Origin of the sequence: Hymenobacter rigui (assembly GCF_003944715.1) — a bacterium.
Lineage (GTDB): Bacteria > Bacteroidota > Bacteroidia > Cytophagales > Hymenobacteraceae > Hymenobacter > Hymenobacter rigui.
Genome location: NZ_RWIT01000011.1, coordinates 57,486 through 115,156 on the forward strand (window position 1 = coordinate 57,486; position 57,671 = coordinate 115,156).

Genomic DNA, 57,671 nt, shown 5'->3' on the forward strand with positions numbered 1-57,671 from the left:
ACCCGCGCCTGGTAGTAGACGCCGTGCGGCTGGATTTGCTGCAGAGCATGCACAAGCACGTGCGCAAGTTCTTCAAGGATCCGCGTCTGCTGGAGCTGGTGGAGTTTCCGATTCTGTTTCTGGGGGCCACTTCCGAGAACACCCCGGCCCTGTACTCGCTCATGAACTACGCCGACCTAGCCCTGGGCACTTGGTACCCAATGGGCGGCATGCACAAGATTGTGGAGGGCATGGTGCGCTTAGCCGAGGAGCGGGGCGTGCGGCTGGAGTACAACCAGGAAGTGCGGCAGATTGTGGTGGAAAACGGCCGCGCCACCGGCGTGCAAACGGCCCAGGGCTTCCGCCCCGCCGACGTGGTTATTGCCGGAGCTGACTACCACCACGCCGAGCAGCACCTGCTGGCCCCCGAGTGGCGCACTTACGATGAGGCGTACTGGGATTCGCGCACGATGGCGCCGTCGTCCTTGCTGTTTTACCTGGGCGTAAACAAGCGCCTGCCCAACCTGCGCCACCACAATCTGTTCTTCGACGAAGATTTCAGCCTGCACGCCCAGGAAATCTACGAGGACCCGAAGTGGCCCAGCCGCCCGCTGTTCTACGTATCGGCCCCCAGCCAGACGGACCCCAGCGTGGCCCCGGAAGGCTGCGAGAACATCTTCCTGCTGATTCCGGTGGCCCCCAACCTGCCCGACCCCGAGGAAACCCGGGAGCATTACTACAACCTGCTGATGGACCGGCTGGAAAAGCACTGCGGCACCAGCATCCGCGACGCGGTGGTGTACAAGCGCAGCTACGCCCACCAAGATTTCATGCAGGATTACCACAGCTACAAGGGCAACGCCTACGGCCTGGCCAACACCCTGCGCCAGACGGCCATCCTGAAACCCGGCCTCAAAAGCAAAAAGGTGCGAAATCTGTACTTTACGGGCCAGCTTACCGTGCCGGGCCCCGGCGTACCCCCCTCGCTTATCTCGGGGCAGGTGGTGGCCAAGGAAGTGGAAAAGGAGTTTTCAATTAAAAATTGAGAATTAAAAATTAAAAATGACGGACGTTGAGAAGCAAGAGGTAGAAATTGTCTGGGACAGATAGAGTACCACGAGTAGCAGCCCGGTCAATTTTTAAATTTTAATTCTCAATTTTTAATTGACACAAAGTGGACCACGTTGCCCTATTTACCGAAACCAGCCGGGCCTGCGCCAAGCTGATCACCAAACGGTACAGTACTTCCTTTACGCTGGGAATCCGTACGCTGGACCGGCGGTTTCATCTGCCGGTGTATTCGGTGTATGGCTTTGTGCGCTGGGCCGATGAAATTGTGGACACCTTCCACGACCACGACAAAGCTGCCCTGTTTGCGGATTTCAAACGCCAGACCTACGAGGCCCTGGAAATCGGGCTGAGCCTGAACCCGGTGCTGCACGCGTTTCAGGACGTGGTGCGCCAGTACGGCATCGACCGGGAGTTCATCGACGCCTTTCTGTTCAGCATGGAAATGGACCTCGATGACCGGAGCTACAATCAATCCTTGTACGAGCAGTACATCTACGGTTCGGCGGAAGTGGTGGGGCTGATGTGCCTGCGCATCTTCTGCGAGGGGAATACCGCTTTGTTCGACCATTTGCGGGAGCCGGCCCGGCGGCTGGGCTCGGCGTTCCAGAAGGTGAATTTCCTGCGCGACGTGCGCTCCGATTTTGAGGAGCGGGGTCGCGTGTACTTCCCCGGCGTGCAGTATGAGCGGTTCACCGATGAAGTAAAGCGCACCATTGAGGCCGACATCCGGGCCGATTTTGAGGCGGGCTACGCCGGTATTGTGCAGCTGCCCCGGGCCGCCCGGCTGGGCGTGTACCTGGCGTACGTGTACTACCTCAAGCTCTTCCACAAAATCCGGCAGCTGCCGGCCGCTACCATTCTGGGTGAGCGGGTGCGCGTGCCCAACAACACCAAGCTGCTGCTGCTGTTGGGTTCGTATTTCCGGTACCGGCTGGCCCGGGTGTAAGGCCGACGCGCGTTGGCAGGCTAATTGCCACAGAACAGGAAATCAGGCGCGCTATCAATTAGCAGCGTTACTTTGTGTTCTTCTACCAACCCTGTTGCGCGTGAAGCTGAATCGATTCCTGTTTCTATTTCTGTTTCTGACGTTCTCCACCCTCGTGTCAACCGAAGCCAACCCCTACGCGGTACACCACCTGCGCCGCCAGTATCAGCAGGCCGCCACCAGCAAAGAAGCCGGCGAGAAATTCCACAAGCTCATGGCCGCCTACGATAAGCAGGACGCCGTGGTGCTGGCCTACAAAGCCGCCGCCGAAGCCATCCGGGCCCGCGACGCCTCCATGTTCAACAAGCTCACGTACGTGCAGCAGGCCAGCAAGCTGTTTGACCAGGCCGTGAAGCTGGACGATGACAACGCCGAAATCCGGTTCCTGCGCCTGAGCGTGGAAAGCAACCTGCCCAGCTTCCTGGGCCTGAGCCAGCACGTGGAGGATGACCGGCAGTTTCTGGTGAGCACCTTGCTGAAACACCCCCAATCTGGCCTCGACGCCGAGTCGTTCGGGCTGGTGCGCGACTTCATGGTACAGCGTGGCCACGTATCGGAAGCGGAGGCGCAGAAACTGGCGCAGCTCTAGGCAGCCTCTTGCCCTGTACACACGCGAAGGCCCTGCATTCCACCCGAGAATTGCAGGGCCTTCGTATATAATTAAGTGGCTTTTCTGCGTTCTAGCAGTGTTTCGGCCGGGTACATGGGTCCTGGCCGGCTTGTTGCCTACTCTGTTGTCTATGAAAAAACTGTTGCTCCTGCCCGTTGCCATTGCTGTTTCCAGTGCTGCGTATGCCCAGCAAACCGTGCTGAAAGGCCGGGTATTGGATGAGCAGAACCGGCCGGTGCCCTTCGCCAACGTGGGTCCGCCGGGTGCTGAGCCGGGCACCGCCACCAACGAGGCCGGGGAATTCAGTTTGCGCGTGAGCAAGCTGCCCCAGAAGCTGGCCGTGGTAAGTTTGGGCTACACTACCGCCGTGCTGGAAGTTACCTCGGCTGCCCCGGTAACTGTAACGCTGAAGGCCAGTGCCGTGGCGCTGCCCGAGGTGAAAGTGCGCAACCCTGATCAGCTGGCGGCCGCGCTGGTGAAGCGGGCTTACGCCAAGCTGGTCCGGCACCAGAAGGAAGAGGAGTTCGGCAAAGCCTTCTACCGGCAGAAACAGGCCCACAATGGCCGCTACACTGAATTTGTGGATGCGTTTTACGATGTGCGCTTCACCGGGCAGGGCATCAGCGGGTGGCAGCTGGAGCAGGCCCGATATGGCTCGGCCCAGGAAGATACGGGAGTGGAAATGACCAATTTTTCAGCCGCCTTGCGCCTGATTCCGGTGTTCGACCCCAGGCCCAGCCGCCGGACCCTGGCCGTGCCCCTGAGCCCGGGTAGTGACCGGATTTTTACGTTTCAGCTGCGCGAAATCCTGGAAAGCCAGGGGCAGGAAACGGCCGTCATCGACTTCAGCCGCCGGCCGGGCGTGGATATCTTCGTACCCGAAGGTACCCTGTACATCGACCGGCAAACGGCCGCGCTGCGTCGCATTGAGGCCACGGTACCCATCGACCATCTGATGACGCTGCAGCTGCGCCAGGGCACCACTCTCGACGCCCAGACCATGCGCATGACCACCGATTTTGCCCCCCACCGCGACTCCCTGAGCCGGGTGCAGGCCATTCGGGCTGAGCAGCAGATTGTGCTGCGCTACCAGAACCGGCCCGATACTACCACCCTCAATGGTAACCTGTTTTTTTACCGCTACACCGCCCGGCCTGCGGGCAAGGGCTACAAGACTACCGGTGCCAGCTACAACGACCTGAAACAGGCCCGGAAAAAGCCTTACGACGCTGGATTCTGGCATAATCGGGAAATTTTGCGGGCCTCGCCGGCTGAAGAGCGGGTAATACGGGACCTAGAACAGCGGAAGGCCTTTGGGGCATTTTAACAGCGGAAGGTGAAAACTACTGTGGGGTTTCGCGGTTTGTGTTCTATCTTCCTCCCGATGAGCGCAACCTTCTGTGGTCCTCCGCAGTTAGTCCGTTAGCTATGCCGCACCACCTGAGCGTCCGTATCGACACTAATTCCGGCTTTTGCTTCGGCGTAATCTATGCTATTCAGATGGCCGAAGACCTGCTGGACGAGCAGGGTTACCTGTATTGCCTTGGCGACATTGTGCATAATGATGAAGAAGTAGAACGGCTGGAACGCCGGGGCTTGCGCATCATCGACTATGAGCAGCTGCACCAGCTGCGCGGAGAAGCCGTGCTGATTCGGGCGCACGGGGAGCCGCCCAGCACCTACCAAACGGCCCTGCAGAACAACCTCACGCTCATTGATGCTTCCTGTCCGGTAGTGCTCAAGCTGCAGAACCGCATTAAAAGCAGCTTCGACCGGAAAGAGAAAATCTTTATCTACGGTAAGCATGGCCACGCCGAAGTGCGCGGGCTGCTGGGGCAGACAAGTGGCCAGGCAGTTGTGTTCGAAAACCTGGACGAGCTGCTGCGTCACGAGCTGCCGCAGAACATTACGCTCTATAGCCAGACCACCAAAAGCACCGACTCCTTCTATAGCATCAAGGAAAAGCTGGAAGCGCGCGGCTACCAGGTGAATACCAACGATACCATCTGTCGGCAGGTAAGTAACCGGGATAAGGACTTGCGTCGGTTTGCTGCCCAGTTCGACCAGGTAGTATTTGTGTCGGGCACCAAAAGCTCCAACGGTAAGGTACTATACCAGGTGTGCAAGGATACCAACCCGGCCACGCACTTCATCTCCAAGGCCGAAGAGCTATGCCCAACCTGGTTTCAGCCGGGCCAGTCGGTGGGTATCTGCGGGGCCACCAGTACACCCATGTGGCAGATGGAGCAGGTGCGGGATACGTTGCTGGCTTTTTAAGTTGATTTTCTGACGCGCATGCCTGCCCTGCCCACGTATGCTACCCCTGTGGCCGAGCCGGCCATACGGGTGCCACCGGCTCCGCTGGGCTACCGGGGGATTGGCGTTGCCGGGCTCATTATAGGTAGCTGGGCGGCGCTGCTGACGTACCTGTTGGCTTGGTATCAACCCGACTGGCGCACGCCCTGGCCGTATCTGCTAGTCCTGCTGCAGACCCACCTCTACACCGGCCTGTTTATTACGGCTCATGATGCTATGCACGGCGTGGTCAGTCGCCGTAAACCGTTGAACGATGCCATTGGCACGCTGGCGGCCGGGTTGTTTGCCTATAACTGGTTTCCCCGGATGCTGCCCAAGCACCATGCCCACCACCGCCACGTAGCCACTGAGCACGACCCCGACTTTCACGACGGACAGCATCCCAGCTTTCTGCGGTGGTTTGTCCGCTTCGCCTGGAACTACGTAACCGTGGCACAGGTACTGCTGATGGCCGTGACGTACAACGTGCTCAAGTATTTCTTCCCGATGGCTAACGTAGTAGCTTTCTGGATGCTGCCGGCCGTTCTGGCTACGCTGCAGCTGTTTTACTTCGGTACTTACCTGCCGCATCGTGGGGAGCACGCCCCTGAAAACCCGCACAAGTCGCGCAGCCAGCTTCGGCACCACATCTGGGCCTTTTTCAGCTGTTATTTCTTCGGCTACCACTATGAGCACCACGACCAGCCTTACCTGCCGTGGTGGCGTCTATGGCGCACCAAAGAGGTGAAATAATGCTAAGCGTCTGGGGGAAAGAAACAGCAGTTCAGTGCTATTCAGTTGGCATAGACTTTTGTTTATTTGGGATAAAGTGGTAACATACTCATCTGTTATCCTGTCACCTGCTCATTTCCAGTATGCAACACATAGTGCCACGGGTGCTGGGGGGATGGTGCATACTGCTGGGTAGCCTGCTACTCGGGGCTCGGGCCGGCGTGGCTGGCGTTGCTCCCTTTACGCATGAGCTTTCGGTGCCGGAAGCCCGGTCTATACTGGCGAAAGTGCGGGCGCGGTTGCCCGCCGCCAAACGGCAGCACGATACGCTACAGCTCCGGCAGTTGCATTGGGTAGCGGGGCAGGCCTACTATACGCTGGGCCAGGCGGAACGGGCGCTTCGGCAGTACCGGCAGGCCCGGCGGCTAAGCAGACCCAGCACCGAAGCCGCTGCCTGGTCGGGCTGGCTGATCGGGCGGACTTTACTCAGCCAGGGCGACACAGGAAAGGCCCGACAAACGTATGGACAAGCCCTGACCACCTTCCGGAAGCTGCGCCACCTCCCCGGCCAGGGGCAGGTGCTGGAGCAGTTAGGCGAGTTATACGGCCGCACCAGCCACTGGCCACTGGCCCAGAAAAGCTACGAGCAGGCTCTGGCCGCCTGGCAGTTGGCCCACGATGAAACCCGCACCGCGCATGTACTGAACCTATTGGGAACTGCCCATCGGGAGCAACAGCACTACAGCCGGGCATTATATTACCTGCAGCAGAGCCTCAATTGGGCCCGCCGCCAGCAGGATAGTGCCCAGACCAGCGAGGCACTCAACGGTATTGGGCGGGTGCATCAGGTGCTCAATCATTCCGAAACGGCTAATTCCTGTTTTACGCAGGCTTTGCAGCTGCTGCCGGCCACTGCACCGGCCCGCAAACGCACCATCGTTCTGCATAATCTAGGCGTTTCCTACGATTCCCTCGGGAATGAGGCTGCTGCCAGCCGCTACCTGCAGGAGGCACTGGGGTCCGCCCGCCAGACCGGCTCGCATGTGTTGCTGGGTGAGCTATACGCCGCCCTCACCAGTCTATATCGACGCCACCAGCAGCCGCAGGCCGCGTTGGATGCCCTGACGCGCTACACCGCGCTGCAGGACAGCGTAGCATCTGAGCAGCGGCTGGCGCAGGTGGCTGAGTTGCAAACCCGTTATGAAACCGAGAAGAAGGAACACGAAATTCAGCTGTTGATAAAGGAGCGGCAGCTGCAGCAGGCCAACTTGCGGCGGCAGAAGCTGCTGCGCAATTTGCTGGCGGTAAGCGTACTGCTGCTGCTGGCTACCGCTGCGGGGTTATACCGGGCTCAGCGTCGGCAGCGTCATACCAACCGGCTGCTGCACCGGAAGAACGCAGCCATCAACCGGCAGAAAGAGGAGCTGGACCGTCTCAATCAAACCAAGGATACCCTCTTCTCCATCATCTCGCATGATTTGCGCGGGCCGCTTAGCTCCCTGTATTCTCTGTTAGCCCTGCTGAAGCTGGGGCGCCTGCCTGCCGACCGGTTGGCCACACACTCCGAGCGGCTCACGCGCATGCTGGATAGTACGCTGCATCTGCTCGACAATCTGCTGAACTGGTCGGTGTCGCAGCTGAAGGGCGAGGGCAGCGCACGGCCGGAGCGCATCCGGCTGGATGAGCTGGTGGAGGAGGCCGTAGCTCTTTTCCAGGGCGACGCCGACCGCAAGGAAATTCAGCTGCTCAACGAGCTGCCCGAGGTGTGCCTAGCCCGCGCAGATATTAATATGATCCGGCTGGTACTGCGGAACCTGCTGAGCAATGCCCTCAAGTTTACGGAAGCAGGCGGCACGGTTACGGTAACCGCCCGGCGGCAGGCTCAGTGGTGGGAAATAACCGTGCAGGATACAGGTGTGGGTATTGCTGCTGATCAGCAGGTTCGCTTAACAGGATACCAGGGCCACTTTTCCACGCTGGGCACGGCCCGCGAAAAAGGCACCGGCCTGGGCCTGCAGCTGTGCCGCGAGTTTGTGCACCGCAATGGCGGAGAGTTTTCCTTTCAAAGTCAGCCGGGAGTTGGCTCCCAGTTCCGGTTCACGCTGCCCGCGCTGAATGAAAACAGCACCGTGCCCGTTTCAGGCCGGTTGCAGCCGGCCGCTAGTGCTGCCGCCGAATGAGGGAGCGGTTCACAATTCGCTCGGTAACCCGCTCCCGGTAGGTTTGCCCCAGGGGCAGGGCGTGGCCGCTTACTTTCACCTCCAGGTTGCTTACCGAGTCGATGCGGGCCGCGTTGACGAGGTAGGAGCGGTGCGTGCGCACGAACAGGCCGGGGGGCAGCTGCTCCTCCAGGTTCTTCAGGTTGACCAGCGTCAGGTGCGTGCGGCCGTCGGAGGTGTTGATTTTGGTGAAGTCCTTCAGGGCTTCAATGTACAGGACCTCCCGGTAGTGCAGGCGTACAAACTGCGCATCCGTGCGGATGAAGAAGGAGCCCCAGCCAGTAAGGGTATCATTCTGCGCATCTGCGGCGGAGGTATTAACGCGCAGAATACCGGCTACCTTATTGACTGCTTTCAGAAAGCGGTCCAGCGAAATAGGCTTCAGCAGGAAATCAATCACATCCAGGTTGAAGCCCTCCATGGCATACTGCGGATAGGCCGTCATGAGGACCACCAAAGGGGGCTGCTGCAGGGAGCGTACCAGGTCAATACCGCTAAGGTGCGGCATCGTAACATCCGAAAATAGTACCTGCACGTGGTTTTCCATCAGGTACCGGTGCGCATCGAGCGGGTCAGTAAACGCGGCTTTTACGTCCAGAATATCCGTCATGGCCACGTAGGCTTGCAACAGGTCCAGCACAAGCGGATCGTCGTCGAGGAGCAGGCACGAAATCTTCATATGCGAAGCACTGGTTCGGGGGGGAGTTGGGTCAATATAAGCAGATAAAATCGAATTGTCTTATAAATTATTGAAAGAAAACAATTTTTGACGATCTGTAGCGTTTACTGGTCGACTTTTAAGCTGACTTGCTATACTTTAACCAGGTGAAATTTAGATGATTAACTATATTCTATCGTAGTACAGTTAATTGTGTACTTCGCGCTGTTTACCTGCTTAACCACCGGTCTTCACTGCTTTCATTTCAATGACCGCTCACCTGCACGCACCTATTGGTTATGAACCCTGCCACTTTTACTGTCCCTCCGGCCAGCACCTCATCGGGTGCGCCACCGGTTGTTCTAGGCGTAGCCCTCACAATTGCCCACCATGAGGGGCTGCGTCGCTCCCTGCGCTCTGCCTTTGGCCTGAGCACCCGGGCTATTAACCTGCGCATTGACCCAGGCATGGATTTGATTTTCCTGTGCGAAACCACCTTGCCAGGCTCATTGCCCTGCCTGGCCTCGCTGACTCACCCGGGAGTTACGGCCGTGACCTTACGCGAAGCTACCTTAAGTTGGGCACCCGATCCGGAACACGGCATTGGCCGGGGTACTCCCACGCTGGGGGCCCTGGAAAGCGGTAGTTGCTTTCTTACCGCCAACAGCCGTAAAATGCCTATTGCCGCCTTCGGACCCCGTAACGTGCAGCCCACTCACATTGAGATGGAGATGCTGGGGCAACCGAATTTGCTGGAGTTTCTGCGGGCTGAGTGGTTTACCCTGGAGATTTCGGGTACCAACCGGCGTCGGCTTAATCGCCCGCTGGCCTTCACTGCCAACCTGCAGTTTGAAGTACAGATGCTGCCGACCGTATTGGCCTGATGCATATTTGCCTGATACAGCAAAGCGCCTTCCATTCGTAATGGAAGGCGTTTTGCTGTATTAATGGGTGCTGTTGGTTTTCTTGCAGCAGTCGGGTAGGCGGTCATAAGCTCGGGCATCAGCCGTTTGGTCGTCGGCGTCGTAGCCGGTTTTCTGCACGGCGGAGCGCAGGGCGGCCGGAGTGGTTTTATCGGGGCGGTAGGTGACCGTCAGCATTTTGCTGGGTACGTCCAGCGTAGCCGACTGCACTCCTTTCTCATAGGCCAACGATTTTTCGAGGCGGGCTTTGCACATGTCGCATACGGCCGAGGTTTTCAACTGCAGAGTTTCGGTGCCGCTTTTGGCTTTGGGAGCGGTTTGTTGGGCAAAAGTTGCAGCCGAGGAGAACAACAGCGTACAGGCCAGCAGGAAGGAAGCGAAGATTTTCATGAGTTGCTTGAACGTGATTCAGAAAGTAAAAAAAGCGGCAGCCAATGGCTTATTGCAGCGTAAGGCGCAGGCCAGCGTACGTGAGTCGTCCATACACCGGACCCCAGATCATGGCCGCGTCAAAATCCGGGCCGAAAGGAGCGTAGGCACCCTGGATAGGGTTGCGCTGGCGGTAATTGGTGAGGTTTTCCACGCCGGCATACACTTCAAACCGTTTGAAGGCCCGGGTTAGTTGCGTGTTCAGCAAGGCGTAGCGCGGCGCATACGGCAGCGTAGCTTCGCCGGTGCCGTGCTGGTGGCCGCTGCTGCCAGGGGCGTGCGCCAGGGGCCGCCGTCCAAAGCCCTGCACCGTAAAGTCAGCCCGCCACTTATCGAAGGCCGTGGCGTAGCCCAGGTTCAGAAACACCCGGTGCTTAGGCGTCAGGACTTTGGGCAGCAGCTGGCCGTCGTAGGTGGTGCGTACATCCAGGTACTTGTACGCGGCTTTGGCCTGCAGTCCTTTCACGGGCTCCACCTGCACCTCCGTCTGGAAGCTGCGCGAGAAGCTGCGGCCACCCGGCTCCAGATTGCCAATGAGCAACTGCGTAGTAGCCGTGTACGGATCCGACACTACCTGATTCTGGAACTCGGTGTGGTAGTAGTCAGTGATGAAGGTACCGGGGCGCCCGAAGGCGTTGAAATACTGCGTAAATGAACCGCCCACGTTCCAAGCCGTTTCGGGCCGCAGGTTCGGGCTGATGACAAACTCCCGGGAACTGACTAGCATACCGGAGTTTTCGGCCAGCGGGTTGGCCGTGCGCTGGCCCCGGCCGGCCGCCAGGCGCAGTACCGTGTTCTTGGCGGGGTCGTACTTTACGTTGAGGCGGGGCGTCAGAAACCAGCCGTACAGGTTGTGATAATCCAGCCGCAGGCCCGTTACCACGGTCAGGTTGCGGGCGTTCTGGTACGTGTACTCAGCAAACGCACCGGGTACCCGCTCCAGGCGGTTGCGGTGCTCCCGGGCGTAGCGCTGCTCGGGTGTTTCCGTCACGTACGTGAAACCGGTGCGGTACACTTCGCGGTAATCATCGTGCAGAAAGCTCAGGCCCGTGCGGTAGGTGTGGGCCGTAGTACCGATGATGCTCTGAAACAGCAGCGTTGCTAGGCCGGTGCGCTGGGTGCCATCATAAGTGCGCAGGCCGTAGCGGGAGTTAAAGTCGTGGCTGGTGCCGCTCAGCAGCAGGCCCAGGCTTTGGTAGGGGCGGCCGGGCCAGGTATAGCTGGTTTTGGCATAGCCGGTGAAGCGGTTGGTTTCCAGAGTGGTGCCGTAATAGCCACCGGGGTTTTCCTCGCGGTACTGCAACTGCCCGCCCTGCCGGGTTTCACGCAGCGCCCCCAGGCCAACTTCCGTCACCAGGCCCTTCCCGGATATGTACTTCCACTTATTGAAGAGGTTGAACTGCGTGGCCAGCGGCAAATCCAGAAAGTCGTCGTGGTTGCGGTCCACGCGGCGGCCCAGGTGGTCGGTGTGCAGCAGCAGAGCCGTGCTTACCTTTTTGCCCATCTTAGTGGCCAGATTCAGGTTTACATCAAACTTGCCCAGGTCGTTGCCATAAGCGTTGAACAGCAGCCGGTCGGCTTTATCCGGCTCCTTGAGGCGCACGTTCACCTGGCCCGAAACGCTTTCGTAGCCGTTCACCACCGAGCCCATACCCTTAATAATATCGATGCTCTCAATCCAGGGGCCGGCTAGGTAACCCAGGCGGTACGGCGTAGAAAGGCCCCGCAGCGCAGGCAGGTTGTCGATGGTGAGCAAGGAATAGGCGCCATCCAGCCCCAGCAGCTGAATCTGCTTGGCCCCCGACACGGCATCGGTCGTCGAAACCTCCACCGAGGCGTTGGTTTCGAAGCTCTCGGCCAGGTTGCAGCAGGCCGATTTGGTCAGGTCGCGGCTGGAAATTACCTGCGTATTGGTGGGCGTAAGGCCGGAGTAGGAGAGGGCGCGGCCTTCTACTTTCACTTCGCCCAATTCGCTGGAGCGGCGCAGGCCCACCCGCAGGTAGCTGGTGCCGCTGGCCTGCACCGTGTCGGAGCGGTAGCCCAGAAAGTCAATAATTAACCGGGTATCGGGCGAAGCGGGGCGCACCAGCGAGAAAGTGCCCTGGGTATCGGTGGTGGTGGAGCTGGTGGGCGTGCTGAGCCAGCGCACCACCGCGCCGGGCACTGGTGAGTTGGTGGTACCATCCAGCACCTGCCCGCGTACGGGCGCTACTGAGGCATCAGGTGTTTGCGCAGCCGCAAGGCTGCTGCCGGCAAGCAGGCCCATGGTAGCCAGTAGCCGGCCGGACCCAGAAAAAGAGTTCATATGGTCAGGAAGTTAGCGTTTCTGAGAATAGCCGGACAACATGCGTCAGCCGTTAGCTCCGGAGCCGGAGCCAAATCAGAAAACACTACACTACCAGCACACCCACAAACACAAGCAGCTGCCGCCCGGCCCGGGGTGGGGGCGACGAATCGGTGGCGTGCCATTGCGGCCGTACGGAAAGGCGCGGCGCGGCTGCCACCGGCCACACCGGAGCCGCAGGCCAGGTCGGCACTGCCAGCGGAGCCGGAATCTTGGTAACTACCAGCTTGGCCGACGGCGCATCCAGCTTATGAAAGTGGGCCCCGAATTCGCAGCAGGCTTTTGCCAACCGGGTTGTACCGGTCTGGTGCGAGCTGTGCTTTGCCACCGGGGGCGCGGGGCAGCCGTGCCGCACCGGACTGAACACCACCGAGGCCGTGTGCCGCCCGCTCTGCCGGCAGGTATGCTGCTGCACCGTGAGCCCTACCGAGGAGGTAAGGACCAGCAAAGCCAGCCAGAAGCTGAAGAGCCGATGCAGCAGTGGGCGTTTCATGGTTAACTGCAAATATACTGCCTCCGCCGCGTAGTAGCACCCATAAAATCCGGAGCTGAACTGTGCGAAATTACAGACCTTTGCGTGGCTGTGTCTTGGCAATGGTGTTCGGTGGGTAGTCAGATGTTCCTTCTGTCAGTTTGTCATTGGGAGAAGCGTTTCGCAGCGTGAGTGAGAATAAAACCGCTTTCTGAGCAATTGAGAGGGGTTTTGGTAGGTGGTAGAAAATGGTAAAAGGTGGTGGGGTTTTCCGATGGGTTGCGTACTTTTGCTATATCCCGTTTCTATGCCCGCTCATTTCCTCCCGCATGACCCAGCTGCTCTCCGGCGAATACGAGTGCAAGCTCGACCCAAAGGGTCGGCTGGTGCTGCCGGCCAAGGTGAAGGCCAATCTGCCGGAAGCGTCGGGCAGCCAGCTGGTGCTGGTGCGAGGGTTTGAACCCTGCCTGGTGCTGTACCCCCGCGCGGCATGGCGCGTCATTCATGAGAAGGTAATGGCGCTAGACGAGTTCAACGAGGAATACCGGCAGTTTCAGCGCAACTTCTTCCGGGGCATGACGGAAGTAGAGCTGGACAGCATCGGCCGTTTCATGCTGCCGGGCACCATGCGCCGCTACGCCGGCATCGAGAAGGAGGCCATTATCGTGGGCCTGGGCAACCGGTGCGAAATCTGGGACCCGGCCCGCTACGATGAATTCCTCATTAAAGACCAGCAGAGCTTCTCCAAGCTGGCTCAGAAATTCCTTACCACCGAACCTAACCCCGGCAGCCCACTGGCTGCTTAAACTACCGCTTGAGCCACTACCAGAACGATACCGACTACCACCGCCCCGTGATGCTGCAGCAGTGCCTGGAGGCGCTGGATATGCAGCCCGGCGGCCGCTACGTGGACGTCACGTTTGGCGGGGGCGGCCACTCTGCCCGCATCCTGGAGCGGCTGGGCCCGGAAGGACACCTCTATAGCTTTGATCAGGATGCCGATGCGGAGCACGAAGCTGGGAAGCTGGCCCGCCCGCAGTTCACCTTTATCCGGAGTAATTTCCGCCAGTTGTATCAGGAGCTGAAACGCCACGGCGCGCTGCCCGTGGATGGTCTGCTGGCCGACCTAGGCGTATCCTCGCACCAGTTCGATACGCCGGAGCGCGGCTTCAGCACCCGCTTCGACGGACCCCTGGACATGCGCATGAACCCCGACGGCGACGACGCCTCAGCAGCTGACATCATCAATGAGTATCCAGAGGCCGAGCTGCACCGCATTTTCGGCATGTACGGCGAAGTTACCAATGCCCGCACGCTGGCCGCCACGGTGGCCGCCGCCCGGCGCGGACAAAGCATTACTACCATTGCCGGCCTCAAGAAAGCCATTGCCCCGGTTACGCCCCGGGGCAAAGAAAACAAGTACCTGGCCCAGGTATTTCAGGCCCTGCGCATTGAAGCCAACGACGAAATGGCCGCCCTGCGCGAAATGTTGGAGCAAACTGCTCAGGTACTGCGCCCCGGCGGCCGGCTGGTGGTCATGAGCTACCACTCCCTGGAAGACCGGCTGGTGAAGAACTTTATTGCGAAGGGCAAATTCTTCGGGGAAGTGGAAAAAGACCTGTTCGGCCGTACCAACGTGCCGTTTGAGGCGTTGACCCGCAAGCCCGTGGAAGCGTCCGCCGAAGAAATTGCGCTGAATAGCCGGGCCCGCAGTGCCAAGCTGCGCATTGCCGTTCGCAAAGAATAACCTATTGCTCCCGCTCGAAATCAAGCTAGTACCGTGGCAGTTAACACCGTAAAATCCGCTCAGTCGCCCCGCGTGAATGCGCCGCGGCCGGTTGCGCCCCTGGTGCCGGAGCCGGTTCAGGCCCCCGAGCCGGAGCCTACGCCCGCCCCCCGGCCGGCCCGGGCTCCGCGGGAGCCGCGCCCGGCTGCCCAGAAGCGGAGCTCCTGGAGCGTGTTTTCCCTGCTGGAGCGCATCACGCGGGTAGATGGCCTGTTTCGGGAAGGACTGCCGGTGCGCTACCTGCCGCACCTGCTGTTCATCATGTTCCTGACGCTGGTGTACATCGGCAATACGCACTATGCCACCCGCATGAACCGCAGCATTCAAAAGCTGAAAGTGGAAACCGAGGACCTGCGGGCCGATTATACCACGCTGTCGTCTGACTACATGGAGGCCAGCAAGCAGAGTGAGGTAGCCCGTAAGGTGGCCGCTTATGGCCTTATTGAAAGCTCCTCGCCGCCGTTCCGCATTGCCGTGCCCGCCGGCCGGATTGATGAGGCCAAGCTGGAAGAAGTGCCCCTGCTTACTGCCGATTCGGTAGCTGCCATGGCCGCCCGAGCCAAAGCCGACTCCCTGCGCCGCGCCTCCGAGCGGGTACTCTCCGACGACGATTCCGTGGCCGAGGCTGCTCCGCCCATGCCAATTGGCGTGGATATAAACGGCAATCCGGTTCCTACTACTACTGAAACATCTTCCAATCGTTCAGCCCCTCGCCGCAATGAAAGGAAACGTTAAAAAAAGCATTGTTACCCGCGTCCGGCTGGCCTTTCTGGGCGTGTGCCTGTTCTCAGCGGCCGTGGTCTGGAAAATAGGCCAGGTGCAGTTCAAGGAAGGAGCCCGCTGGCGGGCTCTGGAGCAGGAGCGGCGCGTTACGTACCAGCCCGTACCTGCTACCCGGGGCAACATCTTTGCCTCCGATGGCCGCAGCATCATGGCTACTTCGCTGCCCTTCTACCGGGTGGCCTGGGACCCCAGCGTGGTGAGCCAGGCGCTCTTCAATGAGAAGAAAGACTCCCTGGCGCTGCTCCTGTCCCGTTTTTTTGGGGATAGAAGTCCGCAGGAATATTTGCGCCGGATCAAAGATGCCAAGAATGCCAAGGTGCCCGTGCGCTACCTGCGGCTGAACTCCCGGCAGATCAACTTCCAGGAGAAAAAGGAGCTGGCCCAGTGGCCGATTTTCCGGGCCGGCAAAAACAAAGGCGGCGTCATCTTCGAGAAAGTAGATAAGCGTTTCCGGCCCTTTGGCGGGCTGGCCCAGCGCACTATCGGCTTCGTGAACGAGGAGAAAAACGGGGCTGGCCTGGAGTTCACCTTCAACCGCCACTTGGCCGGCAAGGACGGCGAGGCGCTGTTTGAGCGGCTGCCGGGCGGCAATAAGCCCATTTACGACGGTACCGAGGTGAAGCCCCAGCCGGGCTACGATATCAAAACCACCATTGATATCAACCTGCAGGACGTGGCCGAAAACGCTCTGTATAAAGCCCTAGTGGATAACGACGCCCAGTATGGCTGCGTGATTCTGATGGAGGTGAAAACCGGCGAAATCAAGGCCGTAGCCAACCTGGGCCGCGTGGCCGATGGCGTGTACCGCGAGGATTACAACTACGCCATTGCCGACCAGGGCCGTACCGAGCCGGGCTCTACCTTCAAGCTGGCCTCCCTGATGGCCGTGCTGGAAGCTAACCCCGAGCTGCAGCTGACCGATACGGTGAATACCGGCCGGACTGGCTCTATGAAGATTGGCGGGGCCGTAAAAACGGATACCCACGCCAACGGCCGTATTTCCCTCAAACAGGTATTCGAGAAGTCATCCAACATTGGCGTGGCGGTGCTGGTGGATAAGCAGTTCGGCCGTAATCCGACGGAGTACACCGACTACCTCAAGAAGTTTGGACTGGATAAGCCGCTGGGCTTCCAGATGGCCGGCGAGGCCCGCCCCTACATCAAAGACCCCCGGGACCGGACCTGGAGCCGTACCTCGCTGACGACCATGTGCATCGGCTACGAGTTGAAGCTGGCTCCCTTGCAGACTCTGGCTTTCTACAACGCCGTAGCCAACGACGGGGTGAAAGTCCAGCCTATCATTGTCAAGGAAATCAAGCAGGCCGACAACGTGCTGGAGCACTTCGAGGCCCAGGTGCTGAACCAGAAAATCTGCTCCGACGAAACTCTGGAGAAAGTGCGCTCCATGATGGAGGGCGTGGTGAGTGAAGGCACTGCCCGCGGCATCCGCTCCAATGACTATGGTATTGCCGGCAAAACCGGTACCGCCTGGAAATTCAAGAACGGGGCGTACACCAAGATGTATTCCACCAGCTTCTGCGGCTATTTCCCGGCCGATAACCCCAAGTACAGCTGCATCGTGGTGGTCGATTCGCCCAAGCGGGGCGGCTGGTCAGGGGCTGAGGTATCTGCCCCGGTGTTCAAGGAAGTAGCGGATAAAGCCATGGCCCGCGACGCGGCCAGTCTGCGGCCTCTGCTGGCCCGGGCCCCGGTGTCCCGCTCGCGGGTGCCGTTCGTAAAGGCCGGCATGCAGGATGAGCTGACGATGGTATTCGCGCAGTTGGGAGTAAGCCACGACGGTGCCACCGGCACCGACGACTGGGTGCGTACTTCCGCCGGAGCCACGGCCGAAAAGCTGGCGCTGCAGCCCATGGCCGTACGCCCCGGTCGGGTGCCCAACGTGCAGGGCCTCACGCTGCGAGATGCCCTGTTCCTGCTGGAAAACCGGGGTCTGCGGGTGCGTAGCATTGGTACCGGCCGCGTGAAGGCGCAGTCGGTAGCCGCCGGCTCAGCGGCACGGCGCGGCACTACGGTAGTGTTGCAGCTGGAAGCTATTGGCCGGCAACAAGCCGCTCCGGCTCCGGTAGCGGCGCCGGCTGCTCCCGAAACTGCTGCCACGCCAGAGCCCGCGCATACGGCTTCGCCCGCTGCCGCCCGCACTACTCCCTCACCGAAAGCGGCTGACCGCAAACCAGCCACGCCTTCTAAAAAGGAAACGGCTTCAGTAAAGCCCCGGCCGAAGCCCAAAGCCTAAAACCTGCCCCTCGATTCCGCTAACTCCTGCGCCGGTGTGGCGCGCCATCGTCTGCCTCTGCTTTGAATACGCTGCATACATCCCTTTCCGCTCTAACAACTGTCGTAACTGTACTGGCTCAGCATGGCCCGGCCGAGGTAGTTATTTCCGGTCTTACTCTCGACTCGCGGCAGGCGGGGCCCGGCACGCTGTTCTTTGCCCTGCGCGGCACCGCCACCAATGGCCACCAGTTCATTCCGAAAGCCGTGGCCCAGGGAGTAGCTGCCATCGTGTGCGAGGAGTTGCCCGCTGAGTTGGATCCAAACACCACCTACGTGCAGGTGCCCGACTCGGCGGAGGCTATGGCCCTGATGGCGGCGGAGTTCTACGGACATCCTTCGCGCAAATTGCAGCTGGTGGGCATCACGGGCACCAACGGCAAAACCACCTGCGCCACCATGCTGCACAAGCTGTTCCGGGAGCTGGGCTACCACTGCGGGCTGCTGAGCACGGTGCAGAATCAGATTGACGAGGAAGTAATTCCGAGCACCCACACCACGCCCGACGCCATTCGGCTCAACGAGCTGCTGGCTCGCATGCTCAAGGTCGGGTGCACCCACGTGTTTATGGAGGTGAGCAGCCACTCGGTGGTGCAGCACCGCGTAACGGGCCTGCACTTTGCCGGCGGCATCTTCACTAACCTCACCCACGACCACCTTGACTACCACGGCACCTTCGACAACTATCTGAAGGCCAAGAAGGGCTTTTTCGATATGCTACCGAAGTCGGCCTTTGCCCTCACCAACGCCGACGACAAGCGCGGGGCGGTGATGCTGCAGAACGTGCGCGGCCGCCGCGAAACCTACTCGCTGCGCGGCAACGGCACGTTCCGGGGCAAGCTCATTGAAAATGCCGTGCACGGCCTGCACCTGGAGGTGGACGGCCGCGAGGTGCAGTTCCGCCTCATCGGGGTGTTCAACGCCTACAACCTGCTGGCCATTTACGGGGCGGCGGTGCTGCTGGGTGAGGAACCTACGGAGGTACTCACGGTGCTGTCGGGCCTCACCTCGGCTCCGGGCCGCTTCGAGCCGATTGTGTCGCCGAAAAGCCGCATTACCGGCATTGTGGATTACGCCCATACGCCCGACGCGCTGGAAAACGTGCTCCAGACCATTGCCGACATCCGCCAGCCCAGCCAGCAGGTGATTACCGTAGTAGGCTGCGGCGGCAACCGGGACGGCGCCAAACGGCCGGTTATGGCCCGGCTGGCCGCCGAGCTGTCGGACCGCGCCGTGCTGACTTCCGACAACCCTCGCTTCGAAGACCCAAACGAAATCCTGGCCCAGATGCAGGTGGGCGTGCCCGCCGAGGCCCTGGGCAAGGTGCTCACCATCACCGACCGGCGCGAGGCCATCAAAACCGCCGTGGCCCTGGCCGGCCCCGGTGATATTGTGCTGGTGGCCGGCAAAGGCCATGAAACCTACCAGGATGTGCAGGGCGTGAAGTCCGATTTCGACGACAAGCACGTGCTGGCCACCATGTTTGATCTATTAGGGAAATGAGTTGTTCGTTGTCAGTTGTTCGTTTTTAGGGCGGATTCTGGTAGTAAAGGCACATCGCCGAATACTGGAAAAGCAACGAACAACCAGAAACGGACAACGAAAAACGAGTATCGAACAACGAAAAACCGAATCTTTGCAGCTTGGACTCCCTCTGACTGCCAACTGCTGACCTTGCGCCCATGCTGTATTACCTCTTCAACTACCTCTACAAAACGTACCACCTGCCGGGCACGGGCGTGTTCCAGTATAGCTCGTTCCGGGCGGCGCTGGCGGTAGTTACTTCCCTCATTATTGCGCAATACTTTGGCGCTCCGCTGATTCGGTTGCTGCAGCGCCAGCAGATTGGCGAGTCGATTCGGGACCTGGGCTTACAGGGCCAGATGGAGAAGAAAGGCACCCCTACCATGGGCGGGCTCATTATTCTGCTGGCTATTCTGGTGCCGGTGCTGCTGTTTGCCAAGCTCGACAACATCTACATTGTGCTGATGCTGCTGAGCACCGTGTGGCTGGGCCTTATCGGCTTCGTGGACGACTATATTAAGGTAGTCAAGAAGGATAAGGAAGGCTTGGCCGGGCGCTTCAAGATTCTGGGCCAGGTGGGCCTGGGTATTACGGTGGGCTGGGTGCTGTTTTTCAGCAACGATGTAACCGTGCGCCAGTACGCGCTGCCCAACGGTACCTTCTCGGCCGTGGATGCCAGCTCGGTGTACCAGGACGTGAAGCTGATGATTACCACCGTGCCCTTCCTCAAGAACAACGAGCTGAACTACGGCGACCTGTTTGCCACGGCCGGCGACTTCTTCAACGAATATTACGCCTTCTTCTACATTCCCATCGTCATCATCATCATTACGGCGGTGAGCAACGGGGCCAACATTACGGATGGTCTTGACGGGCTGGCGGCCGGTACCTCGGCCATCATTGGCATCACGCTGGCCATTTTTGCCTTCGTGAGCGGCAACGTGCTGCTGGCTGACTACCTCGATATCATGTTCATTCCGAACTCCGGAGAACTGGTAATCTTCTGTGCAGCCTTCGTGGGGGCCTGCGTGGGTTTCCTATGGTACAACTCGTATCCGGCCCAGGTATTCATGGGCGACACCGGCTCGTTGGCTATCGGGGGCATCATTGCCGTGCTGGCCATCATTGTGCGCAAGGAGCTGCTGATTCCGGTGCTGTGCGGGGTGTTCCTGATTGAGAACCTCTCGGTGATGGTGCAGGTGAGCTGGTTTAAGTACACCAAGCGCAAATACGGCGAAGGCCGCCGCCTGCTGCGCATGTCGCCGCTGCACCACCACTACCAGAAACTGGGCTACCACGAATCCAAGATTGTGTCGCGCTTCTGGATTGTGGGAATTATGCTGGCCGTCCTCACACTCGTAACCCTGAAGCTGCGCTAATTCTCAAGTAGTAATGAGTAGTACGTATTGAGTAGTTAGAAAGGAAGAAGTCATCATGATTCCTTGCTGCTTACTACTACATCCTGTACTCACTACTGCATACTCAATTCTCAATACTGAAGAATGCACTACGTCATTTTAGGAGCCGCGGAGAGTGGGGTAGGGGCTGCGCTGCTGGCGCAGGCCAAGGGCCACACCGTATTTGTGTCCGATAAAAGCCCCATTCAGCCCGCCTACAAGCAAAAGCTGGAGGCGGCCGGTATTCCGTTTGAGGAAGGGCAGCATACGATGGAGCAGGTGCTGGCCGCCGATGAGGTAGTGAAAAGCCCCGGCATTCCGGAAAAGGCCCCCGTGATTCAGGCGCTACGCGAGAACGGCACGCCTATCATCTCCGAAATTGAGCTGGCCGGGCGCTACACCCAGGCTAAGTGCATCTGCATTACCGGTACCAACGGCAAAACCACCACCACGCTGCTCACCTGCCATCTGCTGAAGGAAGCAGGTTTGAACGTGGGACTGGCCGGCAACGTGGGCTACTCCTTGGCCGAGCAAATTATTGCCGACCAGCACGACTACTACGTGGTAGAGCTGAGCTCCTTCCAACTGGATGATACCTACGATTTCCAGCCCTGGATTTCGGTGCTGCTCAACATCACCCCCGACCACCTCGACCGGTACAACTACTCGCTGGAGGAATATGCCCAGGCCAAGCTGCGCATCATGCGCAACCAGGACAGTACCGGCCATTTCATTTATAACGCCGACGACGAAAACATTCAGCGCTACTTCAAAGCGGCGCTGCGGCCGGTGCGGCAGCTGCCCTTTAGTCTGCACAAGCGCCCCGATTATCATCTGGGAGCCTATTATATAGATGAGGAGCGGGTGTGCGTGGATCTGCAGCCGGGCTTCTACAGCGAAACGGAAGAAATCAACACAGCGGCTTCCCCGCTGATTGGGCAGCACAACCGCCAGAACATGCTGGCCGCCGTGCTCTGCGCCCGCCTGGCTGGCGTGGACTGCCGGCAGATTGAGCAGAACCTGGCCTCCTTCCACAACGCCGACCACCGCCTGCAGCCCGTGGGCGAGTTGAACGGCACCCGCTTCATCAACGACAGTAAGGCCACCAACGTGGAAGCCGCCTGGTTTGCCCTCGACGGCATCCGCCGGCCGATTGTGTGGATTGCCGGCGGCACCGATAAAGGCAACGACTACTCCACACTTATCCCGCTGGCCGAAAACCGCGTGAAGGCGCTGGTGTGCTTAGGGGTCGATAACGAGAAGCTGAAAGTCGCATTCGGGCCGGTTGTGCCGCACCTGGAAGAAACCCGCAGCATGACCGACGCCGTACAGCGCGCCGCTGCCCTGGCTGCCCCCGGCGACGTGGTACTCCTCTCACCCGCCTGCGCCTCTTTCGATTTATTCCGAAATTACGAGGACCGGGGCCGGCAGTTTGCCGCCGCTGTGCAGCAACTCACTGACGACCAGACCAACGAGGAAGCCAACGAGTAATCTGCAGTAAAAGAAAGAACGTCATTCCGAGCTTGTCGAGGAATCTCGCGTGCTGATGTTGTGATAGTAAACCAGACATCAGCAGGCGAGATTCCTCGACAAGCTCGGAATGACGTTCCAAAAGCCAACTAACTCATTCACACTTTCACCGCTTCACCGCCTATGGAACGCATTACCGATTGGCTGCGCCAAAATCTGAAGGGTGACCCCATTCTGTGGGGCATCGTGCTGCTGTTCTCGTTCATCTCCATTGCGGTGGTGTACTCGGCTACGGGCACGCTGGCCTACAAGAAGATGGGCGGCAACACCGAATACTTTCTCATCAAGCACACGGGCCTGATCTTCGTGGGCCTGTTCTTTATGTGGCTGGCGCACCGCATCGACTACCGCTACTACTCGCGCCTCTCGCTCTATGCCCTGCTGGCTTCGGTGCCGCTGCTGGTGTTTACTTATGCGTTTGGCCCTGATGTAAATGGTGCGGCCCGTTGGCTCACCATCCCGGTAATCAACCAAACCGTGCAGCCTTCAGACTTAGCCAAGCTGGCCCTGATTTCGCACCTGGCCAGCATGCTCAGCCGCCGCCAGCAGCACGTAGACGACTTCAAAACCACTCTGCTGCCCGTAATGCTGTGGGTAGGGGTGATTTGTGGGCTGATTATCCTCTCAAACGCCTCCACGGCGCTGCTGCTGTTTGCTACCTGCCTGCTGCTGATGTTCATCGGGCGGGTCCCGTTCAAGCAAATGGCTATAATGGTGGCCATTGGGGTAGTTGTTGGCGGTGTCGGGCTTACCTCCGGACAGCGCTATAAAACGGTATTATCCCGGATTGAAAACTTCACCGACAAGAGCAAACCCGTACCCTTTCAGCTGGAGCACGCCTACATTGCCGAAGCCACCGGCGGCATCTTTGGCAAGGGCCCCGGCAAAAGCACGGAGCGCAACATCATGCCCCACCCATACTCCGACTTCATCTATGCCATCATCATCGAGGAATATGGCCTCGTGGGCGGCGTGGTGGTGCTGTTCCTGTACCTGGCCTTCCTGTACCGGGGGTTGAAAACGGTGATGAACAGCTACGGCGCGTTCGGGGGGCTGCTCTCGGCGGGGCTGAGCTTTAGCCTGGTACTGCAGGCCATGGTGAATATGGGCGTGGCCGTGGGCCTGGGCCCGATTACCGGCCTTCCGCTGCCCCTGCTGAGCATGGGCGGTACCTCCCTCATTTTCACCGGCATCAGCATTGGCATCATCCTGGCCGTGAGTCGCGGCGAGCGGGAAATCCGCCCCATGGTGGGCGAGCCCGCCGACACCGCCCGCATCCCGCGCGTAACGCAGTACGCCTGAGGTAGTGTGTAGTGCTTGGTTGGTAGTGCTTAGTTCGTTCAGGCAAGCACAATGGCCCCAAACACTAGGCACTAACAACTAAGCACCAAGCACTAAACCATGAAACTAATCATCAGCGGCGGAGGCACCGGGGGGCACATTTTCCCGGCCGTGGCTATTGCCAACGAAGTGCGCCGCCGCCACCCCGAGGCCGAAATCCTGTTTGTAGGTGCCAACGGCCGCATGGAAATGACCCGAGTGCCCGAGGCTGGCTACGATATTGTAGGCCTGGATATTGCCGGGCTGCAGCGCAGCCTAACGCCCAAAAACCTGCTGTTCCCCATCAAAGTGATGCGCGCCGTGCGTAAAGCCGGTAAAATCATTGAGAAATTCCGCCCCGACGCGGTGGTAGGAGTGGGGGGCTATGCCTCGGCGCCGGTGCTCATGGCCGCTACTTCCCGCAGTATTCCGGCCCTGATTCAGGAACAGAACTCCTACGCCGGCCTCGTAAACAAGCTGATGGCCCGCCGCGTGCAGCGCATCTGCGTGGCCTACGACGGCATGGAGCAGTTCTTCCCCGCCGACCGGCTGGTGCTTACCGGTAACCCCGTGCGCACCGAAATTGTCGACGGTCAGCGCACCGAGGCACTGGAGTTCTTCGGGCTGGATGCCGGCCGGCCGGTGCTGCTGGTGATTGGCGGCAGTCTGGGGGCCCGCACCCTCAACCAAGCCACGGCTGCCGCGCTGCCCCGCCTGCGCGAAGCGGGCGTGCAGCTCATCTGGCAGACTGGCAAAACCTACTTCCCGGAAGCTGAAAAGCAGGCCGCCCCCTTCGCCGCCGACAACCTGAAGGCCCTGGAGTTCGTGCGCCGCATGGACCTGGCTTACGCCGCCGCCGATGTGGTGATTTCCCGGGCCGGGGCCCTGTCGGTATCGGAGCTGTGTCTCACGGGCAAGCCCAGCATCCTGGTACCCTCGCCTAACGTGGCCGAAGACCACCAGACCAAAAATGCCCTGGCCCTCACCCAGAAAGATGCCGCCATATTGGTGCGCGACGCCGAGGCCAGTGCTCAGCTCTACAACGAGGCGCTAGCCTTGCTGCAGAACCCCGCCCGGCAGCAGCAGCTCACGGCCAACATCCGCCAGCTGGCCTACCCCCAGGCCACGGCTACCATCGTGGACGAGCTGCTCCGGCTGATTCCCGGCCGCTCTTAATTACCAACAGCTAGCTCCTAGCTTCTAACTCCTGGCCCCTTGAAAAAATACGTCTTCTTCCTCGGTATTGGTGGCATCGGCATGTCGGCGCTGGCGCGGTGGTTCCGGGCCAACGGCTACGAGGTGAGCGGCTACGACAAAACGGCCACGCCCCTCACCGAAAAGCTGACGGCCGAAGGCATTGCCATTCACTACGAGGATGCCGTGGACAACATTCCCTCAGCTGTGCGTCAGCACCGGGAGCAGACACTGGTGGTGCTCACGCCCGCCATTCCAAAGGACCACCAGGAGTGGGCCTGGCTGCGGGAGCAGGGCTACGATATTCAGAAGCGCAGCCAGGTACTGGGTGTGCTCACCCAGGGCCGCCCAACCATTGCCGTAGCTGGTACCCACGGCAAAACTACCACCAGCAGCATGGTGGCCCACCTGCTGCACCATGCCGGCGTGCCCTGTGCCGCTTTCCTGGGCGGAATAAGCGTGAATCTGGGCTCCAACCTGCTACTGCCCGAACAACAACCAACAAACAACCAACAACTCGCCACCAACATTCCGGTGGTAGTGGAAGCCGACGAGTACGACCGTAGTTTCCTGACCCTGTTTCCCTCCGTGGCCATCGTCACGAGTACCGACGCCGACCACCTCGACATCTATGGCCACAAGGAGGCGCTGGTAGAGTCGTTCCGGCAGTTCGTGGGCCAGATTCAGCCGGGCGGTACGCTCATCATTAACCACACCGCCGACCCCAGCGTGGCCGCGGCGGCTCCAGAGGGTGTGCGCGTTATTCGCTACGGCCTTTCGCCCGAAGAAGGCCCGGAGCTATACGCCGCCAACATCACGGCCGAAGGGCACCTGTTTCGGTTTGATATACACGGTCCGCAGGGCACGATAGGCGGATTGGAGCTGTCTGTACCCGGCTACCACAACGTGGAGAATATGCTGGCGGCTGCCTGTGTAGCTCAGCTCTACAACCTCTCAGCCGAGCAACTGCGCGCCGCTGTGGCCGCCTACCGAGGCGTAAAACGCCGCTTCGAGTTTATCCTGACGGCCGGTACGCCCGCCGCCCCCAAGGTTTATGTGGATGATTATGCCCATCATCCACGCGAAATTGAGGCCTTCCTTCGTTCTGTGCGGGCCTTATATCCCGGCCGTCGGCTGCGGGTGCTTTTTCAACCCCACTTGTTTAGTCGTACCCGCGACTTTGCGCCGGGATTCGCTGAGAGTCTGAGTATTGCCGATGAAGTAGTGCTGCTGGACATCTACCCGGCCCGGGAGCTGCCTATGCCCGGCGTTACGTCGGAATTGATTTTATCCCAAATCACTGCTCCCGAAAAATCCCTGCAGACCAAGGAGGAAATTTTGCAAAATGTCGAAACCAATCCGAATTTTGACGTATTAGCCACCGTGGGTGCCGGAGACATTGATCAACTTGTTCCCCGTTTAAAGAATATTTTGGATATTCGCTGGAATGGAGCTGAAGCGTAAAGCCAATAACCTGCTGTTTGCCACTGGTTGCCTGTTAGTTTTGGCAGGGCTGGGGGCGTTTGCCGCTTTCCGGCAGGCCAACCGGCCTGTAGGCGGGGTTATTGTGTCTATCAGCAACGAGTTCAACAACTTTTTCATCAGTGAGCGGGAAGTAACGGCCCTGATGACCCGGCAGGGTGAAGACCGGCTGGAAGGTGCCGCCCCGGCCGACGTGAACCTGAAAAATCTGGAGCAGCGGCTCAAGGCGCACAGCTTTGTGAAGGATGCGCAGGTGTACCGGGACCTGGCGGGCAACCTGCATGCCGATGTCCGCCAGAACCGCCCCATTGCCCGTCTGGTACACGCCGACTCCCGGCAGGACAGCTATGTGGATGCCGATGGGCACCGCCTGCCACTCTCACCTTTATTTACTGCCCGGGTGGTGCCTATATCCCGGCTGGGTGGGCAGCCGCTAGCTGCCGGCTTCTTTCAGGATACTACCGGAGCCCGCTATCTGGAATTTCTGCGCTACATTGACGAAAAACCATTTTGGCGGGCACAGGTGGCGGAGGTATTCATTGGCCCCAATGGCAAGATATCTTTCACGCAGCAAGTTGGTGACCAACGAGTAGAATTTGGCTTTCCTGAGAATATTTCGGAAAAATTTGCGAAACTGATGGTATTTTACCGTCAAATTCCCCCTGTTCTCGGTTGGGACACGTACCACCGCGTCAATGTCGAGTTCAAGGATCAAATCATCTGCGAATAAAATTATCCGTCTAAAACGCTACCTTATAGCGGATTAGCCACCCTTTTCCTGCAACCAACCGCAACCCTCTCGCCCCTCCTCCCCATGCAACACGATAAGATTGTAGTCGGCCTCGACATTGGTACCACCAAAATCTGCGCCTTGGTTGGGCGTAAAAATGAGTTTGGTAAGCTCGAAATCCTGGGCATGGGTAAAGCCGTGTCTGAAGGAGTAGTGCGTGGTATCGTGTCGAACATCGACAAAACTGTGGACGCCATCAAAAAGGCTATCCGGCAGGCGGAGGAACAATCGGGCATCAATATTGGCGTGGTGAACGTGGGCATTGCGGGCCAGCACATCAAGAGCCTGCAGCACAACGGCAGCATCACCCGCGCCTCCGTGGATAATGAAATTACTCAGGCTGATGTGGAGCGCCTCACCAGCGACATGTATCGCCTCGTAACGCCTCCCGGCTCACAGATCATTCACGTAATGCCGCAGGATTACAAGGTGGATTATGAGGAAGGTATTCTCGACCCCGTAGGGATGTCGGGCGTGCGGCTGGAGGGCAATTTCCATATCATCACGGCGCAGAGCACGGCCATCAACAACATCTATAAGTGTGTGACCAAGGCCGGCCTGGAAATCGACAACCTGATTCTGGAGCCGCTGGCTTCCAGTATGTCAGTGCTGTCGGATGAGGAAAAGGAAGCTGGGGTGGCACTGATTGACATTGGCGGTGGTACTACCGACTTGGCTGTGTTCAAGGATGGCATCATCCGGCACGCAGCTGTGTTGCCCTTCGGCGGCAACATCATCACCTCTGATATCAAGCAGGGCTGCCTGGTAATGCAAAACCAGGCTGAGCAGTTGAAGGTGAAATTCGGCAAAGCCATTGCAGAAGAGGCTTCCGAGTACGAAATCGTAAGCATCCCCGGCCTGCGCGACCGGGCGCCCAAGGAAATCAGCCTGAAAAACCTGGCCTACATCATCGAGGCCCGGATGGAGGAAATTGTAGAGCTGGTGTATGCTGAAATTCAGCGCCTGGGCTTTCAGGACAAGCTGGCGGCGGGTATTGTACTCACGGGCGGCGGCTCCCAGCTTCAGAATCTGGTGCAGCTGGCCGAGTATGTAACCGGGATGGATACCCGCATCGGCTACCCCAATGAGCATCTGGGCAAAAGCAAGATTGAAGCTGTGAAGTCGCCGATGTACGCCACTACGGTGGGTCTGGTGCTGGCCGGCTACCGCTCTATTGATGACCGTACTACCCAGCGTAGCTACGAGGAGCCCGAGCAGAACTACTACCGCGCCGCTCCTGAGCCGCGCCCGGTGGCAACTGCTCCCGCGCCGCAACCCGTAGCGGCTCCTCAGCCGCAACCTGCAGCGGCACAGCCCGCTTCGGACGCTACCAAAAAATCGTCGGGTGCCGGCGACTTTTTCCAGAAGATTATCAGCCGCACCAAAGGGTTGCTGATTGATGACTTCGACGACAAACAGTACTAAATGTCAATTAAGAATTGTGAATTAAAAATTAAAAATGAGCACTGATTTTGGATGTGCGGCAAGCGAATTGCGCTCAATTTTTAATTCATAATTTTTAATTTTTAATTGACTCATCTCATGAATTTTACTTTCGATATTCCGGCTCAGTCCCGGTCCATCATTAAGGTAATTGGCGTAGGTGGTGGCGGCTCAAATGCCGTGAACCACATGTTCAGCCAAGGCATTAAGGATGTAGAGTTTGTCATTTGCAATACCGATAAGCAGGCACTGGCATCTTCCACGGTGCCCAACCGTCTGCAAATCGGAGCCGACCTCACGGAAGGTCTCGGGGCCGGGGCCAACCCGGAGCGTGGCAAGCAAGCCGCCATTGAAAGCCGGGAGCAAATCCGGGAACTGCTCAGCAACGGCACCAAAATGGTGTTTATTACGGCTGGTATGGGTGGCGGTACCGGTACCGGTGCGGCTCCCGTTATTGCCAAAGTGGCCAAGGAGCTGGGCATCCTCACGGTGGGCATCGTAACGGCTCCCTTTATGTTTGAGGGGAAGAAGAAGCGCCAGCAGGCGGAGCACGGTATCAAGGAGCTGAGCGACAACTGCGACACGGTGCTGGTGATTCTTAACGACCGGCTGCGCGAGATTTTCGGAAACCTGCCCATCCGTTCGGCCTTTGCCAAAGCGGATAACGTGCTGAGCACGGCGGCCAAATCCATTGCCGAAATCATCACCGTTACGGCCGATGTGAACGTGGACTTCGAAGACGTGAAAACCGTCATGAAGGACTCGGGCGCGGCGGTAATGGGCAGCAGCATCACGGAGGGTGAAAACCGCGCCCAGCGGGCTGCCGAAGAAGCTCTGGCTTCGCCGCTGCTCAACAACACGGACATTCACGGCGCGCAGAAAATCCTGCTCAGCATTATGTCGGGCGACCAGGCCGAGCTGGAAATGGATGAGCTGACCGAAATTACGGAATACATCCAGGACAAAGCCGGCCAGAACGCCGAGGTGATTTTCGGGCACGGTATTGACCCCACGCTGGGACAGAGCATCCGGGTGACGGTTATTGCCACTGGTTTCGCCCGCGACGCGCACAACATTACCAACGTGGTAGCCCGCGAGCCGGAAGCCGCCATTGCCCAACCCGACCCGCAGATCAACATCTTCGACAAGGACCGGCAGGAAGCCCCGGCTGTACCGGTAGTGCCGACGTTTGGTACGCCAGTACCGGCTGCTGCCGAAGCGCAACCCGTTACGCGTTACGACCTAGAAACTTCGGCTCCGGCCCCGACCAGCTACGATTCGCCGGTGGTATCGGCACCTTCCATGCCGGCTCCGGAGCCGGTGCTTTCGCAGCAACCGAGCCAGCCCGTAACCACGCACCACGCCCTACCGCGCCCCTCGCTGGATGCCCGGGCCGAGGAGCGCCGCCAGCGGCTGCAGGCCCTGAGCAACGGACTCAACTCGGAAGCTATTAAGGACCAACTGGAAACGCCGGCCTATCTGCGCCGACAGGTGAAGCTGGAGAATGTGGTGCCCTCATCAGAGCAGAACATCAGCCGCTTCAATCTCTCGGATGATAACGAGCTGTTAGGGGACAACCGTTTCCTGCACGACAACGTGGACTAATTTCCCGGTCACGCCAGAACCGACACGTCCCCCGCAGAGACCTGCGGGGGACGTGTCGGTTTCAGAGGGTTAGTGTACGGCCGGCGCTACCGAATCAGCGGGCACCGTGTCGTTCGGCCAATGGTCGGGAGCGGCAACCTCATGATCGGGGCTCAGAGGCCGGTGGCGGCTGTTGCGGGGAGTGAGGGTGCAACTGCTGAGCAGCACCGTCAGAAACAAAGACATCAGGAGGGGTTTCATGGGACAAGGGGAGTTGCAGATGCCCGCTCAGGAACTGGACGCAGCCAGCGGTTCAGAGGCTCCTCAACGCCATAGTGAAGCAGAATGGCCAAAAGGTTAAGCATCAGAAACAAGATACCGGTATTTGGGGTGATATGCGCGGACAGCCAGTCATGCAGCACGCCCATGTGAATGAGGTAGAAGACGTAGGAACTCCTGCCCAGCACCTGCAGCAACCGGGTGGAAAGCAAGCGGCGCAACCACGTTTCTTCAGTGAGCAGCCCGGCAAAAAACAGTAGTATTCCGCCGGGTAACGCTACGTTGTTTAGCATTACGCCCGCCGGATGCTCCTGCCCGTACGTATAACCCCCCTTGATAAACACCATGCCGCCAACGCAGGCCAGCATTACGCTAAGGCCCAGCAAAGTCCAGGTGGCCCCAAAGCGGAAGCGCCGCAGTTGCCCCCGCTGATACAGCAAGGCCAGCTGTATACCTGCGTAGAACTCAAAACAGCGTCCTGGGAGGGTGAAAAGCAACATAAATTTCCACGACCCGAAAAACCCTCGCAAAGGAGTATAGAAAGGGGCACACACCAGCACCAGCAGACAGCCCGCCATAAGCAGTACGAAGGGCTGGACCCACAGCGTGACGGTGCGTTTTCGGAGTAGCCAGAACACCAGTGGTGCAACCAGGTAAAAGCACTCCTCTACCGTGAGCGACCAAGATTGGGCAATGCCGATGTACTTGGTGGAGTCAAAAAATGCCTGGGTGAGCGTCAGGCTCTGTACCAGCTCCAGCGGATAAAACAGACCGTTGTGCCAGAAAACAGCATAGGTGATAAGGGTAAGCAGAAAATAGACGGGATAAATCCGGGCCACCCGATTGCGCATGTACCGCAACCAGTAGCGTGGCTGCGTCAGAGGGGCAGTACTATAGCGCAGCGTGATAAGAAACCCGCTCAGAACAAAAAAAACGGGTACGCCCACGTGAAATTCCAGCACCAGATTGGCCAGTGGCGCTAACGCTGCGGAGTGCTGGAAAGGATTGAAATGGTGCAGAAACACCAGGTAGGCAGCCAGCGCCCGCACCCCGGTAAAGGCTGGCAGATACGTAGAGGCAAAGCGGCAAAAAGAGGCAGTAGGAGTGGAGCGAAGTAGCACGGAACGGAGTCAAAAGGCCGCCAAACCTACCTATTTTCGGGGGCTATTGCTTAAACGGGTCCGAAAACCGCTTGTCGGTGAGGAAAGTGGAATCCGTGAGGGTTTTCAGGAACGCAACAAGCTGAGTTTTTTCCTGCGCGGTAAGGTCGAGCCGGGTGCCGTTGGGCGTGTTGGAAAGCAGCACATTGGGGTCGACGCCGGGGCTGGTGACCTGAATGTGCTCATTATAATGGTCGAGCACCTGTTCCAACGTTTGGAATCGGCCGTCGTGCATGTAGGGGGCCGTCTGGGCAATATTCCGCAGACTGGGCGCTTTAAACTTGCCCCGGTCACTGGCCTGGTTGGTGATGCCGCTCCGGCCGGGGTCCGTAAACGAGGCGTCGAGGCCATTGTTGAAGAAGTCGGGAGAGCTGAACAGGCCATTCTCGCTGATATGGCAATGATGACAGGCACCGCCCCGAATGAACAGCCCACTCACTTCGCCCGGATGGTTATTGAACAGTGCTGCGCCGGCCCGCTCCGTGGGAGTCAGCGAAATTTCCTTACGCAAGTACCGGTCGTAGCGGGAATTGGCCGAAATGAGGGTGCGCTCAAATTGGGCTAATGCCTTCAGCACGTTATCCTCGGTGATGGTGGTGCTGCCAAACGCCTTCTGAAACAGAGGCGGATACAAAGTGGTCTGCTGCAGCTTCCGGACTCCATCGGCCAGCAGCTGGTGCATTTCCACGGGGTTTTCGATGGGCGTACGGGCCTGCTGCTCGAGGCTGGTGGCGGCTCCGTCCCAGGCCAGGTTTTTCTCCCACAGCAGATTCACCAACGACATGGTATTGCGCCGGTGGGTTTGTCCCTCGGCACCAATGGCCCGTAACTGTCCATCCGTAAAGGCCCTGCTCTGCTGGTGGCAGCTGGCGCACGACTGCGTACCATTGCCGGAGAGCTTCACCTCGTAAAACAGCTTCCGGCCCAGTTCCACACCTTCTACTGTCAGCGGGTTCTCGGCCGGCACACTGGCATTCTGCGGCAGGCTGGCGGGCAGCGTGAGCGGATACGGGGTGGTAACGTAAGGCGCCTGTTTCTCCTCTTCTTTACCGCCACAGCCCGCTACACCCAGGACCACAGCGACGAACAGAAAAACGGCACAGAAACGTGTAAACAGCTGCGACATAAGGAGCTTCAGAATGAGCCGATTCAATATAGAGGTTTTTAGGTGAACCCCGAAGAGCGGCCGGATAATTCCGGATACTCTAGATTGTAGCCTAGGCCGTACTTTTAGTTGCCCGAGTGGTGGTGCTATTTCATGAAAAAACGCTTTTACGCCATAGTTCGCGAATACCGGCTGCTCCTGCTGTACCTGGGCCGCTGGCTGGTGCTGGCGGCCTGTATTGCCGTACTGGCCGGCACCGCTTCAGCGGGGTTTTTGGTGGCGCTGGACTGGATAACTAACTGGCGGGAGGCTCACCGCTGGATACTGGCGCTGCTGCCGCTGGGGGGCTTGCTGGTGGGGTTGCTGTACCATTACCTGGGCCGGAGCGTGGAGGCCGGTAACAACCTTCTGCTCGACGAAATCCATCGGCCTCAGGCGGTAATTCCGCTCCGTATGGCTCCGCTGGTGTTGCTGGGTACACTGCTCACCCACCTGTTCGGTGGTTCGGCGGGTCGGGAAGGAACGGCCGTGCAAATGGGGGGCGCGCTGGCCGATCAGCTCACGCACTGGCTGCGGCTACGCCACCGTGACCGGCCGGTTTTGCTGATTGCGGGCATCAGTGCCGGTTTTGCCTCCGTGTTTGGCACCCCTCTGGCCGGGGCCGTATTTGGCTTGGAAGTATTTTTCTTGGGTCGGCTGCGCTACAATGCTATTCTGCCGGCGTTTCTGGCTGCCACCGGGGCCGATTTGGTGACGCGCGCCTGGGGAGTCGGCCATACGCACTACCCGGTATTGGCCAGCCCCGGCTTATCGGCCGGAAACCTACTGCTGGCGGCGGGAGTGGGTATTGTGTTCGGGTTAGCCGGACGGTTGTTTGCCGGAGCTACGCATACCGTCAGCCAAATGTACAAGCGCCGGATAACCTGGCCGCCTTTACGTCCGGTGGTAGGTGGCGCAGTAGTGGCAGTGCTGGTGTGGCTGTTGGGTACTACCGACTACATCGGGCTGGGCGTTCCTACCATCGTGGCTTCTTTTCAGCAGCCGTTACCCCCGTATGCCTTTGCCCTCAAACTGCTCCTGACGGCCCTGACGCTGGGAGCCGGCTTCAAGGGCGGCGAGGTGACTCCCTTGTTTTTTGTGGGGGCCACACTGGGTAATGCGCTGGGGTTGCTGGTGCCGCTGCCGTTGCCGCTATTGGCCGGAATGGGGTTTGTGGCGGTATTTGCCGGGGCCGCCAATACGCCGTTGGCCTGCACGCTGATGGCCGTGGAGCTGTTCGGGGCCGAATGCGGACCCTATGCCGCGCTGGCCTGTGTGGTCAGCTACCTGTTTTCGGGCCACCAGGGAATTTATAGCGCGCAAAGTATTGGTGAGCCCAAACACCGCCGCTGGCTCCGGCAGCAGGGCAAACGCCTGCGGGAGCTGTAAGGTGTGCGAGGTGACGAGGAGACAGATAAAATACTCGCCTGCTGAAACGATGAGGGAGTATTTTACCTGTCATCTCATTACCTGTCATTTCAGCAAATACTTGCTCTGCTTAAAGCTGTAGCCTACCGATACCACCATGCGGCCCGCACTGGCGGGGTGGTCGGTGACGGCAGTGTACACGGGCAGCTGGAAGCTGGTGTTGAGGGAGAAATTCTTATAATATACATCCAGTCCGGGGCCCAGCAGGGCGTTGTTCATGGCGTGTTCCCCGGTGAGTTTGCCCTCAAAGGTTTCGCCCTGAGTTTTCTCATAAAAGAACTGGGCCGAAGGGTATAGCTGCCACTGGTTGCCGCTGCCCAACGCTACGCGGTAAAATAGATTGGCAAACGTAGTGGCGCTGGGGGCCAGACCTTCCTGCACAGAGTTGCGGGTGGCCCGACGGTAGCTGCTGTTCAGGCTCAGGCCCACGTTATGAAAGCTGCCGATGTAGTTGGCGTACACAAACCCATCGGTGGTGCCAGTGCCGGGCTGGTTGAGGGTAGGGTAGCGGCGGCCCAGGGCATTGCGCCGCTGGTAGCTGCCGGTGGGCAGCTTGGCCCCGCCACCCACAATCAGGCGGCTTTGCACCCCGGCCGTTTCAATGGCCCGGATAAGGTGGTAGCCGGCAAAAACCGTCACGTCGCCCATTCCGGCCAGGTTCAGGGTGGCCCCATTAGCCCGCGCCGAGTTCATCACGTAGGGTACAAACGCATTCAGCTCCAGGCGCTTGCTCAGGAAGTATTTGCCCCGCAGCTCCACTACCCGGTAAATTTCATAATCGTTCGGGTCACCCTTATGCGAGTGCCGGAAGTCCTCATCCACGTGGTTGAGCGGACGGGAAACAACCGGCCGGGCCCCCACCGGGAAAAACTGCGGGTGCTGGCCGTAGCTCTGGTACCCGTTAAACACCCGGTACCGGTGCATCAGCGAGAATCCGCTTTGGTTATCGTAGGGCGTGATGCCCATGAAGCACCCGCAAATGTCGCAGGCGCGGGCCATCGTTGCCAGCACAAGTGCCGGCAGCAGCAGCGTCAGAAATTTTCTGTTCATACAAAGGCAGGACTGCGGCTAGCGGTGCTCGGCCAGCCGCTGGTCCTGAATAAATTCGGTGTCGGTGAGGGTTTGCAGGAAGGCCAGCAAATCTGTTTTCTCGTCGTCGGTAAGGCTGATGCCGGGCGAGGTGCCCGTGCGCCGGAACTGCTGATCCAGCGTGCCCGATTCCACCATGCCACCGCTGTAGTGGTCCAGCACCTCCCGTAGCGTCCGGAAACGGCCGTCGTGCATGTAGGGCGGGGTAAGGGCCACGTTGCGCAGGCTGGGCACCTTAAAGCGGCCCACATCCTGGGGCCGGCCCGTAATGTGTGCCCTTCCGGAGTCGGCCGCAAAGGTGCGGTCCAACCCATTGTTACGGTAGGTTTCATCCGTGAACAGCTCGCCGGCGTGACAGGAGCCGCACTTTTGGCGCAGCACCGTTAGGCCCCGCAGCTCAGTAGCCGACAACTCCCCGCCCGTTTCGTGGCGGGCGTACTTATCGTAGCGGGAGTTGCTGCTGGTGAGGGCCGCCGTGAACTGTACCAACGCCTTCAGAAACTGCTGCGAGGTGATGGGACCAGGCCCGTACACCCGGGCAAACTGCTGGGGGTAGCGGGCGTCGGCGTTGAGCTTACGCAGGATATTTTCCAGCGACTCATCCATTTCCACCGGGTTGGTGATGGGTGCCAGGGGCATGGTTTCGAGGTTTTTCGCCCCGCCATCCCACAGAAACTCGCTGCGCCACCGCAGGTTCTGCAGGGCCGGCGCGTTGCGGGTACCCAGCAGATTATCCACGCCGTGGCTCACGCGGTGGTCCTGGTGCGCAAACGCCACGAACTGCTGGTGGCAGCTACCGCAGGAAATATCCCCGGTGCGCGAAAGGCGCGGGTCGTAGAACAAAGTGCGGCCCAGCTCAAACGCCTCGCGAGTGGGCGGATTCTGGCTGGTGGCATACACGGGAGCCGGAAAATTGCCCGGCACCGTGGTGCCGGGCACGTCCCAGGCTGGTGCAACCTCCGCCTCGGAGGCGCAGGCAACCAGCCCCAGTCCGGCCAGCCCAACAAGGGCCAGCCGGACTACTACAGCGCGAAGCATGGCGGCGCTAGTTAGCGTGCACGTGGTCGACGCGGAACATACCGGCGGCTTGGTTATCGGCTACTTTCACCGAGTTGCTGCCACCCATCGTGTTGGACAGGGTGGAGAAGTCAACCGGATTAGGACCGGTGAACATCTTCAGCACATCAGCCTGCAGGTGCACGGCCGGTGTGCGGTCCTTGCGAATCTGGATGGTGGCCCCGTTCAGGCTCGGTGATACCGTGCGAATAGTGTTATTCGGCTTCTTGAAGCCTCCAATGTGGAATACCAGCTGCTTGTTACCGCCAGCCTGCGGCGACGAGCCTTCCATTTTGGTGTAGATGTAGCCCGAATTCCAGGTCCAGAACATGCCGTTGGTCGGATCCAGCGCGCCAGTCTGGGCCCCGGATACGTTCCGGGTGCTGTCAACACCAAGGGTAAATGTGAGGCTGGTGTAGTCGCCGGCCGGTACGTCCGTCAGCGTGAACATCTTGGTTTTGGCATCCGATTCCTTCACCAGATGGTAGCTTTCCGGCTCGGCGTACTCGGTGCCATCGGCCTTTTTGAGCTTGATGTTGGAGAGGTAATAATTGAACGTGGACACCGTGAACTGCTGGCCCAGCGGCGTGGTGTACGTGCCGGTGTTGAGCGTCAAAGGCGTGCTGCCCACCAAGTGATCTACCTCAATATCCAGCGTACCGGCGGCCGGGGTAGTAACGTCCGCATCATCCTTACAGGCGCTGAACAGGGTGGTGAAGGAGGCAATAATCAGGAAAGTAAACGAGCGAAATTTCATCGTAGAAAAGCCAAAAACTGAAGAATGGAGAATACAGCCGCTGCGGTAGCTCTGACAAGCAGAGCACCTGCGGCAAACCCTGGCCTTTGCGGGGCGGGGCGCTTCCAGAAATCAGCTAAGCTGCGGGGGGATGAAACACGCCGAATACCGGCGAAAAGGCGTAGCAGCTGGCTACGCGAGGTGCAAACTGCCGCACCGGGGCAAAAACCGCCAACGCTGGCCGTGGCACAAAGTGGGGCTGGGGAGCCAGCACCTCGTACTTCACTTTGGCAAAGCCACCGGCCGGAGTTTTGCTGTCGGCATCGGCGGCTTTACGAAGCTGTTTGCTCAGGTGACATTTGCCGTTGCACTTCAGCCGGGGCTTGTCCTTGTTCACGCAGAACAGCTGCGTAATCTCCGCCTTGCGGGCCTGGTAATCCAATACCAGCAACTCCCGACTAAACGTCTGGAGCACCACCAGGATACACAGGAAACAGGCGAAAACGCGGGTCATACCAACAAGCCAACAGCGCAGCAATGCGGCCGCAAGTTAGGTCAGGAATGCCAGTAACCAGCCAAAAAACGTCGAAAATTGCGGCCTAGAATCGCACCAGCTGCTCTGTCTGCTCCAGTAACAGCTGCTGATACAGCGGGTCGGAGAGGGTGCCGTCTTCGGCTAAATGCTTATCGATGAAGGGCAGGCGCACGCGCTGGGGCAGCACCGCCGTACCCAGATACATCAGCACGTCGGTGAGGTGGTTGAGGGCCAGCACGCCGCCCTGGGTACCGGTACTGAGGCCCACCAACGCAGCCTTCTTACCGCGGATGCCGCCCGGGTAGGGCAGGCCGTCAATAAACGACTTCAGCACGCCTGGAAAGGAGCAGTTATACTCGGGTACTACAAATACCAGCTTATCGGCCTGCTCTGCCATCTGCACCAACTGGTTGAATTCGGGGTGCTGGCCGGTGTTGTGGTAAAGGGCTGAAGTAGTGAAATCCAACGGCAGTAGCTGCAAATCCAGAATCTGGGCTTCCTCGCCGTGTTCAGTCAGCATATTCAGGTATAGGTCGGCCACGCGGCGGGCACGGGAGTTGGGTCGGTTGGTGCCGGCAATAATGGTAATCATGCGGGAGAGGCCGTTAAATCGTAAAAAGGAAATATGAATAGCCAGAACAACTGTCGGCTGCCGCTTCCTTGATGAAAATGAATGACGAGCTACCAACAAAAAACGCGAAACGGAGTCCCGTTTCGCGTTTTTGAGGTAATCCGTAAGGATAACCCGAAACCTTACGCCAGGTTATTGGAAGTAGCTTTTGCCAAAAGGAATTCTTGGTTCAGGATGGCAATGTTCTCCAGCGAAATGCCCACCGGGCACTCGGCGGCGCAGCTACCAATGTTGGTGCAGGCACCAAAGCCTTCCTTGTCCATCTGGGCTACCATGTTCTCCACGCGGGTTTTGCGCTCCACGTGGCCCTGGGGTAACAAGGCCAGCTGGCTTACCTTGGCCGATACGAACAGCATAGCCGAAGCGTTTTTGCAGGAAGCCACGCAGGCCCCGCAGCCAATGCAGGTAGCGGCCTCGAAAGCCCGGTCGGCAATCTGCTTCGGAATCGGAATTTCGTTGGCATCGGGCGTACCACCGGTGTTGATGGATACGTAGCCCCCGGCCTGGATAATCCGGTCAAAAGCCGAGCGGTCTACGCTCAGGTCCTTGTTTACGGGGAAAGCCGCCGCGCGCCAGGGTTCAATGGTGATGGTGTCACCATCGTTGAACTTGCGCATGTGCAGCTGGCAGGTGGTAGTACCCGACTCAGGGCCGTGGGCCCGGCCGTTGATGAACAGGTTGCACGAGCCACAGATACCTTCGCGGCAGTCGTGGTCGAAAGCTACCGGCTCTTCGCCCTTGCGGAGCAGATCTTCATTGAGTACGTCCAGCATCTCCAGGAACGACATGTCGGGCGAAATATCCTTCACCTGATAGTCGACGATGCTGCCCTGGGTGTTACGATTCTTCTGCCGCCATACTTTTAGCGTCAGGTTCATCGGTTTGGCATTGGGGTTACTTCCAGCCATTGTATGTTGAGGGTATTGAGTAGTGAGTATTGGGTAGTGAGAGAATGGGGGTACTGAGCAGGAAGAAGCTTGCTACCCAGTACCCAATACTCACTACTACTTATAGCTGCGCTGCGTGAGCTTCACGTTTTCGAACACTAGCTGCTCCTTGTTCAGGATTTCGGGCTGGTTTTCGCCCACGTACTGCCAAGCAGCCACGTAAGCGTAGTTCTCGTCGTCGCGCTTGGCTTCGCCTTCTTCGGTGGCGAACTCCTCGCGGAAGTGGCCGCCGCAGCTTTCGTTGCGGTCCAACGCGTCGTCCACCATCAGTTCACCCAACTCGATGAAGTCAGCTACGCGGCCGGCTTTTTCCAGAGCCTGGTTCAGCTCATTCTCGGTGCCGGTCAGCTTCAGGTCGCTCCAGAACTCCTTGCGCAGCTTCTGAATTTCGGCCTTGGCGTAGCGCAGCCCTTCGGCGTTGCGGGCCATACCACAATACTCCCACATCAGGTGGCCAAGGTGCTTATGGAAGTCATCGGGGGTACGGGTACCGTTGATGCTCATCAGCTTCTGCACGCGGGCCCGTACCTCAGCTTCCGTCTGCTTGAAGGCCGGGTGGTCCGTAGTAACCGGCTTGGGCGGTGTCTGGGCCAGATAATCACCAATGGTGTAAGGGATTACGAAGTAGCCATCAGCCAGACCCTGCATCAGGGCCGAAGCGCCGAGGCGGTTGGCACCGTGGTCGGAGAAGTTACACTCGCCCGTAGCGTAGAGGCCAGGGATGGTGGTTTGCAGGTTGTAGTCAACCCACAGGCCGCCCATGGTGTAGTGCACCGCCGGGTAAATGCGCATCGGTTCCTGATACGGATTCTCGTCGGTGATTTTGGCGTACATGTCGAACAGGTTGCCGTACTTCTGGGCTACCGCCTCAGCACCCGTGCGCTTGATGATATCAGCGAAATCCAGGTACACGGCCAAGCCAGTGCTGCCTACGCCGCGACCTTCGTCGCACATCTGTTTGGCGTTGCGCGAAGCAACGTCGCGGGGCACGAGGTTACCGAAGGCGGGATACTTGCGCTCCAGGAAGTAGTCCCGGTCTTCTTCCGGCACGTCCGAAGCTTTCAGCTGGCCTTTGCGAATCCGCTCAGCCGTTTCCACCGTTTTGGGAACCCACACGCGGCCGTCGTTACGCAGCGACTCCGACATCAGCGTCAGCTTCGACTGGTAGTCGCCCGATACGGGGATACAGGTGGGGTGAATCTGGGTGAAACAGGGGTTGGCGAAGTAGGCACCGCGCTTGTGGGCGCGCCAGGCGGCCGTCACGTTGCAGTACATGGCGTTGGTGCTCAGGTAGAACACGTTGCCGTAGCCGCCAGTGGCCAGCACCACGGCGTGGGCCGCGTGTTGCTCAATCTCGCCGGTAATCAGGTTACGGGTGATAATACCGCGGGCCTGACCATCCACTACTACCACGTCCAGCATCTCGGAACGGGTGTACAGCTTCACCTTGCCGTAAGCCACCTGACGCGAGAGGGCCGAGTAGGCACCCAGCAACAACTGCTGTCCGGTCTGGCCACGGGCGTAGAACGTGCGACTTACCTGGGCTCCGCCGAAGGAGCGGTTGGCCAGCAGTCCGCCGTACTCACGGGCGAAAGGCACGCCCTGGGCCACACACTGGTCGATGATGTTTACCGACACCTGCGCCAGCCGGTACACGTTGGCTTCGCGGGCACGGTAGTCACCCCCTTTGATGGTATCGTAGAACAGACGGAACACGGAGTCCCCGTCGTTCTGATAGTTTTTAGCGGCATTGATACCGCCCTGCGCCGCAATGGAGTGCGCCCGACGCGGGGAGTCGTGGAAGGTAAACGCCTTCACATTGTAGCCCAACTCGGCCAGCGAAGCCGCCGCCGAAGCACCAGCCAGACCGGTACCCACTACAATCACGTCGTATTTCCGCTTGTTGGCGGGGTTTACGAGCTTGACGTTGAACTTATGCTTATCCCACTTTTCGGCCAAAGGGCCTTCGGGAATTTTGGAATCCGGAAACATCGGCAGTCGAGTTTAGGACTTATTTGAAGAAGTAGAAGTAGATCGGCATGGCCGCAAAGGCGGCGCACACGATGATCGAGAAAGCATAGCCCACGAACTTGATGGCCGGGGTATACTTGCGGTGCGTCAGGCCCAGCGTCTGGAAGGCGCTGCTGAAACCGTGTAGCAGGTGGTAGAGCAGGGCTATCTGGGCCACTACATACAGCGTCACGTATAGCGGGTTTTTGAAGGCCGCCAGCACCAGAGCATACGCATCTTCGTTGCCATTGGCATCACGCGGTACGTCGGTGAAGCGCAGGGAGCCGAAGAAGTTGTAGAGGTGAACAATCAGGAAGAACAGCACAATAGAGCCCAGCATTGCCATGCTGCGCGAGTGCCAGGAGCTGTTCTGCTCGATGTGGTTGGACACGTAGCCCTGGCCCCCACGGGCGGCGCGGTTTTTGGCCGCCAGCGTAAGGCCTTCATAAATATGGAAGCCAAAGCCCAGCACCAGCACGATTTCCAGCGTGCGAATCAGGGGGTTATGGCCCATAAACTCGGAATAGGCGTTGAATGCCACGCCATTGTCGGCCTTGAACAGCTGCAGGTTGCCCACCAGGTGAACCACCAGGAAGGAGCAGAGAAACAAGCCGGTAACGGCCATAATTATTTTGCGGCCGATGCTACTGGAAAAGGTTTTGGAAATCCAACTCATAGAGAGCTATTGAAGGGTTTGGGTAGGTCGGTTGTGACGGTCAAAGGTAGGCTCCAACCTAACAGGAAACAATCTGAATAAGCTGCCCGCGTTCTAGTGAATCTATCCGAAGCCAACTCCGTTAGTACATTGCCCTGGCATCATAACCTGGCAGCGCGTTTTTTGTTAGGTTGCTGCCCGGTTTTTACTGACCTTCCTGTCATCTGTCCTCCCGCCTGTTAAGCCACTGATTGTATGATTATTTCGTTACACAACCGCCCGGTTCGGCTTTGGCTGACTGGGCTGCTTTTATGGGTAGTGTATCTGTGCGCTGCGCCGGCCGCCCACGCCACCCACCTACGAGCCGGCGACATTCAGGCCAAAACCGATACTACCGCTGCTCGTAATCCCCGTCGGATTTTCTTCAAGTTGGTGCTGTATTCCGCAGCGGGTACTGGTGTTGCCGATGAGCCTGCCGCAGCTATCTATTTTGGGGATAATACCTGTACTGGTTCCAATCCTATTCCGCGCTTTAGCCGACAGCTTATCTCGCCGGATACATACCGTAACGTCTATTATTTCGAGCATACGTACAATTCTCCTGGTTCTTATAAGGTTGTATACCTAAGTAATTATCGAGTTGAAGGTGTTATCAACATGCTCAATTCGGTGAATACGCCGTTTCAGATATCCACAACCATTACCATTGACCCTTTCCTGCAGAATACTTCCCCGGTCCTGACGGCACCGGCAATTGATAAGGCGGGTATTCGGCAAGTGTTTCTGCATAACCCGGCCGCGTATGATGCCGATGGTGACTCTTTGGTATACTCCCTGCGGCCCAGTCAGCAGGCTCCTACGCCCGCTGGCTGTACACCGTCGCCTATTGACGTGGCCGGCTTCCGATACCCGAACGATGCGGCCCTGGGCGGCAATCCGGTGCAGGTGGCCTACGCTGGTCCGCCGGTGGGCCGCCCCGGTGACCCAGCTATTTTTGAGCAGGATAGCCGCACCGGCCAGATTGTGTGGAATGCACCGGCGGTAGTTGGTGTTTACAACTTCGCGTTTTCAGTAAAAGAATACCGTCGTACACCGGGCGAGAAGGCCCGGTTGATTGGAGAGGTAGTGCGGGATATGCAGGTTACGGTAGTAGCCACCAATAATGCCCGGCCTACTATTGTGGTACCGGCCGATATCTGCGTGGTGGCGAATACGGCGGTACCCAACGGCATCGTAACGGCCACCGACCCCGACAACAACCCCATTACGCTGGAGGCTTTCGGTGGCATGCTGCCCCGGCCGGCCTCCTTCACGCAAACTGCCACCGGTCCGCCCACGGCCCGGGGCTTGTTTCAGTGGACTCCCACCTGCAACGATATTCGCTCGGAACCGCATCAGGTGCTGTTTAAGGCCACCGACCGGCCGGTAGCGGGGCAACCGCCTCTCATCGACCAGCGGGTGTGGCGCATAACGGTTATCGGGCCGGCTCCGCAGAACCTGCGCACTACGTTGCAGGGCAGCACTACCCGGCTGGACTGGGACAGCTACAGCTGCCAGAATGCCGGAGCCCAGATCCTGATTTTCCGGCGCGAAAACTCCTTCCCCTTTACCCCCGGCCCCTGCGAAACGGGTTTGCCCGCGGCCGCCGGCTACACGCAGGTTGGCACGGTGAACGTAGGTTCGCGCACCTTCCTGGATGACAACAACGGTAAAGGACTGGACCGGGGCAAGACGTATTGCTACCGCATCTATGTGCAGTTTGCGGCGCCGGCCGGCGGGGCCAGCCTAGCCTCCAACGAGGCCTGCGTTTCGCTGACCGGACGCTCAGCCCGTCTGACCAACGTAACCGTAGACCGTACTGATGCTGCCAATGGTCAGATTACGGTGCGGTGGACCAAGCCTACCTCTTCGGCCGGCTTCGGCACGCCGCGTGGATACCGGTTATTCCGCGCTCCTTCGCTAAATCCGGCAACTACCGACTTCACCCAGGTATACACCACAACCAATCTGGATGATACCACTTTCGTGAACAGTGGCCTGAATACGGTGGCCAACACGTACTCGTACCGGCTGGAGTTCTACAACGTGCCCGTAGTGGGGGCTGCCGAAGCTGTGGAAACGGCTGGCCCGGCCTCCAGCGTGCGGATAACCGGTACGCCGAACCCCATTGCCAACACCATCAGCGTAACCTGGACGTACAAAGTACCATGGGATAACACCAAGCGCCCCACCACGGTGTACCGCCGGGAGCCTACCGGTACTTTCCGGCCCATTGCCAAGGTAACCGGCACCGCTACGGGCGGCACGTTCACCGATGCCGGTACTACGGCTGCCCCGCTGGTGAAAGGCCGCACGTACTGTTACTACGTCAAAACCAATGGTACTTACGACAGCACTCTGCCTGACTCCCTCATCAACCTGAGTCAGCAGCAGTGTGTGGATCTGCAGTCGATTCCGTGTACGCCGGTGCTCACGCTCAAGCCTACCAATTGTGATAGTCTGGCCAGCCGCCTCTTCGATTTGCCGGTGACCCCGCTCAGTGGGCAGGTGTACACGAACTACCTGAGCTGGACGCTGAGCAACCTGCCCACCGCCGACTGCAGCAAGAACATTGTGTCCTATATCATCTTCTACGCGGCCACGGATGCGGATCCGCTGGTAGAGCTGACCCGCGTGCCCGGTTCCCAGACTACCTACCTGCACCAGGGCTTGTCGTCGGCGCAGGGTTGCTACGCCGTGCAGGCCGTGGATGCCAACGGTGCCATAAGTGCCCTCAGCAACAAGGAATGCAAGGATAACTGCCTGCTGTTCCTGCTGCCCAACATCTTCACTCCGAACGGTGACGGCAAAAACGACACGTTCCGTCCGAAAGTGTTCAGCCCCATTCAGCGTACTTCCGTGAAAATCTTCAACCGCTGGGGCGTGAAGGTGTACGAGAGCGACAAAGACCCCCTCATCAACTGGAACGGGGGTAGCAGCGGCTCCGAAGGCGGTGGCAGTGGCAAAATGGCTGATGGTATGTACTTCTACCAGGCCGATGTGGAATTCAGCGACCTGAACCGTACTAAACGCACCTTCAAAGGCTGGGTGCAGATAAACCACTAATGGCTGTTATTGGTTGAGCCTCGTAAGTAGACGGGCATATCCTACCAGGATATGCCCGTTTTTTGTACCCGAACTTCTTACTCATTCCTTCCATGAAATATTACCTGTCAATCGGTGTCCTGTTGCTGGCAGCAGCCTGTACCACTCCGCAATCAACCACTACCGAGACCCCAGCCGCTGTGCCCGATGCCACCACCGCTGGCGCAATTACCCAGGAGCAGGCCACGGTGCTGGCAACCCGCTATTTCCGCTCCCTGCCCGACTCGGCAGTGTACCAGTTGCCCACTATGCGGTTAATGGACGCCGGGCCGCGCTGGCAGGTGCTGGTAAAGCGCACTGACCGCGTGGGACGCATGCCTGATGGGAGTGCCATTGAGATAGATAAGCAAAGTGGCAGCATCAGCACCGTGCCGGTGAAATAGACTATGAGCTGCGGCTGCGTTGTGCATTCAAGCGGTTTTATGCAGCTTGCAGCTTCATTTTCTCATTCTCTTTAGTCTGCTGAGGCTTGGCTCCACCCACCGCTCAGCAGCATAACTCCCCGACGATGAAAGCAGTTATCTTCCCCGGCCAGGGCAGTCAGTTCAGTGGTATGGGCCGCGACCTGTACGAGCAGCATCCGGAGGCCAAACGGCTAATGGACCAGGCCAACGAAATTCTGGGCTTTTCGCTCACCGACGTCATGTTCTCAGGTTCCGAAGAAGACCTGCGCCGCACCGACGTAACCCAACCGGCCATTTTCCTGCACTCTGTGGCGTTGGCGGCGGTATTGCCCGAACTGAAGCCCGACATGGTAGCCGGCCATTCGCTCGGCGAGTTCTCGGCGCTGGTGGCTGCCAAAGTGCTGCGCTTTGAAGATGCACTGCAGCTGGTAGCCAAGCGTGCCCAGGCTATGCAGGCCGCCTGCCTGGAGCAGCCCGGTACCATGGCCGCCATTCTGGCCCTCGATGATGACACCACCGCCCGCATCTGTCAGGAAATTACGGATGGCGGCAACGTGGTAGTGGCGGCCAACTACAATTGCCCCGGGCAACTGGTTGTATCTGGCTCCCAGCGCGGCATTGAGCTGGCGTGTGAGCAGCTGAAAGCCGCCGGTGCCAAGCGGGCCCTGCCGCTGCCCGTGGGTGGCGCGTTCCACTCACCCCTGATGCAGTCGGCCGAGGCAGCGCTGGCCGAAGCCATTGCCAAAACCACTTTCTCGGCCGGTATCTGCCCCGTGTATCAGAACGTGGACGCCGCCCCCCACACCAACCCCGACGAAATCCGGGAAAACCTGGTGCGGCAACTCACGGCACCGGTTCGCTGGACCCAGAGTGTGCAGCGCATGGTGCAGGATGGTGCCACGGAGTTTGTGGAGTGTGGTCCCGGCAAAGTGCTGCAGGGCCTCGTAAAGAAGATTGCGCCGGAGGTTGCCGTTAGCTCAGCTGCTGTGTAGCCGTAATTATTTATAGTAAGAAAAGCCCTGCCGATGTACGTTGGCAGGGCTTTTTGGTAGTTGCAGGAGAGTGGACTACTTCTCGCCCGACACAACAATGGTTCCGTAGTCAAGCGCCACTTGTGTACGCGGGTAGCGCTGGGCAATTGTGCTGAAAACCTCCTGGCGAATGGCTTCGCGGGTATCCTGATCAGCTTTACTCATAGCAAACACCACGGGAGCGGCCACTTCATTCATGAAGTTCCAATAGTTCTCAGCAGTATTGCACTGCAGCTGACCTGTTACGGCTTTTTCAGTTACGTTGCGCAGGCCAGCCTGCTGAAATAGATTAGCCAGTGCCCCTGGTGCTCCGCAACGGAACATGCCAGGCGCGCCGGCTGGCGGAGCAGGCAATTGCAGGTGCCGGTTAATAGCCCCCATGATGGTAGTAACCCAGGTATTTTCGGCTGGTACGCTCCATACGGCGGCGGCTATGCGGCCATCAGGTTTCAGCACCCGCACCATTTCCTGCGCTGCCAGCAGCATATCCGGGAAAAACATAAATCCGAAGCGGCAGCTGATGGCGTCAAAGGTGGCATTATCAAAAGGTAGCTCACACACGTCGCACACTACGGTTTCGTAGTTGGTAATGCCTTTGCGGGCGGCGTTTTCGCGGGCTACATCCAGCATTTTCTCGGCCAGGTCAGTAATAACCACTTTACCATCCTTGGTAACAGCGGCAATGCTCAGGCCCGGCTCGCCGGTGCCGGCCGCCACATCCAGCACTACATCGGAGCTGGTCAGGTGCAATGCCTGCATAATTTCTTCCCCCATTGGCCGCAGCCACTCCATCGTAAAGTCGTCCCACTTCTGCCAGCCGGCCGAAAACTTATTCCACGTTTCCTTCTGCTGTTCCCGGATCTGTTCCAGCTGTGCTTCCATGGCGTTTGAGGAGTTGAGGGTGAGAGTACTATAGGGTCATTGCGGTGCGGGGTAAAACGGTGGAGGATGCAGGTCCGCCTACGGCCACCGGAGGTGTATCCGGCGGGCACAACAGCGGCGAATGATGAATATTCTAATATACCTATTTTATCGGTTGTACTGGTAGTGTATCGGGGCAGGCGGCCAGGAGCTGCGCCACTGAACGGCCCAGCTCTGGGTGTTGCACATCGGCGGCAATATCTGCCAGCGGCACCAGGGCAAACCGCCGCTCTGGCAGGCGTGGGTGCGGCAGCTGCAGGTGGGGAGTATCCAGCACCAAGGCGTCGTAGAGGAGAATATCCACATCAAGCGTGCGGGCCCCCCAGCGTACCAGCCGCTCCCGGCCGGCCAGGTGCTCAACCGCCAGACACGCCTGCAGCAGCTCTTCCGGCGCTAATACAGTATGGAGTTCCACTGCCTGGTTGAGAAAAGGAGGCTGATCCTCCAGGCCCCAGGCGGCAGTTTCATACAGGCCGGAAACAGCGGCTACGATGCCAGCCGTTTCATTCAGGTTCCGGATGGCTTGTTGAAGTATTGTAAGCCGGTTGCCCAGGTTGGAGCCGAGCAGGAGGTAAGCAGTAGGCATACGGCTTCGCTTTACAATACGCGCCGCAGAAACTCCACCGTCGCCTCGGCGGCCTGTTGGGCCTCGGCGGGGAGTTGTTGCTGCTGCCAGGGGTGGGCACCACCGAAATTGTGCGTTACGCCGGGCAGCACGACCAGCTCGGCGGCAGGCTGCCACTCCTTCAGCTGATGGGCGCGCGCCAGCGGTACGGTTTCGTCCTGGTCGCCGTGCAGCACCAGCAGCGGCCGGCCTTTCAGCTTGCGGCGCAGTCCGTGCCGGATATCAAGTCGTAGCCTGTTCTTGTGGTAGTCTTCCACAATCTGAAAATACAGCGGCAACTGCTGGCCCGTACGGCTGTTTTCGACGTGAAATACGCCCTGCTGCTGCCATTGCTGCATAAGGGGCTCCGGCCAGCCGGGGTTTACGTCGCTGATGGCGGCCCAGGTAACTACGGCCTTCACTCGCGGGTCTTCGGCGGTTTTCAGCAGCACCAGTCCGCCGCCCCGGCTGTGGCCTATCAGGGCCAGGCACGAAAGATCCATTTCCGCGGCAGGTAGCGCAGTCTGCTCCGCCGAAAACAACGTGTCCAGCAGCACGCCAATATCATCCAGCTCCAGGCTGAAGTTGTTGCGGCCAAAGGCTTCCAGGTCTTCCAGGTCGCCGGTGCCGCCTACCACCAATCCATTGTGCGATAGGTTAAGCTTCACAAGCACGAAGCCCTGCCGGGCAAACCAGTCAGCCAGCACATTAAAATGGCCCCAATCTTTGAAGCCCTTGAAGCCGTGTACAAATACCACTACTGGCTTCGGACGGCCATCGGCCACAAAGCGGGCATCGGCCGCGAAGGGGCGGCTGTGGTGGGGGCTGGACAGCAGAAAATCGACGAACGTGGGCTCAGCAGACATAAAGGCGAAGGTAGGTGCTGGGTAGAAAAATCAGGAAAACCAGGGGAAACCAGTGGATTTCGTGTAGCAACAGCAGTATTTACGCAAGTAACCGGATTCGTACAACAACCTCCCGGATTCTGCGGCCGCACTATCTCAGTGTTTCCCCGTATCATTGCAGCGCCCAAATTACCCGCATGACAGTTACGCTGGACCAGATACAGGCTCCCATTGCCGCCGAAATGGAGGAATTCGAGAAGAAATTCCGCCAGTCCATGCAAACCCGTCAGCTGTTGCTGGATAAAATCATGGGCTATATTGTGAAGCGCAAGGGTAAGCAGATCCGGCCCATGTTTGTGTTCTTCACAGCCAAAATCAGCGGCGGCGACCCGCTGCCGGAAGCCTCCTTCCGGGGCGCGGCCCTCATTGAGCTGCTGCACACGGCCACGCTGGTGCACGATGATGTGGTAGATGAGAGCAACTACCGGCGCGGGTTCTTCAGTATCAATGCCCTCTGGAAAAACAAGATTGCCGTGCTGGTAGGCGACTATCTGCTCAGCAAAGGCCTGCTCCTGAGCCTCGAAAACAACGACTACGAGCTGCTCAAAATAGTAAGCAACGCCGTGAAGGAGCTGAGCGAAGGGGAGCTGCTGCAAATTGAAAAAGCCCGCCGCCTCGATATTACCGAGGATGTGTACTTCGAGATTATCCGCCAGAAAACCGCTTCGCTGATTGCTTCCTGCTGCGCCGTGGGAGCCGCCTCGGCCGGCGCTGATGCTGACACGGTGGAGCGCGCCCGCCTGTTTGGGGAGAAGGTGGGTATGGCCTTTCAGATCAAAGACGACCTGTTCGACTTCGGTACTGCTGAAATTGGCAAGCCGGTGGGCATTGATATCAAGGAGAAGAAGATGACCCTGCCGCTTATCTATGCCCTGCAGCAGGCCGACTGGCTCACCAAGCGCCGCATTATCTACAACGTAAAAAACAACGACGGCCGCAAAGACCGGGTGCAGGCCGTTATCGACTTCGTGAAGCAGTCGGGTGGGCTGGACTACGCCATTCAGGTGATGAAGCGCTACCGCGACGAGGCGCTGGAAATCCTACGCACCTTTCCCGAGTCGGCCTCCCGCACTTCCCTGGAGCAGCTTATCAACTACACCATCGAGCGGAATCACTGATTACGCGGATGTTGAGCGGATTTCACGGATTTTGTGGACGACTCCTTTCCATTGGACGCAACGAAAAGAGGCTTGTCATCTGACAAGCCTCTTTTTGTAGTATTCGAACGATAGGCGTTCAACGAATCCGGCGAATTCGTCTGTTTCCGTGCTTTAGGCATGTACCTGATAGGCTACGCTACTCGGGGTTACCTCTGACACGTCGAACTGCACGCCGTCGAAGGTGCTTTTGACAGTGATTTCATGGGTCATGTCGCAGCCGGGACACTTGATTTCTTCCTTTTCAAACTGGCCGTCATCGTCCTTGGAGTTGGCCAGATGGTCGGCGGCAGGTACCCCGATCAGCTCGGTGAAAACCTCCGTGTGACACTTATTGCATTCGAATTTGAGGCCCACAGTGCGGCCTTGGAGCTCATCGAGCGGGGCGGGGGTGTTTTTTTGCTGAATCCACATAGGAAACCGAAGGTTTGGTTGTTGTAGAAAGATCGGGAGGCCGCGTTGGGCTAACAGGCTGTACGCGGAGAAGGGTGGCTGGGGTTGTGTTTGCGGGTAGGCCGCTGCGCCGGGCTTCTTCAACGAGGCGTTTCCGCGTATCTTCGGAAAGAAACCTGGCTGTTCAATTATCCTGATGCCCGATACCCTATCTACTCCTGCTGCGCCGCTGGTAGCCCCGCCGTTTCCGTGGGTGCCGCGCTGGCGCACGTTGCTTTCGTCCGTGGCGCTGGCCCGTGACCCAATCGGTAATCTGAACCGGGCCCATGCAAACCACGGCGACACGGTAGGGCTGCACCTGGGCGGTATCCGGCCGTGCTATATCACCCGCGACCCGGCCCTGGTGCAGCACATCCTGCAGAAAAACCACCGCCGCTACCTCAAATCCGACCTCACCCACGGCCTGATTCGCTACATCGGGCGCGGGCTGCTCACTAACGAAGGCGCTGACTGGCTGCGGCAGCGCCGACTGATTCAGCCGGGCTTTCACCGGCAGCGCCTGGCCGGCCTTACCCGTCTGATGCAGGCCGCCGCCGCTGAGTGGGTGCAGGAGCTGCACACCCGCGCAGCCGCCGGCCCGGCCGAGGTAGACATCCACGAAGCCATGACGCGGGTGGCGTTCCGGGTTATTTCGCAGGCCACGTTTGGCACCAGCATGAGCGACGCCGAGCGGGACCGGCTGTCGGAGGTACTGACGCAGATTCAGGCCTTTTACGTGCGCACCATCCGGCAGCCCTACCTGCGGCCCTGGCTGCAGGGTATTGGTAGCTACAGTCGGCACGAGGCCCTGAGCCGGGAGCTGCGGGAGCTGGTGCGCGGCTATATCCGGCAGCGCCAGCAGTCCGGTAACAGCTCCACCCAGCACGACGACCTGCTGCAGATGCTGCTGGATGCGCGCTACGAAGACACCGGCGAGCCAATGACGGAAGAGCAGCTGGTAGATGAGGCGAATATTCTGCTGCTGGCCGGCCACGAAACCTCTGCCAATGCCCTAAGCTGGCTGTTTTACCTGCTGGCCGAGCATCCGGATGCCGCCACGCAGGTGCGGGAGGAACTTCAGGCGGCCGGCTTGCTCAGCCGACCAGCTGCGTTTGATGAGCTGGCCCGGCTGCCGTATGCTATGCAGGTAATTCAGGAGACCATGCGCCTGTATCCCCCGGCCTGGATTCTGGACCGGGTAGCGCTGGAAGACGACGAGTTTCAGGGGCGCCCAATTCCGAAAGGGACGCTGTTTTCGCTGTATCTCTACGGGCTGCACCGCCACCCCACGTTGTGGTCGGAGCCCGATGCGTTTCGGCCGGAGCGGTTTGCGCCCGGTGCCCAGCCGCCTGTACCGGCGTATGCGTACCTGCCCTTTGGGGGCGGGCCGCGCCTGTGCATCGGCAACCATTTTGCCCTCACCGAAATTCAGGTAGTACTACTGGAAACGCTGCGACAGTTCACTATTACGCCAGCTACTGCCACGCCGGTAGTGCCCGTGCCGCTGATAACCCTGCGCCCGCAACAAGGGGTGTGGCTACGATTTCAACGACTTGTCTGATAAGTGGATACGCGTCTTGGTAAGCCGTGGCGCAGCTATTTTGCTATACTTGCCCGCATGACGCATCCCCTGAGCCTGCTTACCGCTGCACCTTTACTGGTTCCGCTGCTTGAAACTCCCGACCTGCTGTTGCGCGCCCCGCTGGCTACCGACCTGCCCGAGTTTACGGCCCTCGCCAACGACCCTGCGTTCTATCGGTTTCTGGGCAATAAACCGCAAACTGAGGAAGAGGTATGGCGGCGGATGCTAGGGCAGCTGGGCCACTGGGCCATGTTCGGGTACGGGGCGTGGTCCATTGAGGAAAAGGCCACGGGGCGCTACTGCGGTTCCGTGGGTTTCTTTGATTTTCAGCGCGACCTGACGCCTTCCCTCAAAGGAACTCTGGAAGCCGGCTGGACCATTGCCCCGCGCCTGCACGGCCGGGGATATGCCACGCAGGCCATCCAGGCCGCCCTGGATTGGATTACGCCGCGCTTCCCGGCGGAGCGCATCACCTGCATCATCGACCCCGATAACATCGCCTCCCTGGCGGTGGCCCGTAAGTTCGGTTTTAGCGAGTTTGCCCGTGCCACGTACCACAACGCGCCCATCGTGTTGCTGGAACGGCCCCGCTAAGGTGTATGCATAAGTTATCAGGCCGTCATGCAGAGCGCAGCGAAGCATCTCGCGTGCTGACGTTGCAGTAGTAATCAGATATCAGCACGCGAGATGCTTCGCTGCGCTCTGCATGACGATCGGTGAGTATGAGTTACTTCCGGTTTCCGGCTTTGCAGAAGCCCATTACTCTTTTACGAATTGCTGCGCCTGGTAACTGCCGGCACCGTCCAGTCGCACCTCGTACAGGCCCGCTGCCAGCCCGGATACGTCAATGCTCGGATGCGCGACGGTTATTTTCCGGGTGAGTATGAGCTGCCTGGTAGGAGAGTAGATGCGCGCGGTGGCAGCCCCGGTAAAGCGTACAAAAGTCAGCTCGTGAGCAACAGGGTTCGGGTACACCTCAAAGCGGCTGACTGCGGCTACACTGCGTGTATTGGTAACGGTGGCGGGCCGCAGCTCCACGTTATCCAGGCTGCACCAGTTGCCGGCGTTGGCATCCGACCACAGCCCGATTTCGCACTGCCCGTTGGTCACCTGAATGCCTGGTAGCTGAATTTGGGTCCACGTGTTGGTAACAGGCAGGGTCAGGTTTTTCTCCGGGCCCCCGAAGTTTTTGGCGTAGAGCTGGCAGGCCGTCTGCCCGCCGCCGTTCATTACCCAGGCGCTCAGTGTGTAGGTGCCGTTGGCAAGGCCGGTTTTTACCTGGTAGGTGCTCACCTGATACGCCGAGCCCAGCCAATGTGTGAGACGGTAAGTGCTGGCCTGTCCGTTGGTTTCGGTGTAGTCGGCGGCATAGTTGGCAGCGGTATTGGCCCAGCTGGTCCAGCTGGCGGGCGTTTGGGTGGCCACTCCGTCGGCCTCAAAACCGTGGTTGAGGAGCACGTTGGTCACAGGTGGCGGCGAAGTAGGAGTGACCAGAAAAGCATTCATGGCTATGGTGGGCCGGCCATTGTTGTTCCAGGCGCTGAGCGGGTAGCCACTGAAGCTGCGGTAGCCTTCCGGCTCCCAGTAAAACACGCCCAGTCCTTTGCCATTCGGCACGCTGAACACGGCATTCTGCACGGCTACCAGCATATCGTACACGTTCTGTGGGGCGCTGGCGCAGTCGCCGCCTACTTCCGCCACAACTACCTCTTTATTGTACCGGCTGGCCATGTCCCGGAGGTTGGCCTGCAGGCTGCTGATGGATACGGTATAGTCCTGATTCAACCAGTAGGGGTAGTACGACATGCCAATCACGTCATACCTGCCGCCGTTGGCCGTGAGATGGTCGAAAAACCACCGAAACCGGGCGTTATCGTTGCCTTTATCCAGGTGTACCACCACCTTTGAGGTGGGACTGGCGGCCTTCACGGCATCATAGCCTTTGTTGATGAGCTGGGTGAGCTGCCCGAAGTTGGTGCTGCTGCCCTCGGGCCACAGCATGCCGCCGGGTATTTCATTGCCCACCTGTACCCACTCCGGCGTTACTCCGTTGGCTTTCAGCGCACTCAGTACGGTGTAAGTATGGTCATATACATCGGTGAGAAGCTGCGGGAAGCTGTGGTTGGCCCAGGCCGCCGGCTTGGTCTGTTGGCCGGGGTCGGCCCAACTGTCGCTGTAATGGAAGTCAATCATCACGCGGAAGCCCATATTTTTGGCCCGCGTGGCCATGGTTACCACCTCGGCCGGGCTGCAGTGGCCATTCACCCAGTCCGTCATGTAGGGGTTCACCCACACACGCAGCCGGATGGAATTGATGCCTTTGTCCTTGAGAATCTGAAAGCAATCCTGCTGCACGCCCTGGTCGTTGTAAAACAGGTAGTTATTGGCTTCCATCTGCTGCAGCCAGCCCGTGTCGGCTCCTTTCGCAAACGATTGTGCACGTGCGGAAAAGGAAGTGGCCAGCTGTGCGCCGGTCAGACAAACCAATAACAGCGCCCAACGCGCAGTGAATGAAAAGAACGGAGTACGCATATGCAGACGGCAGAAGGAACAGAACAACCCAGGAAGCCAGCGGCACACAGGCCGCCGGAGCTGCTGCAAGATACAACGCGTTTTCAGCCGGTTGCTCCGCTGCTTCGCTATTTCCGCTGCATCCGCCTGTCTTGCTCCAACAAAGCGGGCCCGCCTTCCTTCCGGAAAACGGGCCCGCTTAACATCAGGTAAGCTGCAGGGTTATTCGGCCAGCAATTGGTCGATGGTTTTATTGAATTCGGCCACTTCCTGCTCGTAGTATTTGCCGGTGCCGGGGCCCGAGTAGCCGGTGTGAATCTTGCGCACCTCGCCTTTCTTATCCAGGAACAGGGTGGTGGGGAAGGCCAATACCTTCTGCACCTGCGGCAACGATTTGCTGGCCGCTTCCGAGGAAGCCTCACCCGCAATGGCAATATCGTAGCCGATGTTCATGCGCTGCTTCATTTTCTGGAGCTTCTGGGCGGCGACTTTCGGGTCAGTGGTACGCTCGTAGCCCAGCCCGATGATTTCCACGCCGCGCTGCTTGTTCTTCTCGTACCAGGGGGCCAGGAAGTTGGTTTCGTCCATGCAGTTGGGGCACCAGGAACCCAGAATCTGCACCACCACCACTTTGCCCTTGTACTTGGCATCGGTAGGGGAGATGGTAGTGCCTTCCACGATGCTCGGAAACTTGAAATCCAGCTTTTTCTGGCCGGGTTTCATACCGGTGAGGGCGTTGGCATCGGGCAGTTTGGCGTTGGGGTCCAGCGTGGCCGTCCAGGCTTCGTGGCCCTTCTTGCCGCTGTAGAAGTCGCCTTGTAGCGTATTGCCAACTTTCTTTGCCGTGAACAGGAAACCATGGCTGCCATCAAAAGTGGTAAGCTTTAGCTGGTTGCCTTGAGCTTGGCCTACTAGGTAACGGTAGTCGCCGGTGGTGGTGAGGAAAGTGCCCGTTACGTCTGAGCCTTTCTGCTCAAATACGCCCACAGCCGGCGTCACGTCGCCCTCCGTTCCTTTAAAATCAACTTTCCAGGTGCCGGAAAAGGATTGGGGCTGGGCCGTAGTAGCAGGATATTGCTGTTCACCCTTCATAGCCGCAAACGGCACGCGGTAGGGCTCCTTGCCGTCGTACTTCACCCAGGCACCTTTCAGCTTGTCGGTACCATCGGGGCGCACCACCAGCGCGGCATCGAATACACCCAGGCGGATGGTGGTGGAGTCGCCGGCCGTGCTGATTTCGTCGAGCTTCAGGCGCTCCTCGCCGTTGCGCAGCGTTACGGTGGGCTTGCCGCCGTCCTGGGCTACGTCAAACAGAAACGGAATTTCCTGGCCCTGGGCCGAGAGCACGCCCCGCCAGGTGCCAGCCGTGAGGGCCGGGGCTGCGTTGCTGCCCGCAGCCTCAGTGGCCGCCGGGTTTTCGGAAGTGGTGGAATTGGACTGACAGGCCACCGCGGCCAGCGCGAGTCCGGCCCCGGTTACGGCCTTGCGAAATGCAATGGCTACGGGCATGATGAAAAAGTTAAGTGAGTTCGTTCGGGGCTAAACTACGGCCGGCCCCGGTTGTTTACAACCTATGGCCGTTGCGACCGGGCAGATTATTGCATGGAACGTCATTCCGAGCGAAGCCGAGGAATCTCGCGTGCTGATGTCTGAATAGCATTACAACATCAGCACGCGAGATTCCTCGGCAAGCTCGGAATGACGTTCTATCTATGTAAGCTGCAACAATTCCGCCACTATCCGTTAGAATCATTCTAAATGAGGGGTAAGCCCGGGGGCAAAGGCCCGAAAAGTTGGGCCGCGCAACGGCCGGTACCTATATTTGCGTACCTATTCCGATAGGTTCGTTCTCTCCACTTTTTCCATTTCGCATTATGGCGTTTGACTTAGAAATGATCAAGGCCGTGTACGATGGCATGGGCTCCCGCATTGAAGCCGCCCGTACCGCCGTTGGCCGCCCGCTTACCCTGACTGAAAAAATCCTGTACGCTCACCTGTACGGCGGCTCTGTTTCGCAGGCGTATGAGCGGGGCGTTTCCTACGTCGATTTCGCTCCGGACCGCGTAGCCATGCAGGACGCCACGGCCCAGATGGCGCTGTTGCAGTTCATGCAGGCCGGCAAAGCCAAAGTTGCCGTTCCCAGCACCGTACACTGCGACCACCTGATTCAGGCCGAGCGGGGTGCCGACCAGGATTTGGCCGTAGCCAACTCCGAAAACAAGGAGGTGTACGACTTCCTGGCTTCGGTTTCCAATAAATACGGCATTGGCTTCTGGAAGCCCGGTGCTGGTATCATTCACCAGGTGGTACTCGAGAACTACGCCTTCCCCGGCGGTATGATGATCGGTACCGACTCGCACACGCCCAACGCCGGCGGCCTCGGCATGATTGCCATTGGCGTAGGCGGCGCCGATGCCGTAGACGTAATGTCGGGCATGGCCTGGGAGTTGAAGTTCCCGAAAGTAATTGGCGTGAAACTGACCGGCAAGCTGTCGGGCTGGGCTTCGGCCAAAGACGTTATCCTGAAAGTTGCCGGTATCCTGACCGTGAAAGGCGGTACCGGTGCTATTGTAGAATACTTCGGTGAAGGCGCAGAAAACCTGTCGGCTACCGGCAAAGGCACCATCTGCAACATGGGCGCTGAAATTGGAGCTACCACCTCGGTGTTCAGCTACGATGAGAAAATGGGCGACTACCTGCGTGGCACCGGCCGCGCCGAAATTGCCGACGCTGCCGCTGCCGTAGCCCACAACCTGCGCGCCGACGACGAAGTGTACGCCAACCCGGCCAACTTCTACGATCAGCTCATCGAAATCAACCTCTCCGAGCTGGAGCCCTACGTGAACGGCCCGTTCACGCCGGACGCCGCCTGGCCGATTTCGGAGTTTGCCGCTGCCGTGAAAGAGCACAACTGGCCCGCTAAGCTGGAAGTTGGCCTGATCGGTTCCTGCACCAACTCTTCCTATGAAGACATCACCCGCGCCGCCAGCATTGCCAAGCAGGCTGCCGACAAGGGCCTGACCGTACAAGCCGAGTATACCGTAACGCCCGGCTCGGAGCTGGTGCGCTACACCGTGGAGCGTGATGGTTTGCTGGACACCTTCGCTCAGATGGGCGGCGTGGTGCTGGCCAACGCTTGCGGTCCGTGCATTGGGCAGTGGGCCCGCCACATGGACGACATGAAGCGGCCGAACTCCATCATCACCTCGTTCAACCGCAACTTCGCCAAGCGTAACGACGGCAACCCGAACACCCACGCTTTCGTGGCCTCGCCCGAAATCGTGACGGCCTTCGCCATTGCCGGCGACCTGACCTTCAACCCCCTCACCGACACGCTGACCACCAAAAACGGGGAGCAGGTGAAATTCGATGAGCCCCAGGGCATTGAGCTGCCCCCCCGCGGTTTCGCCGTGGAAGATGCCGGTTTCCAGGCTCCCGCCGCCGATGGCTCGGGTGTACAGGTACTGG

50 protein-coding genes (2 of these 50 cut by a window edge) are annotated in these 57,671 nt (G+C 59.0%); 29 read left to right on the forward strand and 21 right to left on the reverse strand.

The window, feature by feature from the left end:
- The 7 genes from EI291_RS16880 to EI291_RS16910 all read left to right on the forward strand — a co-directional run.
- On the forward strand, positions 1–1,025 hold the 3' portion of the coding sequence (locus EI291_RS16880; RefSeq protein WP_125422653.1) for a phytoene desaturase family protein. It extends 472 nt beyond the left edge of the window; the window shows 1,025 of its 1,497 coding nt (coding positions 473–1,497); its start codon lies beyond the left edge, outside the window; its stop codon occupies positions 1,023–1,025.
- A gap of 128 nt (positions 1,026–1,153) precedes the next feature.
- Positions 1,154–1,996 carry a phytoene/squalene synthase family protein gene (locus EI291_RS16885; protein WP_125422656.1) on the forward strand — a complete coding sequence of 281 codons (843 nt, stop codon included), beginning with the start codon at positions 1,154–1,156 and terminating at the stop codon, positions 1,994–1,996.
- A 100-nt stretch (positions 1,997–2,096) separates the two neighbouring features.
- The gene (locus EI291_RS16890; RefSeq protein WP_125422659.1) at positions 2,097–2,624 is read left to right on the forward strand and encodes a hypothetical protein; all 528 of its coding nucleotides are present in this window, start codon (positions 2,097–2,099) and stop codon (positions 2,622–2,624) included.
- A 151-nt stretch (positions 2,625–2,775) separates the two neighbouring features.
- Positions 2,776–3,972, forward strand: a complete 1,197-nt coding sequence (locus EI291_RS16895; protein ID WP_125422662.1) for a carboxypeptidase-like regulatory domain-containing protein — start codon at positions 2,776–2,778, stop codon at positions 3,970–3,972.
- Between the two features lie 101 nt (positions 3,973–4,073).
- Positions 4,074–4,922 carry a 4-hydroxy-3-methylbut-2-enyl diphosphate reductase gene (locus EI291_RS16900; protein ID WP_125422665.1) on the forward strand — a complete coding sequence of 283 codons (849 nt, stop codon included), beginning with the start codon at positions 4,074–4,076 and terminating at the stop codon, positions 4,920–4,922.
- Between the two features lie 18 nt (positions 4,923–4,940).
- A complete protein-coding gene (locus tag EI291_RS16905) occupies positions 4,941–5,693 on the forward strand; it encodes a fatty acid desaturase (RefSeq protein WP_125422668.1) in 753 nt (250 codons plus the stop codon).
- Positions 5,694–5,815: 122 nt separating this feature from the next.
- Positions 5,816–7,852 carry an ATP-binding protein gene (locus EI291_RS16910; protein ID WP_125422671.1) on the forward strand — a complete coding sequence of 679 codons (2,037 nt, stop codon included), beginning with the start codon at positions 5,816–5,818 and terminating at the stop codon, positions 7,850–7,852.
- Here the strand turns inward: EI291_RS16910 and EI291_RS16915 are convergent.
- Positions 7,833–8,570: a LytR/AlgR family response regulator transcription factor gene (locus EI291_RS16915; protein WP_125422674.1), complete on the reverse strand. Its 738-nt coding sequence runs from the start codon at positions 8,568–8,570 to the stop codon at positions 7,833–7,835. The genes EI291_RS16910 and EI291_RS16915 overlap by 20 nt on opposite strands.
- A 278-nt stretch (positions 8,571–8,848) precedes the next feature.
- Here EI291_RS16915 and EI291_RS16920 point away from each other — a divergent pair, with 278 nt between their 5' ends.
- Complete coding sequence (locus EI291_RS16920; protein WP_125422677.1) at positions 8,849–9,433, forward strand: hypothetical protein; 585 nt, start codon at positions 8,849–8,851, stop codon at positions 9,431–9,433.
- Between the two features lie 60 nt (positions 9,434–9,493).
- On the opposite strand, the gene EI291_RS16925 is transcribed toward EI291_RS16920, so the two are convergent.
- The 3 genes from EI291_RS16925 to EI291_RS16935 all read right to left on the reverse strand — a co-directional run bounded on the left by EI291_RS16925 (position 9,494) and on the right by EI291_RS16935 (position 12,738).
- Positions 9,494–9,862 carry a heavy-metal-associated domain-containing protein gene (locus EI291_RS16925; protein WP_125422680.1) on the reverse strand — a complete coding sequence of 123 codons (369 nt, stop codon included), beginning with the start codon at positions 9,860–9,862 and terminating at the stop codon, positions 9,494–9,496.
- A gap of 49 nt (positions 9,863–9,911) precedes the next feature.
- The gene (locus EI291_RS16930) at positions 9,912–12,206 is read right to left on the reverse strand and encodes a TonB-dependent receptor plug domain-containing protein (RefSeq protein WP_125422682.1); all 2,295 of its coding nucleotides are present in this window, start codon (positions 12,204–12,206) and stop codon (positions 9,912–9,914) included.
- 85 nt (positions 12,207–12,291) lie between these two features.
- Positions 12,292–12,738, reverse strand: coding sequence for an HYC_CC_PP family protein (locus EI291_RS16935; RefSeq protein WP_125422685.1), 447 nt, complete (start codon positions 12,736–12,738; stop codon positions 12,292–12,294).
- A gap of 308 nt (positions 12,739–13,046) precedes the next feature.
- Between EI291_RS16935 and mraZ the strand changes: the two genes are divergently transcribed.
- The 13 genes from mraZ (at position 13,047) to ftsZ (ending at position 29,863) form a co-directional block, all read left to right on the forward strand.
- On the forward strand, positions 13,047–13,523 hold the full coding sequence (gene mraZ / locus EI291_RS16940; protein ID WP_125422687.1) for a division/cell wall cluster transcriptional repressor MraZ: 477 nt from the start codon (positions 13,047–13,049) through the stop codon (positions 13,521–13,523).
- Between the two features lie 8 nt (positions 13,524–13,531).
- Positions 13,532–14,464 carry a 16S rRNA (cytosine(1402)-N(4))-methyltransferase RsmH gene (rsmH, locus tag EI291_RS16945; protein WP_125422690.1) on the forward strand — a complete coding sequence of 311 codons (933 nt, stop codon included), beginning with the start codon at positions 13,532–13,534 and terminating at the stop codon, positions 14,462–14,464.
- A gap of 33 nt (positions 14,465–14,497) precedes the next feature.
- Complete coding sequence (locus EI291_RS23035; protein WP_205701620.1) at positions 14,498–15,238, forward strand: FtsL-like putative cell division protein; 741 nt, start codon at positions 14,498–14,500, stop codon at positions 15,236–15,238.
- Positions 15,222–17,540 carry a penicillin-binding protein gene (locus EI291_RS16955; protein ID WP_125422693.1) on the forward strand — a complete coding sequence of 773 codons (2,319 nt, stop codon included), beginning with the start codon at positions 15,222–15,224 and terminating at the stop codon, positions 17,538–17,540. Before EI291_RS23035 ends, EI291_RS16955 begins: the two co-directional genes overlap by 17 nt.
- 71 nt (positions 17,541–17,611) lie before the next feature.
- A complete protein-coding gene (locus tag EI291_RS16960; RefSeq protein WP_125422846.1) occupies positions 17,612–19,081 on the forward strand; it encodes a UDP-N-acetylmuramoyl-L-alanyl-D-glutamate--2,6-diaminopimelate ligase in 1,470 nt (489 codons plus the stop codon).
- A gap of 179 nt (positions 19,082–19,260) precedes the next feature.
- Positions 19,261–20,481, forward strand: a complete 1,221-nt coding sequence (mraY, locus tag EI291_RS16965; RefSeq protein ID WP_125422696.1) for a phospho-N-acetylmuramoyl-pentapeptide-transferase — start codon at positions 19,261–19,263, stop codon at positions 20,479–20,481.
- Between the two features lie 123 nt (positions 20,482–20,604).
- Positions 20,605–21,990, forward strand: a complete 1,386-nt coding sequence (gene murD, locus EI291_RS16970; RefSeq protein ID WP_125422699.1) for a UDP-N-acetylmuramoyl-L-alanine--D-glutamate ligase — start codon at positions 20,605–20,607, stop codon at positions 21,988–21,990.
- Positions 21,991–22,152: 162 nt separating this feature from the next.
- Positions 22,153–23,331, forward strand: a complete 1,179-nt coding sequence (locus tag EI291_RS16975) for an FtsW/RodA/SpoVE family cell cycle protein (protein ID WP_125422702.1) — start codon at positions 22,153–22,155, stop codon at positions 23,329–23,331.
- A 99-nt stretch (positions 23,332–23,430) separates the two neighbouring features.
- Complete coding sequence (murG, locus tag EI291_RS16980; RefSeq protein ID WP_125422705.1) at positions 23,431–24,525, forward strand: undecaprenyldiphospho-muramoylpentapeptide beta-N-acetylglucosaminyltransferase; 1,095 nt, start codon at positions 23,431–23,433, stop codon at positions 24,523–24,525.
- 39 nt (positions 24,526–24,564) lie between these two features.
- Complete coding sequence (gene murC / locus EI291_RS16985) at positions 24,565–26,007, forward strand: UDP-N-acetylmuramate--L-alanine ligase (RefSeq protein ID WP_125422708.1); 1,443 nt, start codon at positions 24,565–24,567, stop codon at positions 26,005–26,007.
- Entirely contained in the window at positions 25,991–26,755 is a 765-nt protein-coding gene (locus tag EI291_RS16990) for a cell division protein FtsQ/DivIB (RefSeq protein WP_125422711.1), read from the forward strand. Before murC ends, EI291_RS16990 begins: the two co-directional genes overlap by 17 nt.
- Positions 26,756–26,839: 84 nt before the next feature.
- Entirely contained in the window at positions 26,840–28,240 is a 1,401-nt protein-coding gene (gene ftsA, locus EI291_RS16995) for a cell division protein FtsA (RefSeq protein ID WP_125422713.1), read from the forward strand.
- A gap of 117 nt (positions 28,241–28,357) precedes the next feature.
- Complete coding sequence (gene ftsZ / locus EI291_RS17000) at positions 28,358–29,863, forward strand: cell division protein FtsZ (RefSeq protein WP_125422716.1); 1,506 nt, start codon at positions 28,358–28,360, stop codon at positions 29,861–29,863.
- Positions 29,864–29,932: 69 nt separating this feature from the next.
- On the opposite strand, the gene EI291_RS22940 is transcribed toward ftsZ, so the two are convergent.
- The 3 genes from EI291_RS22940 to EI291_RS17010 form a co-directional block, all read right to left on the reverse strand.
- Positions 29,933–30,103, reverse strand: a complete 171-nt coding sequence (locus EI291_RS22940; protein ID WP_170172699.1) for a hypothetical protein — start codon at positions 30,101–30,103, stop codon at positions 29,933–29,935.
- Complete coding sequence (locus EI291_RS17005) at positions 30,100–31,170, reverse strand: acyltransferase family protein (protein WP_170172700.1); 1,071 nt, start codon at positions 31,168–31,170, stop codon at positions 30,100–30,102. The genes EI291_RS22940 and EI291_RS17005 overlap by 4 nt, the downstream gene beginning before the upstream one ends.
- Positions 31,171–31,285: 115 nt before the next feature.
- Entirely contained in the window at positions 31,286–32,407 is a 1,122-nt protein-coding gene (locus EI291_RS17010; RefSeq protein WP_125422721.1) for a cytochrome-c peroxidase, read from the reverse strand.
- 132 nt (positions 32,408–32,539) lie between these two features.
- On the opposite strand from EI291_RS17010, the gene EI291_RS17015 reads away from it, so the two are divergent.
- Complete coding sequence (locus EI291_RS17015; RefSeq protein ID WP_125422724.1) at positions 32,540–33,814, forward strand: chloride channel protein; 1,275 nt, start codon at positions 32,540–32,542, stop codon at positions 33,812–33,814.
- 84 nt (positions 33,815–33,898) lie between these two features.
- On the opposite strand, the gene EI291_RS17020 is transcribed toward EI291_RS17015, so the two are convergent.
- From EI291_RS17020 to EI291_RS17055, 8 genes are all read right to left on the reverse strand, one after another.
- Entirely contained in the window at positions 33,899–34,903 is a 1,005-nt protein-coding gene (locus tag EI291_RS17020) for a transporter (protein ID WP_125422727.1), read from the reverse strand.
- Positions 34,904–34,921: 18 nt separating this feature from the next.
- Entirely contained in the window at positions 34,922–35,980 is a 1,059-nt protein-coding gene (locus EI291_RS17025) for a cytochrome-c peroxidase (protein ID WP_125422730.1), read from the reverse strand.
- Positions 35,981–35,987: 7 nt separating this feature from the next.
- Positions 35,988–36,755: an MbnP family protein gene (locus EI291_RS17030; RefSeq protein ID WP_125422733.1), complete on the reverse strand. Its 768-nt coding sequence runs from the start codon at positions 36,753–36,755 to the stop codon at positions 35,988–35,990.
- Positions 36,756–36,870: 115 nt separating this feature from the next.
- On the reverse strand, positions 36,871–37,248 hold the full coding sequence (locus EI291_RS17035) for a hypothetical protein (protein ID WP_125422736.1): 378 nt from the start codon (positions 37,246–37,248) through the stop codon (positions 36,871–36,873).
- An 85-nt stretch (positions 37,249–37,333) separates the two neighbouring features.
- Positions 37,334–37,861 carry an NADPH-dependent FMN reductase gene (locus EI291_RS17040; RefSeq protein WP_125422738.1) on the reverse strand — a complete coding sequence of 176 codons (528 nt, stop codon included), beginning with the start codon at positions 37,859–37,861 and terminating at the stop codon, positions 37,334–37,336.
- 161 nt (positions 37,862–38,022) lie between these two features.
- Positions 38,023–38,778, reverse strand: a complete 756-nt coding sequence (locus tag EI291_RS17045) for a succinate dehydrogenase/fumarate reductase iron-sulfur subunit (RefSeq protein ID WP_125422740.1) — start codon at positions 38,776–38,778, stop codon at positions 38,023–38,025.
- Positions 38,779–38,904: 126 nt separating this feature from the next.
- Positions 38,905–40,839, reverse strand: a complete 1,935-nt coding sequence (locus EI291_RS17050) for a fumarate reductase/succinate dehydrogenase flavoprotein subunit (protein ID WP_125422743.1) — start codon at positions 40,837–40,839, stop codon at positions 38,905–38,907.
- A 19-nt stretch (positions 40,840–40,858) separates the two neighbouring features.
- Entirely contained in the window at positions 40,859–41,533 is a 675-nt protein-coding gene (locus EI291_RS17055; protein WP_125422745.1) for a succinate dehydrogenase cytochrome b subunit, read from the reverse strand.
- 234 nt (positions 41,534–41,767) lie between these two features.
- Between EI291_RS17055 and EI291_RS17060 the strand changes: the two genes are divergently transcribed.
- From EI291_RS17060 to fabD, 3 genes are all read left to right on the forward strand, one after another.
- Positions 41,768–44,617, forward strand: coding sequence for a T9SS type B sorting domain-containing protein (locus tag EI291_RS17060; RefSeq protein ID WP_125422748.1), 2,850 nt, complete (start codon positions 41,768–41,770; stop codon positions 44,615–44,617).
- A 92-nt stretch (positions 44,618–44,709) separates the two neighbouring features.
- The gene (locus tag EI291_RS17065) at positions 44,710–45,039 is read left to right on the forward strand and encodes a hypothetical protein (protein ID WP_125422751.1); all 330 of its coding nucleotides are present in this window, start codon (positions 44,710–44,712) and stop codon (positions 45,037–45,039) included.
- Positions 45,040–45,164: 125 nt separating this feature from the next.
- A complete protein-coding gene (fabD, locus tag EI291_RS17070) occupies positions 45,165–46,052 on the forward strand; it encodes an ACP S-malonyltransferase (protein ID WP_125422754.1) in 888 nt (295 codons plus the stop codon).
- 75 nt (positions 46,053–46,127) lie between these two features.
- Here the strand turns inward: fabD and EI291_RS17075 are convergent, their stop codons facing one another.
- The 3 genes from EI291_RS17075 to EI291_RS17085 form a co-directional block, all read right to left on the reverse strand.
- Positions 46,128–46,973, reverse strand: coding sequence for a class I SAM-dependent methyltransferase (locus EI291_RS17075; RefSeq protein WP_125422757.1), 846 nt, complete (start codon positions 46,971–46,973; stop codon positions 46,128–46,130).
- A gap of 142 nt (positions 46,974–47,115) precedes the next feature.
- Positions 47,116–47,598: a 2-amino-4-hydroxy-6-hydroxymethyldihydropteridine diphosphokinase gene (gene folK, locus EI291_RS17080; protein WP_125422760.1), complete on the reverse strand. Its 483-nt coding sequence runs from the start codon at positions 47,596–47,598 to the stop codon at positions 47,116–47,118.
- A gap of 11 nt (positions 47,599–47,609) precedes the next feature.
- Entirely contained in the window at positions 47,610–48,482 is an 873-nt protein-coding gene (locus EI291_RS17085; RefSeq protein WP_125422764.1) for an alpha/beta hydrolase family protein, read from the reverse strand.
- Positions 48,483–48,658: 176 nt separating this feature from the next.
- Here EI291_RS17085 and EI291_RS17090 point away from each other — a divergent pair, with 176 nt between their 5' ends.
- On the forward strand, positions 48,659–49,639 hold the full coding sequence (locus tag EI291_RS17090; RefSeq protein WP_125422767.1) for a polyprenyl synthetase family protein: 981 nt from the start codon (positions 48,659–48,661) through the stop codon (positions 49,637–49,639).
- Between the two features lie 153 nt (positions 49,640–49,792).
- On the opposite strand, the gene EI291_RS17095 is transcribed toward EI291_RS17090, so the two are convergent.
- Positions 49,793–50,092: a hypothetical protein gene (locus tag EI291_RS17095; protein WP_125422770.1), complete on the reverse strand. Its 300-nt coding sequence runs from the start codon at positions 50,090–50,092 to the stop codon at positions 49,793–49,795.
- Between the two features lie 175 nt (positions 50,093–50,267).
- On the opposite strand from EI291_RS17095, the gene EI291_RS17100 reads away from it, so the two are divergent.
- Together EI291_RS17100 and EI291_RS17105 are read left to right on the forward strand one after the other, a co-directional pair.
- Positions 50,268–51,671: a cytochrome P450 gene (locus EI291_RS17100; protein WP_125422773.1), complete on the forward strand. Its 1,404-nt coding sequence runs from the start codon at positions 50,268–50,270 to the stop codon at positions 51,669–51,671.
- A gap of 57 nt (positions 51,672–51,728) precedes the next feature.
- Positions 51,729–52,286, forward strand: coding sequence for a GNAT family N-acetyltransferase (locus tag EI291_RS17105; RefSeq protein ID WP_125422776.1), 558 nt, complete (start codon positions 51,729–51,731; stop codon positions 52,284–52,286).
- Between the two features lie 165 nt (positions 52,287–52,451).
- Here the strand turns inward: EI291_RS17105 and EI291_RS17110 are convergent, their stop codons facing one another.
- Together EI291_RS17110 and EI291_RS17115 are read right to left on the reverse strand one after the other, a co-directional pair.
- Positions 52,452–54,224 (reverse strand): glycosyl hydrolase 53 family protein, encoded by a 1,773-nt coding sequence (locus tag EI291_RS17110; protein ID WP_125422778.1) that lies wholly within the window; start codon positions 54,222–54,224, stop codon positions 52,452–52,454.
- Positions 54,225–54,425: 201 nt separating this feature from the next.
- Positions 54,426–55,712, reverse strand: a complete 1,287-nt coding sequence (locus EI291_RS17115) for a TlpA disulfide reductase family protein (protein WP_125422781.1) — start codon at positions 55,710–55,712, stop codon at positions 54,426–54,428.
- Positions 55,713–56,077: 365 nt separating this feature from the next.
- Between EI291_RS17115 and EI291_RS17120 the strand changes: the two genes are divergently transcribed.
- Positions 56,078–57,671, forward strand: partial view of an aconitate hydratase gene (locus tag EI291_RS17120; RefSeq protein WP_125422784.1) — the 5' portion only. It continues 689 nt past the right edge of the window; the window shows 1,594 of its 2,283 coding nt (coding positions 1–1,594); its start codon is at positions 56,078–56,080; its stop codon lies off the right edge, out of view.

Bases quoted from the DNA above. Each gene is read 5' to 3' on its own strand.
- folK (WP_125422760.1), bottom strand. From the start codon at position 47,598: ATGCCTACTGCTTACCTCCTGCTCGGCTCCAACCTGGGCAACCGGCTT.
- EI291_RS16910 (WP_125422671.1), top strand. From the start codon at position 5,816: ATGCAACACATAGTGCCACGGGTGCTGGGGGGATGGTGCATACTGCTG.
- ftsA (WP_125422713.1), top strand. From the start codon at position 26,840: ATGCAACACGATAAGATTGTAGTCGGCCTCGACATTGGTACCACCAAA.
- EI291_RS16900 (WP_125422665.1), top strand. From the start codon at position 4,074: ATGCCGCACCACCTGAGCGTCCGTATCGACACTAATTCCGGCTTTTGC.
- EI291_RS17010 (WP_125422721.1), bottom strand. From the start codon at position 32,407: ATGTCGCAGCTGTTTACACGTTTCTGTGCCGTTTTTCTGTTCGTCGCT.
- EI291_RS17075 (WP_125422757.1), bottom strand. From the start codon at position 46,973: ATGGAAGCACAGCTGGAACAGATCCGGGAACAGCAGAAGGAAACGTGG.
- EI291_RS17050 (WP_125422743.1), bottom strand. From the start codon at position 40,839: ATGTTTCCGGATTCCAAAATTCCCGAAGGCCCTTTGGCCGAAAAGTGG.
- EI291_RS16955 (WP_125422693.1), top strand. From the start codon at position 15,222: ATGAAAGGAAACGTTAAAAAAAGCATTGTTACCCGCGTCCGGCTGGCC.
- murG (WP_125422705.1), top strand. From the start codon at position 23,431: ATGAAACTAATCATCAGCGGCGGAGGCACCGGGGGGCACATTTTCCCG.
- EI291_RS16905 (WP_125422668.1), top strand. From the start codon at position 4,941: ATGCCTGCCCTGCCCACGTATGCTACCCCTGTGGCCGAGCCGGCCATA.
- mraY (WP_125422696.1), top strand. From the start codon at position 19,261: ATGCTGTATTACCTCTTCAACTACCTCTACAAAACGTACCACCTGCCG.
- fabD (WP_125422754.1), top strand. From the start codon at position 45,165: ATGAAAGCAGTTATCTTCCCCGGCCAGGGCAGTCAGTTCAGTGGTATG.
- EI291_RS17115 (WP_125422781.1), bottom strand. From the start codon at position 55,712: ATGCCCGTAGCCATTGCATTTCGCAAGGCCGTAACCGGGGCCGGACTC.
- EI291_RS16895 (WP_125422662.1), top strand. From the start codon at position 2,776: ATGAAAAAACTGTTGCTCCTGCCCGTTGCCATTGCTGTTTCCAGTGCT.
- EI291_RS17100 (WP_125422773.1), top strand. From the start codon at position 50,268: ATGCCCGATACCCTATCTACTCCTGCTGCGCCGCTGGTAGCCCCGCCG.
- EI291_RS17045 (WP_125422740.1), bottom strand. From the start codon at position 38,778: ATGAACCTGACGCTAAAAGTATGGCGGCAGAAGAATCGTAACACCCAG.
- EI291_RS17020 (WP_125422727.1), bottom strand. From the start codon at position 34,903: ATGAACAGAAAATTTCTGACGCTGCTGCTGCCGGCACTTGTGCTGGCA.
- EI291_RS17015 (WP_125422724.1), top strand. From the start codon at position 32,540: ATGAAAAAACGCTTTTACGCCATAGTTCGCGAATACCGGCTGCTCCTG.
- EI291_RS16920 (WP_125422677.1), top strand. From the start codon at position 8,849: ATGAACCCTGCCACTTTTACTGTCCCTCCGGCCAGCACCTCATCGGGT.
- EI291_RS16930 (WP_125422682.1), bottom strand. From the start codon at position 12,206: ATGAACTCTTTTTCTGGGTCCGGCCGGCTACTGGCTACCATGGGCCTG.
- ftsZ (WP_125422716.1), top strand. From the start codon at position 28,358: ATGAATTTTACTTTCGATATTCCGGCTCAGTCCCGGTCCATCATTAAG.
- EI291_RS17035 (WP_125422736.1), bottom strand. From the start codon at position 37,248: ATGACCCGCGTTTTCGCCTGTTTCCTGTGTATCCTGGTGGTGCTCCAG.
- mraZ (WP_125422687.1), top strand. From the start codon at position 13,047: ATGACCCAGCTGCTCTCCGGCGAATACGAGTGCAAGCTCGACCCAAAG.
- EI291_RS17105 (WP_125422776.1), top strand. From the start codon at position 51,729: ATGACGCATCCCCTGAGCCTGCTTACCGCTGCACCTTTACTGGTTCCG.
- EI291_RS22940 (WP_170172699.1), bottom strand. From the start codon at position 30,103: ATGAAACCCCTCCTGATGTCTTTGTTTCTGACGGTGCTGCTCAGCAGT.
- EI291_RS16990 (WP_125422711.1), top strand. From the start codon at position 25,991: ATGGAGCTGAAGCGTAAAGCCAATAACCTGCTGTTTGCCACTGGTTGC.
- EI291_RS16915 (WP_125422674.1), bottom strand. From the start codon at position 8,570: ATGAAGATTTCGTGCCTGCTCCTCGACGACGATCCGCTTGTGCTGGAC.
- EI291_RS17085 (WP_125422764.1), bottom strand. From the start codon at position 48,482: ATGTCTGCTGAGCCCACGTTCGTCGATTTTCTGCTGTCCAGCCCCCAC.
- EI291_RS17025 (WP_125422730.1), bottom strand. From the start codon at position 35,980: ATGCTTCGCGCTGTAGTAGTCCGGCTGGCCCTTGTTGGGCTGGCCGGA.
- EI291_RS17110 (WP_125422778.1), bottom strand. From the start codon at position 54,224: ATGCGTACTCCGTTCTTTTCATTCACTGCGCGTTGGGCGCTGTTATTG.
- EI291_RS16925 (WP_125422680.1), bottom strand. From the start codon at position 9,862: ATGAAAATCTTCGCTTCCTTCCTGCTGGCCTGTACGCTGTTGTTCTCC.
- EI291_RS17040 (WP_125422738.1), bottom strand. From the start codon at position 37,861: ATGATTACCATTATTGCCGGCACCAACCGACCCAACTCCCGTGCCCGC.
- murD (WP_125422699.1), top strand. From the start codon at position 20,605: ATGCACTACGTCATTTTAGGAGCCGCGGAGAGTGGGGTAGGGGCTGCG.
- EI291_RS17055 (WP_125422745.1), bottom strand. From the start codon at position 41,533: ATGAGTTGGATTTCCAAAACCTTTTCCAGTAGCATCGGCCGCAAAATA.
- EI291_RS17095 (WP_125422770.1), bottom strand. From the start codon at position 50,092: ATGTGGATTCAGCAAAAAAACACCCCCGCCCCGCTCGATGAGCTCCAA.
- EI291_RS17060 (WP_125422748.1), top strand. From the start codon at position 41,768: ATGATTATTTCGTTACACAACCGCCCGGTTCGGCTTTGGCTGACTGGG.
- EI291_RS16935 (WP_125422685.1), bottom strand. From the start codon at position 12,738: ATGAAACGCCCACTGCTGCATCGGCTCTTCAGCTTCTGGCTGGCTTTG.
- EI291_RS16975 (WP_125422702.1), top strand. From the start codon at position 22,153: ATGGAACGCATTACCGATTGGCTGCGCCAAAATCTGAAGGGTGACCCC.
- EI291_RS17065 (WP_125422751.1), top strand. From the start codon at position 44,710: ATGAAATATTACCTGTCAATCGGTGTCCTGTTGCTGGCAGCAGCCTGT.
- EI291_RS17030 (WP_125422733.1), bottom strand. From the start codon at position 36,755: ATGAAATTTCGCTCGTTTACTTTCCTGATTATTGCCTCCTTCACCACC.
- EI291_RS17090 (WP_125422767.1), top strand. From the start codon at position 48,659: ATGACAGTTACGCTGGACCAGATACAGGCTCCCATTGCCGCCGAAATG.